This is a genomic window from Ruegeria sp. L11 (assembly GCF_056531755.1).
The window spans coordinates 910,366-966,898 of record NZ_JBQFMI010000001.1 but is presented as its reverse complement, the minus strand read 5'-3'; the positions used below and the strand labels follow the sequence as shown (position 1 = coordinate 966,898).

Here is a 56,533-nt window from a genome sequence, read left to right as displayed (position 1 = left end):
GTAAAACGTCTGTTCAGCCTGGGCTGCTTCGTATTCACTCAGTCCGATATTCTCCAGAACATAGCGACCTGCGCGCAGCGAACTGTCGAACATTTCCCGCACGATGTCATTGGCACCCGCCTGATACAACTCGTATACATGGGTCCGGTCGCGGGCGCGGGCGATGATGTGAAGGTCAGGACGCTGCCGTCGGGCATAGCTGACAAGCCGTGTGACTTGCTTGTGATCATCCATAACGGCGACAAGAACGGATGCTTTGTCCAATCCCGCCGCGCGCAACAGTTCCGGCCGAGTGGGATCGCCCAGAAAGCCTTTGACGCCAAATCGGCGCATCAGCTGAATCGTTTCAATATTGTGGTCCAGAACGACTGTCTTGAAACCGCTGGCCCGCACCAGCCGGTTGACGATCTGACCAAAGCGACCAATGCCGGCGATGATGACCGGGCCCTTTTCGTCAATCACGTCAGGTTCGGGGCTGGCCGCGGAATCGCCAATCTTCCGCGACAACGCATCGTAGACGATGAAAAGAAGCGGCGTGATCAACATCGTCAGAGCAACGATCATCAGCAGTTTCTGCGACAGGTCGGGCGGAATGACATTCTGTTTCGTCGAAAATGCCAGCAGGACAAAACCGAACTCACCAGCCTGCGCCAACCCAAGGGTGAACAACCAGTGATCACGTCCCCGCAGTTTGAAGGCCTTGCCCACCAGAAATAGGATGATCCCCTTGGCAAGTATCACAAGCAGCGCCAGTCCAATCAGGTCCAGCGGGTCGTTGAAAAAATAACCGAAGTCTATTCCGGCACCGACCGTGATGAAAAACAGCCCCAGAAACAATCCTTTGAACGGCTCAAGGTCGCTTTCCATTTCATGTCTGAATTCAGAACTGGCCAGAACAACGCCTGCCAGGAACGCGCCCAGGGCAGGTGATAGGCCGACCAGTGTCATCAGAAACGAAATGCCCACGACAATCATCAGTGCCAGTGCGGTGTACATCTCGCGCAGACGGGTTGCGTGGATGAAGCGAAACAACGGTCTTGTCAGGTAGACACCGGCCAGAATGACAAACACCACCGCGCCGATTGTGACAAGGGTAACGGCCCAGCCCGGCAGCCCTTCAACCAGCGACAAACTGTGATCGCCTGCGCCATGTGATCCTCCAGCCCCCCGGTCAATCGATCCATCTGCTTGGAAACGCGGCATGGCGGGCAGCGCCAGCAGTGGCAACAAAGCCAGAATTGGGATCACCGCGATGTCCTGCGTCAACAGAACCGAAAATGTCGCGCGGCCGCCGTTTGTCTGCATCAGGCCTTTTTCTGACAGGGTTTGAAGAACGATCGCAGTCGAGGAAAGCGAAAGGGTCAAACCCACCGCTAGGGCAACCGACCATGGATGGTTGGCGTACATAGCCACGGCAGCAATCGCGACTGTTGACAGCAACACCTGCAAACCGCCCAGACCCAATAGCTTGTCGCGCATATCCCATAAGGCGCGTGGCTCCAATTCCAGACCAATGAGAAACAGCATCATCACCACGCCAAATTCGGCCACATGCTGAAGATTTTCGGTTTCCGCTCCGACTAACCCCAGTACGGGTCCGATTATGATCCCGGCTGCAAGATAGCCCAGCACAGATCCCAACCCCAGTCTGGCAGACAGGGGAACGGCAATGACTGCCGCTGCCAGATAGATCGAAGCCTGGTATAGAAAGTCGTCCATGTGTGTCCTCGGAACCTTTTCAGGTGGGAAGGGGGGCGTCGCGTTTAAGTTGATCCATTACAATCTGGCTCTGTACTCGTGCAACGGCAGGATGCGGCAGGATCACCTGATGTAGCAAGCTGTTGAGGGCGGACAGGTCGTCACAGTAGATGTGCAGCAGATAGTCTGCCTCACCCGTCATCGTCCATGCGCTGGTAATCTCGGGGCGGGTGTCGACCATGCGGGCAAAGCTTGCGGATTGCTCGGGGCCATGGGTGCCCAGATGCACCTGAACGAACCCCTGCACCTGCAGGCCCAGTTTCAGCGGGTCCAGCCGGGCAGCGTACCCGGTGATGTACCCTTCGACTTCAAGCCGCTGTCGGCGGCGTCCCGCTTGGCTGGGCGACAGGTTCAGCATTTCACCCAGTTGATGGGCCGTCAGATGCGCGTCTTTTTGCAGCGCGGAAAGCAGTCGCTTGTCGGTTGCATCCAGCATGTGCGGAAAAATCCTGGTTTTTTTAACTTATATGCGCGTTTTGCGCGTCATCTCGCAGTTTATACGAAAACAATGCGCAGAAACAGCGTCAGAAAAGTCGTATTTTTGAATCAGCAAAGAAATTCCTGTTTTCGTAGGAGACGCGCCATGGGTCCTTTCCCGCACAATGCCCCGAAATCCGTGATCAGCGAAGAAAACCCTGCCGGTACAGATGGGTTTGAATTCGTCGAATTCGCCCACCCAGAACCGCAGGAGCTGCGCGACCTGTTCGCAAAGATGGGGTTTGATCTGGTGGCCCGCCACAAGGAAATACCCTCTGTCGAGCTATGGCAGCAAGGGGATGTGACGTATATCCTGAATGCTGACCCGGACAGTTTTGCGGCTAAGTTCGTGGCCGAACATGGGCCCTGTGCGCCGTCGATGGGCTGGCGGGTCGTGGACGCGCAAAAAGCGTACGAACATGCCGTGTCAAAAGGTGCGGAACCTTACGACCACGCTGACAAAACCATGAATGTGCCTGCGATCAAGGGTATTGGCGGGTCGCTGATCTATTTCATTGATCAGTACTACGACACATCGCCCTATAATCAGGAATTCAACTGGATCAAGGAATCCAAACCTCGGGGCGAGGGGTTCTTCTATCTCGATCACCTGACGCACAATGTCTACAAGGGCAACATGGACAAGTGGTTCAAGTTCTATGGCGACCTGTTCAACTTCTGTGAAATTCGTTTCTTTGACATTCAGGGAAAATTCACCGGCCTTTACAGCCGTGCGCTGACATCACCCTGCGGGCGCATCCGTATTCCGATCAACGAGGACCGCGGCGAGACCGGGCAGATCGTGTCTTACCTGAAGAAATACAAAGGTGAAGGCATTCAGCATATCGCGGTTGGTAGCGATGACATCTATGCCTCGACCGATGCCATTGCTGAAAACGGCCTGAAGTTCATGCCGGGTCCGAATGAAGCTTATTACGAGATGTCCAGGACCCGCGTGGTCGGTCATGAAGAGCCGCTGGACCGGATGATGAAACACGGCATCCTGATTGACGGTGAAGGTGTCGTTGACGGGGGCGAGACGCGCATCCTATTGCAGATCTTCTCGAAAACGGTGATTGGCCCGATCTTCTTCGAGTTCATTCAGCGCAAGGGTGATGATGGTTTCGGCGAAGGGAACTTCCAGGCGCTGTTTGAATCCATCGAGCGCGAACAGATCGAAAGCGGCGAGATTTCCGCGGCTTGATCCAAATGAACCAATAAGTCGGGGGCGGTTCTGCTGCCTCTGACGTGCCTGTCTACAGGTGATCGGTCACGGCTTTGAGCGCCTATGTCAGCTGCGCGGCATCGCCAGGGTCACGTTGCGACCTTTCTTTTGATAACGCAGTTCACTGTCACTGATAGCAATGACCTTGCCGCCGTCAATACTGTCCCCAACTTTCAGTTTTTTGTAGCGCCCGCTGGGAAGCCGGACCAAGGCGCGACGGTTTGCGGGTGTGCCGTAAACGCCGATCAGATTTAAGCGACGCAAGTTGATCGCGTTATCGAGCGTGGCCTGCCGGGCTACAGATGCGGTTGTGGGAATCTTGGGTGCAACCGATTTCGCCTGAAACGATCCTGCGTCGTCTGAACTCTGGTCCAGCGCGGCCGTTGATCCAAGATTGGAGTTACCAGAAGCAGGTGCCTTTGCCGTGTCCAGACCCGCCGGTCGCAACCTGGGGCGCGGGACGCGGACAACGGCCAACGCGGTTGGCGTCTCGTCGACTTCCGTGCGCGCTTGCAGACTGTCTGGGCGTGCTTTTGGTCGCTTGGCCGAAAGCTCTGCCAGCGACCGCCCCCCCAACTGCCCGCGTTCGAAGCTCTCGACCAGATCTGCGGGGCGAGGTTTGGGGCGAAGACCGGCCAGTCTTTCGTCGACCTCGTCAAGTACGGGTTCATCCTCGAAACGCACTGGCGTTGCTGGCGGAACCTTCGACGGTCGGCCCTGATAAACGACAATCCCATCCGGGTTCAGCGTCCCTTCCGGCGTGGGCGTTACCAGCCCGCGATCATCCAGATTGAACCGCGCTCCTGCTATGCCATGTTGCACGTCCCGAACAAAGGGTTCGTCAGTATCGAAACTGGAAGCCGGGGGCAGGGCAACCGCATCGCTGGACAGGTCGGATTTGTCAATCGACGTCAGATACAACTCGTCCGGTTCCGGGGCTTCTGGCACGTCCAAAGCGGCCGGAGGCGTTACATTCACACCGGAGGCAGCGCTGATATCCTCATCTGCCTCGGGGTCCTGAGCCACAGATTCAACAGGGGTCGGGGCCACCTTGAGCGCCTCAAGGATTGCCGCGTCGGTAGGCGTGAGTTCCGGTTGTTCTTCGGCTTCGGCGTCAGTAGGTTCTGGTGTTGGGGGCACGTCCCTGTCCAGAGCAGGGTCAGCGGGCAAGTTTTCCGGGGGGGCAATTGCCGCAACTTCGGGCACTATCGGTGGCAGGGCGTCGATAACCGGCTCGGAAACACCTGTCTCGGTTGGAATTGGGCTCGGTGCGGCCTGATCTGTTTCTCCACCGCTGTCCAAGGCCAGCCAAACGCCGAAAGCGCCACCAAGAAGAAGCGCCGCGGCAAATGCCGGGATAGCAAAACGCGGTGCCTGCGCTTTCGTAGTCGCAAACTTATTGTCAGGTGTTTCGGGGGTCAGAAACACGTTTGGTGCCGCTGCGCCTGCAATGGGATGCGCTGGTTTCCCAGAGGGTTTTGCCGGTTCGGGCTGGTCTGCGTTTTTTACCGACAGCGGTAGCTCTGATGGTCGGGTTTCCGATGTGCCTGAACGCTGCGCGAACAATGCTTCTCGGGGGAATGCGTCTGCGTCTTCCTCGGCGCAAAACAAAACCGGCACGAATCCATGGTCCGAGGCAAAGGCCCGCGCCTCGCTCAGCGTTTCCTGCGCGACAGCTGCAACATAGGTGGTGCCGCCTTCGGTCTGATAGTCGTAGCTGAGCTCGGACAAAGCGTAAGGCGTTGCGTCGGCAAGTGCGCTCTCAATACGTTCGACCGTGTCTTCGGGGAGCAAGTCATCGGTTGCAACCTGAAGGTATCGAACCTGTTCGGAAGGCAAAACAAGCTTGCAGCTTAGGTCGTTTTCCAACGCAAAGGCGTTTTCCCGCAAAACCTGCATCTGACCGGACAGGTCCGGCGAATCCAAGGGAATCGAGCCGATAACGAACCATTCGTCATCCGAGTGATGATACAGTGATATTCCGGTCGCAGAAAAAGACAGCGCAAAGGCAGGTTTCATAATCCGCAGGAACCATAATTATCAACGTCAATGCAAACACCATGGCGTTCGCAGACCGACATTAAAGCAGGAACTTGCCGAGGGAAAGAAAAAGGCAAACTCTCCTCTTGTATGGCAATGCATCGCCGACCCATCTTTAACCCAAGCAAATCGGAGTGATAACATTGAAGACATTCGCTTTTCTGGCCGCAATGATGGCCGCAACGACCGCTGGACTTGCCCATGCGGAAGAACGTCGCATCACCGTTGACGCAACCGGAACCATCGATGTTGCCCCCGATATGGCGACGATCACATTGGGTGTGACAAATGAAAATGCCGAGGCTTCGGCAGCGATGCAGGCCACCTCGGACGCAGTTGCGAAGGTTCTTGCGCGCCTGACCGGGATGGGGGTTGAAGACCGCGATATTCAGACCCGCGATCTGTCGCTTTCCCCTGTTTGGTCTGGGCGGCACGGGCAGAATGGGGAAACACCGGAAATTTCGGGGTTCGCAGCCTCGAACCGCGTGTTTGTGCGTGTGCGTGATCTGTCCAAGCTTGGAAGCATCATGGATGCGGTCATTCAGGATGGCGCCAACGATTTTGGTGGATTGAGCTTTGGGGTGCAGGATACCAAACCAATCGAAGCCCAAGCGCGCGCGCAAGCTGTCGGCGAAGCTATGGCCAAGGCCGAGCAGTTGGCGCAGGCCGCGGGTGTAACCCTTGGCGCGGTGCAAACGATTTCGGAACAAACGGGGGGCGTACGCCCGATGCCCGAGATGCGCATGATGAGCATGGCTGACGCAGGGGGTGTTCCTGTGGCAGGTGGCGAGGTTTCGGTGTCTGTCAGCGTCTCGATGGTGTTCGAGATTTCGGAATGAAATCAACCCTTCGCGCGGGCCATCAGCGGTTTTCGTTGTTGGCCCGAAGCGTCGAAATTTTCGGGTAACAACCAGGCCTCGAATGCATCGCGGATGCGTGGCCATTCGGTATCTATGATTGAATACCAGGCTGTGTCGCGGTTGCGTCCTTTGTAGTGGGTCGCTTGGCGAAACACGCCTTCGAAGGTAAACCCAAGCCGCTCTGCCGCACTGCGCGACGGACCATTTAACGCGTCGCATTTCCATTCGTAACGCCGGTAACCCAGTTCATCGAACACGCGCCGCATCATGAGATACATGACTTCGGTTGATTGCGGTTTGCGCTGAAGCAGTGGTGAAAAGTGGATATGCCCGACCTCAATCGCTCCGGCAGCGGGTTCGATCCGCAAATATGAGGCCATGCCCAACGGTACATCATCACCGTCCAGAACGGTATGGAACATCGGGTCCGCGTCCTTGCAGTTGGCGCGCGCCCAGTCTTCGAACTCAGGTTCGCCAGCAAACGGGCCGTAGGGCAGGTAGGTCCAGTTGTGGCCATCCGTGTCCTTTGCAAACGCCCGGAACAATCCGGGCGCATGTCTGTTCACATCAAGGGGCACGACGGAACAATACCGGCCCACCATCGGCGTATAGGGTGGCGTCGGGCGTGGAAAGTCACCCGAAACCGGTAAACCGATAGGCTGGCCAAGGTTGTTTGTGTCGTGCTGGGTCATGGTCAGGCGGTTGCTTTGGCCAGGGCTTGATCAAGGTCGGCAATCAGATCGTTCACGTCCTCGATCCCGATGGACACGCGCACCACGCCCGGACCTGCGCCTGCGGCTTCCTGCTGTTCCGGGGTCAACTGACGGTGCGTGGTCGATGCCGAATGAATGATCAGCGAGCGCGCGTCGCCCAGATTGGCTACGTGGCTGAAGATTTCCAGCGCATTGACCAGCTTGATACAGGCGTCATAGCCGCCCTTCACTGCAAAGGTGAACAATGCGCCTGCACCACGTGGATACTGAGCCTTCACCCGATCCTGATAGGGTGAAGAGGGCAGCCCGGCATAGGTGACGTAGTCCACGCGATCATCCGCTTCCAGCCAGGCCGCGATTTTTTGCGCGTTTTCAACATGACGCTCCATCCGCAGCGATAGGGTTTCGATCCCCATCAGCGTGTAGTGGGCTGCCTGCGGGTTCATGGTCATGCCCAGATCACGCAGACCGATGGCGATGCCATGGAAGGTGAAGGCCAACGGGCCAAAGGTCTCGTGGAACTTCAGTCCATGATAGGCCGGTTCGGGTTGGCTGAGCGAGGGGAACTTGTCATTTGCCGACCAGTCGAACTTGCCCGAATCCACGATGCAACCGCCGGTGACCGTACCGTTGCCGGTCAGGTACTTGGTGGTTGAATGCACGACCAGGGTCGCGCCGTGATCGATCGGGCGGCACAGGTAGGGCGTGGCCGAGGTGTTGTCGACGATCAGCGGAATGCCCGCTGCATCAGCCGCGTCCGCCAGCGCGCGGATATCCGTCACATAGCCGCCGGGATTGGCGATGGACTCGCAGAAAATCGCACGGGTATTCTCATCGATTGCGCCCTTCACCGCGTCCAGATCATCGGTGTCGACAAACTTGGCGGACCAGCCAAAACGTTTGATCGTCTGGCTGAACTGCGTGACCGTGCCGCCATACAGACGGGTCGAGGCGACCACGTTGCAACCCGGACCCATCAGCGGGAACAGCGCCATGATCTGGGCCGCGTGCCCGGACGAGCAGCAAACAGCACCAACGCCACCTTCAAGTGTCGCCACGCGTTCCTGAAGAACGGCCACAGTTGGATTGGTCAGGCGGGAATAGATAAAGCCTACCTCTTGCAGGTTGAACAGGGCCGCTGCGTGATCTGCATCGCGAAACACATAGGCTGTGGTTTGATAAATGGGTGTCTGGCGCGCTCCGGTCGCCGGGTCGGGGCGGGCGCCCGCGTGAATTTGCAACGTGTCGAAACCGTAGGTGGGGCCGTCAGACATCTTGAAATCTCCTGTTGGAATTTGTCTTGCGAAATCTGTAGGCCATTGCCCGCCTGCGCACAACGATCCTGTCAGCGCAGCCAGAGGCCCTTGCTTTTGATCGTGTTGCGGATGGCCTGTTCGCGTCGTGGCAGATGATCCCGGTCAAACAGGGCGCGGACTTTTGCGCCTTTCCCCTGCAGAACCATCTTTTTCAGTGGCTCATATTGCTTGAGAACCTTCTTGACCTTGTTTGGAGCGACGACGGTTTCCAAGACCTCAATCACATGGTTGCTTTCACGGGCGTACAGCAAGGGAAACAGGCGATAGTGGCAACTGACGGACCCGTCCAGCAAACCGGGGGGCAAAACATCACGACCACCGCCGAACGAGTGAATGACAAGGGGCAGGGCGGCCTGGTCCAGCCAGGGGTCAAGGCTTTGGCCCGTCAACTCCGGAATGTTTTCGTCGCGGATTGTTCTGGCGTAGTCCAGAAAACGCTCACCAAACTTCCGCGGGCATTTGTAGAAGTAATAGCCTGCATTGAAATACAGGTACCGCCGCCAGTGGTCATGGGGTTGATCGGTGTCCAGCGAGCTTTCGAAATCCAACCCGAACCGGGCGTAAAGCGCGCGCCAGATACCGTCAAAGCCGGGGCCATACAGCGTTGGTTTGGGCCATGTCCCTTCAACCTTCAGTGATGCGCTGGGGCGGTCGAAGTCAAAAGGTACAGATGTGATCTCGCCAGTGATCAGCGTGTCGGTGTCAAAGAACACAAAGGGCTCATCTTCCGGCAGAGCCATCAGCGCTTCGATCTTGTTGCCGTAGGGATAGCTTTCACCGAATACATGCGAGTCGAAGGGCAGAATTTCGGCATCCAGTTGTTTCAGGGCTTTCAGAACTTCTTCGTCCTGAATGCGTGGGTCCTGTTTCCAGCGTGGCCCCGGATTGGGCGTGGCGACAAACAGTTTGCCCTCGAATTGCGGTGAAGAATGGCGCAGTGAAGCCGCAAACAACAGGGCTTCGTATTGCAGGCGGTTGATTTGACCGACGACCGCGATGTTGAATTTCTGTGACGTTGCCTGCATCTATGCCCGTTTCCCGACAGGTGTTTGACCGTGCACCTTGAAGTTCGGATTACAGCAAGCGGCCCAAGGCGTCAAAAGCGGATAATTTGAAATTTCATCACGCGATCCCATTTCTTTCAGGGGTCGCTTCAGAAAGGGATACACATGCGGATCAATGCGGATTTCACCAAACGGGTCGCAGTACACTTTGACGAAAGTGAATGGGTCGCTTCTCCCGCAGCAGGGGTCGAGCGCAAAATGCTGGACCGGATTGGTGATGAGGTGGCCCGCGCAACAACCATTGTCCGCTTTGCGCCCGGCAGCACCTTTTCCGCCCATACCCATGACGGCGGCGAGGAATATCTGGTGCTGGACGGTGTATTTCAGGACGAGACCGGAGATTTTCCCGTCGGCAGCTATGTGCGCAATCCACCGACGTCCTCGCACACTCCGTCTGCAGCGGAAGGCGCGACCATTCTGGTCAAGCTGCACCAGTTTGACCCGCAAGACCGTACCGAGGTGCGCCGCTCGATAAATGGCGATTCTGACGTACAACTGTTCAAAGATGATCATGAGGACGTTTTTGTGCGGACATGGGCGGCGGGGGACGTGGTCGAACTGGACGCGCGCGACGGACTGGAAGTGTTTGTCATAAGCGGCAGTTTCTCTGAATCGGGGGAGGAATTTTCGACATGGGACTGGTTGCGCTTGCCGCCCGGAACGCACTCGCGGGCCGTTGCAGGGCCTGACGGCGCCCGGGTTTGGACCAAGTCCCACCATCTTGGCGAAATGGTCTGAAAGCTTTTCGGCCCTGAAATTAACCAAAATGCCAATGAATCCGGGTTCTACGGCCCGGATTTTCAATTTTTTGACCATTTGGCAAATTTTACCAATTGATAAAAAATTTATTTGTGGCAAGCTGAGGTCATAACAAACATATCTACAGGGAGTAGAGTGATGGCACAGGGCCAGATGGCACCCGGCATCGTCGCCGGGCGGCTTTCAAGCGATCAGCTGACCTCGAATTTCACCGATCTGCATCCGCCATTGGCCCCGCATGAGGCCGCAGTTGCAGCAGACCGTTGTTATTTCTGCTATGACGCACCTTGCGTGACAGCGTGTCCGACAGACATCGATATTCCGCTATTCATCCGTCAGATTCAGGCCGGACAGCCGCAGGCAGCCGGGCGAACGATTTTTCAGCAGAACATTTTGGGTGGAATGTGCGCCCGTGTCTGTCCGACGGAAACACTGTGCGAAGAGGCCTGTGTTCGCGAGACGGCAGAAGGCAAGCCGGTCGAGATCGGACGGCTACAGCGCTTTGCGACGGATGATCTTATGTCCGCGGGGGCGCATCCGTTTGAACGTGCGGCATCAACCGGGAAGACTGTTGCTGTCGTGGGGGCAGGGCCTGCCGGTCTGGCCTGCGCGCATCGTCTTGCCATGCTGGGTCATGACGTGGTGATCCACGAAGGCAAGCCCAAACCGGGCGGTCTGAACGAATACGGGATTGCCGCCTATAAATCGACCAACAATTTTGCGCAGGCCGAGGTCGACTGGCTGTTGAAAATCGGTGGTATCACGGTTGAAACCGGGTCGGTTCTGGGTGAAGGCATCTCGCTGGATGGTCTGGTCGAAAACTACGACGCGGTGTTCCTGTCCATCGGACTTGCCGGGGTGAATGCCCTGCGCGCGGATGGTGTTGACAAGGACGGCGTGCGGGATGCCGTCAATTTCATCTCGGACGTGCGGCAGGCTGGTGATCTTGCACAGCTTCCTGTCGGGCGGAACGTCGTCGTTATTGGCGGTGGCATGACTGCAGTGGACGCAGCGGTAAAGTCCAAATTGTTAGGTGCCGAGAATGTCACCATTGCCTATCGCCGGGGCCGCGACGCCATGGGTGCCAGCCGGTACGAGCAGGATCTGGCAGCCTCGCACGGGGTTCAGATCTTGACCAACGTGCAGCCGGTGGCGGTACACGGCAATGGGACTGCCGCCGAGATTGAGCTGGAATATACCTCAAGCCAGAACGGCCAACTCACCGGAACCGGTGAAACGGTCCGGCTGCGGGCAGACCAGATTCTCAAGGCCATCGGTCAGACGCTGGAAGGTGCGCCGGAAGGGCTGAAGCTGGACGGCAACAAGATCGCTGTCAGCGGTGCGGGACGCACTTCTGTGGTCGGTGTCTGGGCAGGCGGAGATTGCGCGGCGGGGGGCGAAGACCTGACCGTTACGGCTGTTGCCGAAGGCCGGGATGCAGCGATGGACATCCACGCGACGCTGGTTTCGTGATAGGATGGGGTATTCACCCCATTCCTTTCGCTGCTGAGGTATTCCCATGTCCCAGATCGAACAAGCCGTAGCGCAACACTACACCACCGGAGCACTGACCGACCGCGTCCGCGCGGCGCTTGAGGCCAGCGGTATCGATCCGGATGCGGCCACGGTCGCAGACCTGAAGGCAGGGGACGAGTTCCATACGGGCGGCGTTCTGGCGACCAACAACCTGTTTGCGCAGTTGTCGCCGACCCATGCGACCCGTGTTCTGGATGTCGGATGCGGTATCGGCGGGACCTCTCGCTATGTCGTGGATCGCTATGACTCGACAGTAACAGGCGTCGATCTGACACCGGAATTCGTTGAAACCGCCAAGGTGCTCAGCGATATGGTCGGGCATTCCTCGAAAACCAGCTTTCATGTGGGCAGCGCATTGGACTTGCCGGTGCCGGATGCTGGGTTCGACCTGGCCGTCATGATGCATGTGGGCATGAACATTAAGGACAAGGCCGGGCTGTTCGCCGAAGTGTCGCGGGCGCTGGCCAAGGGCGGTACTTTTGCCCTGTTCGATGTGATGGCCGGAGATGTGGATGAGCCGCTGGCTTTCCCTCTGCCGTGGTCCACTGTTGCCGAAACCTCGTTCGTGGATGCGCCGGATGTTTACAAGTCTGCGGCAAGCGCCGCGGGTTTTGAACTGGTGACAGAAACGGATCGCACCGAATTCGCGATACAGTTCTTCGAGGACGTCTTTGCAAAGATTGCCGAATCCGGCCCGGCACCGCTGGGCATTCATCTGATGATGGGCGAGACGGCACCCGAAAAGTTCCAGAACTATGTCAAAAACCTCAAGGCCGGGCGCATACGTCCGACCGAAATGATATTCAAAAAATCCGGCTGAGCCGGGAAGGGAGAAGCCATGGCCGATCTGACGACTAACTTTCTGGGCATTTCCAGCCCCAACCCTTACTGGCTGGCCTCTGCGCCGCCGACGGACAAGGAATACAATGTTCGTCGCGCGTTTGAGGCCGGTTGGGGCGGTGTTGTGTGGAAGACGCTGGGGTCCGAGGGACCGCCGGTCGTAAATGTGAACGGCCCGCGGTATGGCGCGATCTACGGTGCCGACCGCCGTTTGCTGGGACTGAACAATATCGAACTGATCACCGACCGCCCGCTTGAGGTGAACCTTGAGGAAATGGCGCGGGTCAAGGCCGACTATCCGGATCGCGCCCTGATCGCTTCGATCATGGTGCCCTGCGAGGAAGAAGCCTGGAAAGCCATTCTGCCGCGCGTGGCTGAAACCGGCGCGGACGGAATCGAACTGAACTTCGGTTGCCCGCACGGGATGAGCGAGCGCGGTATGGGGTCCGCCGTAGGGCAGGTGCCGGAATATATCGAGATGGTCACGCGTTGGTGCAAGCAATACTATGACCGTCCGGTCATCGTGAAACTGACACCGAATATCACCGATATCCGGAAACCTGCGGCGGCGGCCAGAAATGGCGGCGCGGATGCGGTGTCGCTGATCAATACGATCAATTCGATCACCAGCGTAAATCTGGACACGTTCAGCCCGGAACCCTCGATTGATGGTAAGGGCAGCCACGGAGGATATTGCGGCCCTGCCGTGAAGCCGATCGCCCTGTCGATGGTGTCCGAAATCGCTCGGGCCGAGGCGACGCATGGCATGCCAATCTCGGGCATCGGGGGTGTCACCACGTGGCGTGATGCGGCCGAGTTTATCTCGCTGGGATGTGGCACGGTGCAGGTCTGTACCGCTGCGATGACCTATGGGTTCAAGATCATTGATGAATTGACGGCAGGTCTGTCGGAATGGATGGATGAAAAGGGGTATACCAGCATTGATGAGGTGATCGGGCGCGCGGTGCCCAATGTCACCGATTGGCAATACCTGAACCTGAACTACATCGCCAAAGCCAAGATCGATCAGGACCAGTGCATCAAATGCGGCCGATGCTATGCCGCCTGTGAAGATACCAGCCATCAGGCGATTTCAATGTCGGATGACCGTGTGTTCGAGGTGATGGATGACGAATGCGTCGCCTGTAACCTCTGCGTTGATGTCTGCCCGGTGGAAGGCTGTATTTCGATGGTGCCGATGGCGGCGGGTGAAATCGATCCGCGCACCGGGAAAGAGGTTCAGCCGACCTATGCGAACTGGACCACGCACCCGAACAATCCGATGGCCAAAGCAGCGGAATGATCGAGACAGGGAATATCCCTGAGGGGCCGCTGACGCGGCCCCTGCATTCATGGCGTCAGAAGCTTTCGGTACAGCGTATCGACAAAGGGTTCTGCACCCTCAAACGGGTTTTCGTCACCCAGAATAGCCCGCACCTGAACGTCGAAATCGGCATAATGCTGCGTCAGCGCCCAGATCGAAAACATCAGATGATAAGGGTGCAACCGCGCGATTTTGCCCTGATCCATCCAATTGGTGAGAATGGTGACCTTTTCGTCAACCAGTTGTTTGAGATCATTGGACAAAGCGTCGTGAATGCGGGGGGCACCTTGCACAAGCTCATTGGCAAAAAGGCGGCTTTCCCGTGGTAGCTCCTGACTCATTTGCAGTTTCCGGCGAATATAGGCCAGCATTTCCTCCATCGGATCACCGGTCTCATCCAGATCGTGCAGGGGCGCCAGCCAGGTTTCCAGCAAGCCCGAAAGCAATTCGGTGTGGATCGCCTCTTTCGACGCGAAATAGTAGAGGAGATTGGGTTTGCTCAACCCCGCCTCGGCAGCAATCTGATCGACGGTCGCCCCACGAAACCCGTGTGCGGAAAACACATTCAGGGCAGCCTCGAGAATCGCGGCTCGGTTCTTCTTCTGGATACGAGTCGGTGCGCGGTCTTTCGGCATGATTTCAGTGTGTCTCTTTTTTCGTCGGATAGGCACGGATTACACTGAAATTTCAGGCTTTGCCGCGCAATTTCTTGACTGATACCGAACCCGTGATAGCGTGAGTTTGACCAGTTGGTCAAATCAAGACACCAATAGCGAGCAAAATCGCAAGCAAACAGGGAACAAGACAATGGCAGCTCCGGCGCAGAATCTCAGGATCAATGGCGACAGGTTGTGGGACAGCCTGATGGAGATGGCCAAGATCGGTCCCGGTGTTGCGGGGGGGAATAATCGGCAAACTCTGACTGACGAGGACGCCGAAGGCCGCGCCTTGTTCCAGAAATGGTGTGAAGAGGCCGGATGCACCATGGGGCTGGACCAGATGGGCAACATGTTTGCGCATCGTGAGGGCACCGACCCGGACGCTTTGCCGGTCTATGTGGGATCGCATCTGGATACGCAGCCGACCGGCGGAAAATATGACGGTGTGCTGGGCGTTCTGGGCGGGCTGGAGATTATCCGCACGCTCAATGATCTCGGGATCAAGACAAAACATCCCATCGTGGCAACCAACTGGACTAACGAGGAAGGGACGCGATATGCGCCTGCCATGCTGTCGTCTGGTGTCTTTGCGGGAATGCACACGCAGGACTGGGCATATGGCCGTGAAGATGCCGAGGGTAAGAAGTTCGGGGATGAGCTGAACCGGATCGGTTGGCGCGGCGAAGAAGAAGTCGGCGCGCGCAAAATGCATGCTTTCTTTGAGTTGCATATCGAACAAGGCCCGATCCTTGAAGCCGAAGGAAAGGATATCGGCGTCGTCACCCACGGTCAGGGTCTGAGCTGGACACAGGTCACGGTGACCGGCAAGGATGCCCATACCGGTTCAACCCCGATGCCGATGCGCAAGAATGCCGGGCTTGCGATGGCGCGCATTCTTGAGAAAGTGGACGAAATCGCCTGGTCTCATGCACCGCATGCGGTCGGTGCCGCGGGGCATATCGACGTATTCCCGAATTCTCGCAACGTAATCCCTGGAAAAGTCGTTTTCACGGTCGATTTCCGCTCGCCCGAGCTGGAGGTGATCTCCGACATGGAAAATCGCCTGCGGGTGGCGGCGGAAGATATTGTCGAAGAAATGGGCCTGCAGATCGAATTCGAGAAAGTCGGCGGTTTCGATCCGGTGAAGTTCGACGACGATTGCGTGTCTGCCGTGCGCGATGCGGCTGAAAGGCTGGGCTATTCGCATACCAACATCATCTCGGGCGCGGGGCATGATGCCTGCTGGATCAACCGTGTGGCCCCGACCGCCATGGTCATGTGCCCCTGTGTTGATGGGTTGAGCCATAATGAGGCTGAAGAGATCAGCAAGGATTGGGCAGCAGCCGGGGCAGATGTCCTGCTGCATGCCGTGGTCGAGACTGCCGAAATCGTGGAATAGGGGGCGCTGCCCCCGTCGCCCATTGGGCGACTCCCCCGGGATATTTTTGGCCAGATGAAGCAAGCGGCGCAGACCGCATCAGGGAGTTCAAAATGAGTACTGTTATCAAAAACGGAACCGTTGTCACCGCGGATTTGTCTTACAAGGCGGATGTATTGGTCGAAGGCGGCGTCATCACCGGGATCGGGATGGGTCTGAAAGGGGATAACGAGCTGGACGCGACCGGCTGTTATGTGATGCCCGGCGGGATTGATCCGCATACCCATCTGGAAATGCCGTTCATGGGCACCTATTCCAGCGACGATTTCGAAAGCGGTACGCGGGCGGCCCTGGCGGGGGGCACGACGATGGTTGTTGATTTCGCGCTGCCCAATCCGGGCGAAAGCCTGCTGGATGCCCTGAAGCGCTGGGACAACAAATCAACTCGGGCGAATTGCGACTACTCGTTCCACATGGCAGTGACATGGTGGGGTGAACAGGTATTTGACGACCTCAAGACCGTGATCGAGACGCGCGGCATCAACACGTTCAAGCATTTCATGGCCTATAAAGGCGCATTAATGGTGAATGACGATGAGCTTTATGCCTCGTTCAGGCGTTTGGCCGAACTGGGCGGAATCGCAATGGTGCATGCCGAGAATGGTGACGTCGTTGCCGAGCTGAGCGCCAAGCTGCTGGCCGAGGGGAACTCTGGCCCCGAAGCGCATGCCTATTCCAGACCACCGCAGGTGGAAGGTGAGGCCACCAACCGGGCCATCATGATCGCTGATATGGCGGGCGTGCCGCTTTATGTTGTTCATACATCCTGCGAAGAGTCTCATGAGGCCATTCGCCGGGCCCGAATGCAGGGCAAGAGAGTGTGGGGCGAACCGCTGATTCAGCATCTTACCCTGGATGAAAGTGAATATTTCAATCAGGATTGGGATCACGCCGCGCGGCGGGTAATGAGCCCTCCGTTCCGCAATAAGCAGCACCAGGACAGCCTGTGGAATGGCCTGCAATCAGGATCGCTGAGTGTTGTGGCAACCGACCATTGCGCCTTTACGACCGAACAGAAACGCTTTGGAGTTGGGGATTTCACCAAGATCCCGAACGGGACCGGCGGTCTGGAGGATCGGATGCCGATGCTGTGGACACATGGTGTGAATACCGGACGCCTGACGCCCAATGAATTTGTTGCGGTGACTTCAACAAACATCGCCAAGATACTGAATTGCTATCCGAAAAAAGGCGCGATCCTTGTTGGAGCGGATGCAGATATCGTCGTGTGGGATCCTGAAAAAACGAAAACGATCAGAGCCAGTACGCAGCAATCTTCGATTGACTATAACGTGTTTGAGGGCAAAGAGGTCAAAGGCCTGCCGCGCTTTACGCTGACCCGCGGACAGGTTGCGGTACATGATGGTGAAATCCGCACGCAGGAAGGCCATGGCGAGTTCGTTGCGCGCGAGGCAAATACGACCGTCAACAAGGCTTTGAGCGCGTGGAAAGAACTAACCGCCCCTCGGCCAGTTGAGCGGACAGGTATCCCGGCGACGGGGGTTTGATCCGTTGGGCCGCTGTCTGGGCGGCCCCGGCACCACTCTTTTCAAGGCAGTAGAATGACCACTGAAAGCACGACCCAGCACGTCATCGAAGCAAGGCAGCTTGACCTCACCTTTCAAACCAATGACGGGCCTGTTCACGCGTTGAAAGACGTGAACCTGACGATCGACAAGGGTGAATTTGTTAGTTTCATTGGCCCCTCGGGCTGTGGGAAAACCACTTTCCTGCGCTGTATTGCGGCCTTGGAGACACCGACCGGCGGGTCGCTGACTGTCAACGGAATGACAGCGGACGAAGCACGGCGGAACAGGGCCTATGGGTATGTCTTTCAGGCAGCGGGCCTTTATCCCTGGCGCACCATAGCAAAGAACATCAAGTTGCCGCTTGAGATCATGGGCTATTCCGCATCCGAGCAGGAGGAAAGGGTGAGAAAAGTCCTGGAACTGGTTGATCTTGAAGGATTTGGAGGAAAGTTTCCCTGGCAGTTATCCGGTGGGATGCAGCAGCGCGCCAGCATCGCCCGGGCTTTGGCCTTTGATGCTGATATCTTGTTGATGGATGAGCCGTTCGGCGCTTTGGATGAGATTGTGCGAGACCACTTGAACGAGCAGCTTCTGGCGCTTTGGGCCAGAACAGAAAAGACCATCGGCTTCGTGACGCATTCGATTCCCGAAGCCGTATATCTGAGCACCAAAATTGTCGTGATGAGCCCGCGGCCGGGGCGGATTACGGATGTGATCGACAGCCCGCTGCCAAAGGAACGGCCGTTGGACATTCGTGACACTCCGGAATTCATCGAAGTGGCCCATCGTGTTCGCGACGGGTTGCGGGCGGGGCATTCTTATGACGACTGATCCGGGGGCAGAAACCATCAGACGGGCCGTGGTAAGTGACGTGCCGGCTTGTGCCCGCGTGATTTACAACTGGGCCTCGCAGACGGACTGGATGCCTGATGAATTGCCGGTGGAGGAATTGGCGACCCTGATCCATGAAGCGTTCGACAGTCGCGAGATCTGGGTCGCGGGTGATCCGGTTGATTGCTACATGTCCTTAGATCCGGCGCAGTGTAAAATCGGTGCGTTGTATTGCAGCCGGACGGGGCAGGGAATTGGCAAGCGTTTCGTTGCCAAGGCGAAGCAGGGTCGGACCCATCTTTGGCTGACAACACACAAACCCAATCAGGCCGCGCAGAGGTTTTACCGCCGTGAAGGGTTCGAGGTAACTGCCGAAGAACCACCCGTACCGCCGGATACAGTGCCCGTCTATCGAATGGAGTGGCACGCATGAAGCAGATCATAGCCGTTTTCACCGTCGTCGCCGTGATCGTTCTGTTCTGGTATGTCGCTTGCGTTCCGATGAACATCAAAGGGGTTTTGACCGAGCTTGAACGTGGCGGTGCCGAGGTTCAGCCACCCACCGCAAGTGCGCGCCGGGATCTGGGAGAGTTCGGTCTGGTTCTGAATAATTCGTTCGCGATTCCAGCAACTTGGGAGCAAGGCAAGCCCCGTTTGCCATCACCTCATCAGGTGGCGATTGAACTGTGGGATACAACTGTTCTGAAGAAAATCAACTCGAAAAGATCGCTGATCTTTCATGGGTGGGTGACACTCAGCGCTACGATGCTGGGCTTTGTCATCGGGACCGGGCTGGGTGTCCTGTTGGCCGTTGGGATCGTGCATAGCCGCGTGATGGATTTGTCGGTCATGCCATGGGCTATCGTTAGCCAGACGATCCCGATTATCGCTCTGGCGCCGATGATTATCGTGGTTCTTTACTCGGTCGGGGTTCAGGGGATCATTCCCAAGGCGATCATATCAGCGTATCTGAGCTTTTTCCCGGTTGTCGTCGGTATGGTCAAAGGGTTGCGCAGCCCTGACGCGATGCAACTTGACCTGTTGCGGACTTATAATGCCAGCCAATCGCAGGGGTTTTGGAAACTGCGCCTGCCGGCGTCGATGCCATACCTGTTCACCTCGTTGAAGATCGGTATCGCGGCGTCGTTGGTCGGCGCAATCGTGGGTGAGCTGCCGACAGGCGCTGTCGCAGGATTGGGTGCTCGGTTGCTGGCAGGCAGTTACTATGGTCAAACCGTGCAGATATGGTCAGCGCTGTTTGCTGCGGCCATTCTGGCTGCCTGCCTGGTCGGTTTGCTGGGATTGATTGAACGGTCGGTTCTGAAGCGGATGGGGATGGCGCAATGATGTTGGTTGTCTTTGCTTTGCTGCTGTGGGCTTTCGGCTGGTGGTTGAACAGCCGATTGGCCAGTGGCCCGCAAGCCGACAGCCAGATGGTACGCTTTCTGGCACCGGTGATTTTTGGTCTGACCATTGTTGGAGCCTGGGAGCTGGTGGTCCGTGGGCTTGAAGTGCCGCTGGTCATTCTGCCGGCACCGTCTGCCATAGCGGTGCGATTTGCAGGTAGCCTTGACATTCTTTGGGCCGACTTTGTTCAGACAATCCTGAAAGGGGCGCTCAGCGGATATGTCATCGGCTGTGGATCGGCCTTCCTTATGGCGATTGCCGTCGATCGGTGGGATTTCCTGCGTTTGGGGCTGTTGCCAGTCGGGAATTTCGTCGCGGCTTTGCCCATCGTTGGGACGGCACCCATTCTGGTCATGTGGTTCGGGTTTGATTGGCATTCCAAAGCGGCGGTGGTCGTTGTGATGGTGTTCTTTCCGATGCTGGTCAACACCGTGGCCGGTCTGCGCGAGGCCACAGCGATGCAGCGTGACTTGATGGAAACCTATGCTGCAAGTTATTGGCAGAGCTTTCTGAAGTTGCGGCTGCCTGCGGCGATGCCTTTCATTTTCAATGGGTTGAAGATTTCGACAACTTTGGCTTTGATTGGCGCCATCGTGGCGGAATTCTTCGGATCGCCAACACTCGGTATGGGATTTCGGATATCCACCAGCGTCGGTCAATTGTCGTTGGACATGGTCTGGGCCGAAATCGTTGTTGCCGCTATCGCAGGTACGGCCTTTTATGGCCTGGTGGCGGGAATCGAAAAAGTGGTGACGTTCTGGCACCCCTCACAACGCGGATAAGACGAAGAAAATCAACAGACCCTGAAAATCGGGCGCAACAAGCAACTAGGAGAAATGAAGATGAACAAGCTATTCAGCGGGGCGGTTGCCGCCCTTGGTCTGGCAGCCAGTACGGCGCTGGCGGCGGATGAAGTGACACTGCAACTGAAATGGGTCACGCAAGCACAATTCGCGGGCTACTACGTTGCCAAGGACAAGGGCTTTTACGAGGAAGAAGGGCTGGACGTTACCATTCTGCCCGGCGGGCCTGACATTGCTCCGACACAGGTGATTGCGGGCGGCGGTGCTGATGTGACCGTTGAATGGATGCCTGCCGCTCTGGCCGCACGTGAAAAAGGGTTGCCGTTGGTGAACATCGCCCAGCCGTTCAAAAGCTCAGGCATGATGCTGACCTGTTGGAAAGATGCCGGTATTTCGTCGCCTGAGGACCTGAAGAATCGCACGCTGGGTGTCTGGTTCTTTGGCAATGAATTTCCGTTCATGAGCTGGATGAGCCAGTTGGGCATCAGCACTGATGGGAAAGGCGACAACGGTGTGGAAGTTCTGAAACAGGGCTTCAACGTCGATCCGCTGCTGCAACGTCAGGCGGATTGTATCAGCACCATGACCTACAATGAATACTGGCAGGTCATCGATGCCGGTGTCAGCCCGGATGAACTGGTAACCTTCAAATACGAAGACCAGGGTGTCGCGACGCTGGAAGATGGTCTTTACGTTCTGGAAGAAAATCTCAGCGATGCGGCCTTCACCGACAAGATGCAGCGGTTTGTTCGCGCCTCGATGAAAGGATGGAAATACGCCGAGGAGAACCCCGATGAAGCAGCGGATATCGTGCTGGAGAACGATGCAACGGGTGCGCAGACGGAAGAACATCAGAAACGCATGATGGGTGAGATCGCCAAGTTGACCGCAGGTTCGAACGGCGCGCTGGACCCGGCGGATTTTGATCGCACCGTTGGTACCCTGCTGGCCGGAGGTTCTGACCCGGTGATCACCAAGACACCTGAAGGGGCCTGGACGCACCAGATTACGGACGCTGCTCTGAACTGACGCTAACCGTTAGTTTGAAGGTCAAAAGCGCGGTCCCAATCGGGGCCGCGTTTCGCATTCGTGGTGTCGGAATTGTGTCTGTACTTGGCACCGATATAAAGTAGTATTTCCCTGTAAACTTACGCGTTTTTATACGAAGGGTCGACTATAGGGAATAAAATGCAGGAATTTTCATCAGAATTCAGCGCTGCGATTGCCTTGATCCTTGGGGGAGATTCTGAGCTGTGGGCAATTGTGCTGTTGTCTCTGAAAGTGTCCGTGTTTGCGGTGCTTGTTTCTGCTCTGATCGGAATGCCCGTGGGGGCTGCGTTGGCCGTCGCCCGGTTCCCCGGCCGCCGGATGCTGATCGTCCTGATGAATGCACTGATGGGGTTTCCACCGGTTGTCGTGGGCCTGCTGGTCTATCTGATGCTGTCCCGTTCGGGCCCCTTGGGGGTGCTTGAGCTTTTGTACACTCCGACCGCCATGATCATCGCGCAGGTGGTGTTGGTCACTCCCATTGTCGCGGCTCTGACGCGCCAGGTTGTTGAAACGTTGGCTGAGGAATATTCAGAACAGCTGCGGTCCTTGGGCGTGTCACGGCTGGCCTCGGTCCCGGTTTTGTTGTGGGATGCGCGACTGGCACTTGTCACGGCCTTGCTTGCCGGTTTCGGACGCGCCATCGCCGAGGTGGGCGCGGTTATCATCGTTGGCGGAAACATCAATCATGTGACCCGCGTGATGACGACAACCATTGCGCTTGAAACGTCGAAGGGAAATCTGTCGCTGGCACTGGCGCTGGGGGCGATCCTGATCGGGATTGCAATTGCGGTAAACGCGATGGTCAGCGCGGTCAGTTTGCGGGCCGAACAGGAGGGGTTGCGCCATGCGTGACGTGACCTATGACATGTCGAACTGTCTGACGGTTGAAAAAGTGCAAATTCGCAGCAACGGCAAGGTTTTGCTGGATGTTCCTTCATTGGTTCTGGATGGTCCGGGGCCGACGTTGCTTCTTGGCCCCAACGGTGCGGGCAAAAGCCTGTTGCTGCGGTGTTTGCATGGCCTGATCTCGCCGGATCGCGGGCGGGTGGTGCAGGACGGAAACCCTCTGGGCGCCGCGCAGAAATCGCGCCAAGCCATGGTATTTCAGAGACCGGTTCTGTTGCGACGGTCTGTTGCCGCAAACCTGGGCTTTGTCCTCAAGCGTCAGGGCATGGGGCGAGCGGCGAGAAAGGCACGTATCATCGAGTTGCTGGCCGAAGGCGGGCTGGAGGGGAAGGCCTGGCAATCTGCCCGGTCGCTCTCGGGGGGCGAGGCCCAGAGGCTGGCCATTTTGCGTGCCTTGGCGCTGGAGCCGGAAACACTGTTTCTGGACGAACCGACCAGCGCCCTTGATCCCGGCGCGACACAGATGATCGAACGTATGGTTCTGCGCGCCTCGGCGCGGGGTGTACGGATCGTGATGGTCACACATGATATTGGCCAGGCCCGTCGTTTGGCGTCGGATGTGGTCATGATGCAGGGCGGTCATGTGGTTGAACACGGCCCCGCAAAACAGGTTTTGGATACCCCCGAAAGCGAAGCATCGCGTCGCTACCTCGCGGGTGGATTGGTTACCTAAAATATAAAACGGAGAAAATGATGTTCCGCGCAATATTTCGGGCAGCGGTGATAGCCTTTGGTCTGTCGGCAAATGCGGCCTTGGCAGAGACACCGTTCATTGTCGTGCAGTCTACGACATCCACCCAGAATTCGGGGCTGTTGGACTATATTCTGCCGTGGTTCGAGGCCGAGTCGGGCATTGACGTGCGCGTTGTGGCCGTAGGAACCGGTCAGGCAATCCGCAATGCCGTCAATGGTGACGGAGACGTCCTGCTGGTTCACGCCAAATCCGCCGAAGAGAAATTCGTCGCTGATGGATATGGCGTGGAGCGGAAGGACCTGATGTATAACGATTTTGTATTGGTGGGCCCCAAGGCAGATCCCGCTGGAATTCGCGGTGGTGCCGACATTCTGAGCGCTCTTACAGCGATTGCAAAGGCTGAAGCCCCGTTTGCGTCGCGCGGTGATGACAGTGGAACGCACAAGGCCGAGCTGCGGCATTGGTCGGCTGCGGGGCTTGACCCAACCGGCGCGTCCGGCAGTTGGTATCGGGAAACCGGTTCAGGTATGGGGGCGACGCTGAACGTAGCCAGCGGCATGGACGCGTACACTCTGACAGATAGGGCGACGTGGCTGTCCTTTGGTAACAGAGGCAATCTTGAGATCCTGGTCGAAGGCGACCCGCGTCTATTCAACCAATATGGTGTGATCCTCGTGAATCCTGAAAAGCATCCGCATGTACGGGCGGCCGCTGGTCAGCGTTTCATCGACTGGTTGACCGGGCTCGACGGGCAGCAGGCGATCGCCTCTTTCCAGCTGGACGGTCAGCAGGTGTTTTTCCCCAATGCGCAATAAGCTGGCCTGCGGCCAGCCCCTGCGGGGCGAGTATTTTTGAAAAGATGAAGGCGCGGGTGGATTTTCACCCGCTGGCCCCATTGTGGTGGATCGTGCCAAGACCAGACAGGTCATAGCCGCCGAACTCGCGCGCCCGCTGGGCGAACTGACCCGAGCGCAACAGGGTTAGCAGTTTCTGTATCGGCGGATCGAAAAAGGCCCGACGCCAGATGGCAAGATCCAGCCGCTCGGAATGAGTGGGGACAAAACCTAAGTTGTAGAGACCGGCTAGGGCGCCAAGCCCAAAACCGGTCTCGGCCTTCCGGTCATGCAGGGCGATCGCAAGTTCTTCTTCTGTACGTGCGCAGCCGGGTCGAATGTCCAGATCATCCCGGCGCAGGCCGTGGGCGTCCAGTTGGGCGTCAAACAGGCGCTGGCTTGCCGCACTGTCCTGACGCAGTATGACGGTGCGTGACTTGAGGTCGTCAAAAGAATTGATGTCGGATATGCCCGGGGCAAGAAGCAATCCACGCTCACGTCGGGCGACTTCATATAGGATCACCGGGGCTTCGCCCAAAGTGTCTTGCAGGGATTCCTTGTTGAATCCGCCATTTTCGTGGATGTGTAACACAGCGGCCTGTGCGCTTCGTTCACTGAGCCTGATCAGGCCATCAAAAGAACCGTCGTAATAGGTGGCCAGCCCCGACCCACTTTCACGCAGCGCCCAGTCCAGCAAGGGATCGTGGCTGCCTGCTATGATCGGGGGCAGGGGCGGTTCTGCGACTTGAGGGCCGGATCGCGACGCGTTGAGCCAGGCAATGATCTCGGCCCGCGGAAACAACAGCTTGCCCATGGCGCGCACACACGGCACCTCGCCTGACGAGGCAAGGTCATAGGCCTTCCGCTCGCCAATGCGCAGCAGATCGGCCAGTTCACGGGTGGTCAGATATTGCGCCATTCAGTCGAGGCGCACGGCGATGCCGGACGTAGTGTCAGCGGTGCTGAACCCGATCTGTTCCAGCACAAGCGGGGCTGCGCCTGCAATAACGACCATCGCGGCGACGGCGGCAAGAAAGGCTTTCATGGGCTCCTCCGGTTCAGTTCCGGTCAGTTGTTGCGCGACGCAAAAAAGCAATAAGATCCTGGCGATCCTGTGCTTTGGCAATTCGCTGCATCGGCATTTTCGACCCCGGAATGTAGTGGTCTGGCCCCTCGTCGAAAAGGGCATTTATTGTCTCGTCATTCCAAATGATATCAGAGCCTTGCAATGTATCCGAGTACAAATATCCACGAACCGTGCCGGCCTGACGTCCAAATACACCGTGCAGGGTTGGGCCTGCACGTCGCGCGTTATCGGAGGACAGGCTGTGACAGATCGAACATTTGCGCGCAAACTGGCGTTCCCCGTTGTCCATCTCATCAGGATTTTTCAGGAAACTCGGTTCTGCCGAGGCCATCTGGTGTTGGTCGGACAGAGCGTCCACAGGCCAGCTGTACATCGCCTCGTCAAGTCCGCCCGCATGGATGTTTTTACCGTCTTTGGAAAATGCCAAAGCCCAGACCGGACCGCGCAACGTGGCGCGAAAATCCTGTGCAATGCGCCAATCGACGGTGTCGATGACCATAATATACCCTTCGCCATCGCCTACGGCCAAAAGTTTCCGATCCGGGCTGAGCGCAAGGGCAAGGATCGGGCGGCGGTCCAGAGTGAAATCGCGCTCTTCCCCGGTGGCAAGGTCAAGGATACGCGTGACACCGTCAACCGCACCATAGGCGATCCAGTTGTCCTGTGCATTCAGGGCCAGTTCATTGATGCCGAACCCGTGCTCGACCAGACGTCTTGTTTCCTGCCCGCTGGATACATCCCATAGCCGCAAAGCGCCGTCGACTCCCGCCGAATAAAGTTGCGTGCCGTCAGGTGAAAATGCGACCGCATTCACGCCACTGCCGGTCGGTTCAAGCCGCGTGGGTTCAGTGCCATCGACAGGCCACAGGCCGATTGTTCCATCCCAACTGGCGGTCGCAATTACGGTTTCTGAAGCCGCAAGGCTGACAATCTTGCCCTTGTGTCGGCCAATGACTTCACCGCTGGGCCACTTGCGCAGGGTGAAGTCGTCTCCGGCAGAAAAGAAAGCGGAGCCGTTGAACGCGACTGTGTTCACGGCGGCTTCGTGACCTTCGTACCATTCTGGGGTTTGCCCGGTCCAAAGACCCACAGAGTTATCGAAACTGGCTGTTGCGATGCGACCGTCAGGCGCGGTGGCGATGCCCATGATGGGGCCGCCATGCCCTTTCAGCGTGAAGAATTCTGCCACGGCGGGCAGGGGAACCAGCACCAGCGCCAGAACCAGCCCACGCATCTATTCAGCGGGTGAGGCGGCTGCTTTACCAGCCTCTTTTTCCTGCACCTCTTCAAGCCAGAGTGAGTGATGCTCGCGCGCCCATTGTTCCTCGACCTCTCCGGTTCCCATGGCGTCAAACGCGCCCTCCATCCCGACCGAGCCGAGATAGATATGCGCAACGATGATCGCGATGAACACATAGGCAATCATGACATGCCAGACTTGGGCGAATTGCATCTCTTCCTGAGGTGACATCTGCACCGGCAAGGTCAGACCCAGCGCCTGCGGAATGCCCGTCGCGTTTGCGACCGAGAAGGTCTTGGCGAACAGGGGCATCTCGAACGGGAACAGCAGTGACAAGCCGGACAGGCTGATCGACACGCCTAACAGAATACAGGCCCAAAAAATGATCTTTTGCCCCGCATTGAATTTCCGGGCGGGCGGGTGGTTGCCCTTGGTGAACAACCCTCCTCCGGCGGCGAGCCATTTCAGGTCGGTCCGGTTGGGGATGTTATGAGCAATCCAGTTCACCGTGACGATGATCAGACCCAGCATAAAGGCCCAGGCCAGATTGTTATGCAGCCACTTACAGCCCAATGCGATGGTAGCGAAACCCTCCTTGCCGAAGATCGGAATCAGGAAGTCGCGGCCATAGAGCGTGAGCAAACCAGTAATGCCGAGGATCAGGAACGATCCTGCAAACAGCCAATGGCCAAATCGTTCAATTCCGTTGAAACGGGTGACTGTGCGGCCTGTTTTCTCTCCATCGATGCGGATTTTCCCACGGATCAGGAAGAACAGCAGAATGATGCCCAGCATCCCGGCGATGATATAGGTGCCATATTCGCGCAGCGGTCCGCTGCGGAAGTTCAGCCACCACATGCCGCCATCCTGTATTAGCACGCTTGCCGCCGGGCCGTTTGACGATACGGTCACATCGGCCGAGCCATAACGCAACGCACGGTACACATCACTATCCGACGCGACACCACGGGTGCCAAGCTGACCCATCAGGCCTTCTACATTGCTCTGACCGGTATTGCCGGAGCGATAGCGGTTATTCACCTTCTCGCCACGTTGCCGGGCGAGGATGTCTTCGAGGGTCGTCGCTCCGCCGGTTCCCGCCCTTTCAGGCGTTGCGTTGCTGTCATCGGTCGTTTGGGCGGCTGCCGAAAAGGTCAGCCCAAGGGTAAACAGAAAAGCGATGAGAAAGCGGAGCATCTGAACCTCGGTCAAATTCCAAGATCGGAAAACCCGCGCTGAGCGGGTTGTCCATTGCTTTGTGCAGACAGCAGCTTAGCCGTCTTTCTGGTCGTAGGCAGTACCCCAACCCCAGGCGCCCGAGCCGAAACCGCGCGCCACGACGCGTTCACGGTAAACAGCCGACACCACGTCGCCGTCACCGGCAAGCAGGGCCTTGGTGGAGCACATCTCGGCGCAGATGGGCAGTTTGCCCTCGGCGATCCGGTTGCGACCGTATTTGGCGAACTCTGCGGTCGAGTGGTTTTCTTCGGGACCACCGGCGCAGAAGGTGCATTTGTCCATCTTGCCGCGTGAACCGAAATTGCCTGCCTGCGGGTATTGCGGCGCGCCAAACGGGCACGCGTAAAAGCAATAACCGCAACCGATGCACAGGTCCTTGGAGTGCAGGACAACACCTTCTTCGTTCTGATAGAAGCAGTCGACCGGGCACACCGCCATGCAGGGCGCATCCGAACAATGCATACAGGCCACCGAGATCGAGCGTTCGCCCGGGTTGCCGTCATTGATCGTCACCACCCTGCGGCGGTTGATACCCCAGGGTACCTCATGCTCGTTCTTGCACGCGGTTACGCAGGCGTTGCATTCGATGCAGCGTTCAGCGTCGCAGAGAAACTTTGCTCTAGCCATTAATCGTCCTCCTTACGCTGCCGAGATCTTGCAGAGAGTACACTTGGTCTCCTGCATCTGGGTCACTGAATCATAGCCATAAGTCTGGGCGGTGTTGGAACTTTCGCCCAGAACATAGGGGTCAGCACCGGCGGGGTATTTGTGCCGCAAGTCCTCGCCCTGGAAATGGCCGCCAAAGTGGAAAGGCATGAAGGCGACACCGGCACCAACCCGATTGGTCAGCATTGCCATCACCTTGACCTTACCGCCTTCCGGACCTTCTACCCAGACCTGTTGCCCGTCCCGAATGCCAAGGTTGTTGGCATCGCGCGGGTTGATCTCGACGAACATGTCCTGCTGAAGTTCAGCAAGCCATGGGTTAGATCGGCTTTCATCGCCGCCGCCTTCATATTCGACCAGACGACCTGACGTCAGGATTATCGGGTAATCCTTTGAAAAGTCGTTCTTTTGGATCGAAGCATAAAGGGTGGGCAGGCGATAGGCGTGCCGGTCCTCGTAGGTTCGATAGTCCACCACCAGATCACGCCGGTTCGTATAAAGCGGCTCGCGATGCAGTGGGATCGGATCCGGGAAGGTCCAGACGACCGCGCGGGCCTTGGCGTTCCCGAAGGGCGCACAGCCATGCTTGATCGCCACCCGCTGGATACCGCCCGAAAGGTCGGTTTTCCAGTTGGTCTCGGGGCCTGCAACGGCATCGATTGCAGCGCGTTCTTCAGCCGTCAGGTCGCCGTCCCAGCCAAGGTCCATCAGCATCTGCATCGTGAATTCAGGGTATCCGTCCTGAATTTCTGATCCAACGCTATAGACCCCTTCGGCCAGCAGGTTGTCGCCATCGCGTTCCACTCCGAACCTGGCGCGGAAGGTCAGGCCGCCTTCGGCCACCGGTTTGGACATGTCATAGAGGTTCGGGGTCCCCGTATGACCCATCTCAGCGGTTCCCCAGCACGGCCAGGGCAGACCATAATATTCGCCGTCGTTTGGTCCACCAATGGCTTGCAGCGTGGTTCGGTCGAACGTGTGCTGATTGGCCATATGGCTTTTCAAACGCTCTGGCGACTGCCCGGTATATCCGATGGTCCAGAGGCCCGAGTTGAATTCACGCGTGATGCTTTCAACATTCGGGGTCTCGGGGTCTTCCATCTCGATATTGCGGAACAGGCGATCCGCCCAGCCGAACTTGTTGGCGAACTTGGCCATGATGACCTCGTCCGGCAGGCTTTCGAACAGCGGATCAACGACCTTGTCACGCCACTGCAACGAGCGGTTTGACGCGGTGACCGAGCCACGGGTTTCGAACTGCGTACAGGCGGGCAAAAGGTAGACGCCGTCGGTGCGGTCATGCAGAACGGCCGAGACAGTGGGATACGGGTCAATCACGACCAGCATGTCCAGCTTTTCCATTGCCGTTTTCATTTCCGGACCCCGTGTTTGCGAGTTCGGCGCGTGACCCCACAGAACCATGGCACGGACATTGTTGTCCTGATCCATGTTCGCAGGATCTTCCAGAACACCGTCGATCCAGCGAGAGACCGGGATACCGCTTTCATTCATCAGCGGTTTGTCCTTGCCGTCTTTGCCCTTGATCGTGGCGAACTGGCCCTTCAGCCAATCCAGGTCTTCACCCCAGACGCGGCTCCAGTGACCCCATGCGCCCGCAGACAGGCCGTAATAGCCGGGCAGGGTGTGGGACAACACACCAAGGTCTGTCGCGCCCTGCACGTTGTCGTGGCCGCGGAAGATATTGGTGCCACCACCCGAGGTACCCATGTTGCCCAGCGCAAGCTGAAGCACGCAATAGGCGCGGGTGTTGTTGTTGCCGTTGGTGTGCTGCGTGCCGCCCATGCACCAGATGACCGTGCCGGGGCGGTTGTTGGCCATTGTTCGGGCAACACGTTTCAGTTGCGAGCCAGGCACGCCAGTGACGCGTTCTGTTTCTTCAGGCGTCCATTTGGCCACCTCATCCTGAATCTGGTCCATACCCCAGACACGGGTGCGGATGAACTCTTTATCCTCCCAACCGTTGTCGAAGATGTGCCACAGGATACCCCAGATCAGCGCAACGTCTGTACCCGGGCGGAAACGGACATATTCATCCGCATGGGCCGCGGTGCGCGTAAATCGCGGGTCGCAGACGATCAGCGGTGCGTTGTTCTGCTCTTTCGCGCGCAGAACGTGCAGCAGAGAGACAGGGTGCGCCTCGGCCGGGTTGCCGCCGATGATGAAGATGGCGCGCGAGTTGTGGATGTCGTTATACGAATTGGTCATGGCGCCGTAGCCCCATGTATTCGCAACACCCGCAACAGTGGTCGAGTGACAGATACGGGCCTGATGATCCACGTTGTTCGTGCCCCAGTAGGCAGCGAATTTGCGGAACAGATAGGCCTGTTCGTTATTGTGTTTTGCTGAGCCCAGCCAATACACGCTGTCGGGCCCGGATTCTTCGCGGATCGACATCATGCCGTCGCCGATCTCGTTGATCGCCTCTTCCCAGCTGATGCGCTTCCACTCGCCGCCTTCCTTTTTCATCGGATATTTCAGGCGGCGCTCGCCATGGGCGTGCTCGCGAACCGAAGCCCCCTTGGCACAATGTGCACCCAGGTTGAACGGGCTGTCCCAGCCGGGTTCCTGCCCGACCCAGACACCGTTCTGTACTTCGGCAACGACGGTACAGCCGACCGAACAGTGGGTGCATACGGATTTGATGTTTTCGACGGCCTGATTGGCCGCTGTCTGGGCACTGGCTGGCGTCACGGTTCCACCTGTGGCGCTGATCGCGGCAAGGCCGCCGATCGTCAGGCCCGAGCCACGCAGGAATGCGCGGCGATCGACGGTTTTCTCGCCGACCTGGGACAGGATACTTGTCCGCTGGGGGCGTCTCGCAACCCCGTTGGTCTTTTTCCTAAGCATGTCTTTCCTCCCTTGCGCGCCGTGTAAGCCACGGCTGGCTTGGTACTGCTGAAGCCGACGTCAGGGCCAATCGCAACCGTCTGTCGGGTGTGAAAGCGTCCAGTCCTAGAACCGGGTGCTCTCGATGTATGCGCGTGTATGCGCAGTATCCTGAATGCGGGTTTCGTCGGTCGGCAGCGCGGCGGCTTCGGCCTTCCCGGTCAGGCTGGCGGCAACGGCAGCTGGTGCTGCGGTTCCGGCCAGTTTGAGGAAGTCACGGCGGGTGGCGCCTTCTTCCTTGGTCTTGCTCATGGGAACCTCCTTTCCCAATTGCGGTTTGGCGCCCATGGGACACCGGCGATGTGCGGGTTACCCCGCCGTCATCCGGAACGCTTCGCGCTCGATCTCCATGAACACCCGACCGGCAGTGCCGACGGATGCATAAAGAACCGAGTTCTCGGCTGCTTCCAAATCCGAATAGAAATGCGTGGCCCAGGGGCCGATATGCTTGCTCCAGAATGCCTTTTGGTCATCCAGGGATGCCGGGCTGCCAAAACGCCCGACGATCATTCCGGCCATCATCTCCATCAATGAGGCGATGTTATCTTCGGGCTCGAACACGTTTTGGGCACGTGTGATCCCGCGAACCGCCATGTCATTGCGCAGCTGAGCCAAGGGTTTCTCGTTCAAAAAGCCCGTCAGGTAGAAACTGGCGTAAGGCAGCAACTCACCCCGGCCCAATCCGATGAATAACGCATTGAATTCCCGTTCGGCAGCGGCTGGCTTGGTGACCTTGGCAACCCGCGCCATGGATTGAATGGCCTTGCCGAGATCCGTGTCATCTCCGACCAGACCAGCCATTTGGTTCAGCAACATCTGGTCCGGAGGACCTGCCAGTAACAGACCCAGAAAGTTATAGAAATCCGCGCGCAGGCGATCCTCGGCTGAAACATCCAGAGTGTGCGCGTCACTTGCGGTCATTCGGTCATCCTTCAAATTCAAATGTCATTCGACGTGGCGACGGGGGACGTTCGAGTTCTTCGGGCTCTTCTACCTGAACCACTGAAACCGGATCTGGGGCAGGGTCGGGGTCAACTGATACGACCTCTGGTTCTGTGAGCGTCTCAGCTTCGATTTCGTCTACTTCTGATTCTTGCGCGCCGGCGGCCAGTGCTTCGACATGCGCCAGCATGCCTTTTCCAACCTGATAGGCGGTTTGGATGTTTTCGATCACGCAGGCGGCATCGGTGTAGTCCTCGCCGTAATCAACCAGCCCGTCGACATTGGCCAGAACAGGGTTCAGCCGCCACAACCGCCGCAGGGCGCGGCGCCGCAGGCGATCAGGCACTGCCTTGGACATAAAGCCCGAAACATCATCGCCGGGTCCGAGGGTATCGGGATCGGGAAGGTTGAATTCAGCCAAAATCTCAGCGTCACTCTTTTCTTCAAGTTCGGCGTGATGGGCTGCGATCACCTGTTCTTCAAGGGCCAGCGCCTCGGCTTCAGCTTCGGCTTGAACGGCAGCCTTTCGGCGCGACCAGAAATCACGCCGCTCTGTCATTGCAGCACCCGTCTCGGGGCGCGGAAAACATCCGATGCCTGCCGGATACGCGCGTCGCCCTTACCATCCTCCACCAAATCGGTTCGCTTTCTGTCGCGACGGCGCTTGACGAACACTTCGTGCTGGTGATGTTTCAGGGTGAAATCCCGTACCCAGGCGATCAACCCTTCGGTCATTGGGATTTTCTCGACAATCTCTTCGCCGGTGTCCGCGTAATCCTGTCCCTGGAACGGAGAAGCGGTGATCAGAACTGCATTCAGGGGCGTGTCGCCCTTCAGCTCATTCCGCAGTACAAGATAGATCGAGGGCTGCCCGTCCGACAGGTTGACCAGGTAGGCTTCGGTCTCGTCCGCCCAGAGGGTCAGGGGAAGGGTGGCAGCGTGGTATTCGACAGCCTCGCCTTCGCGGCGCAGTTCCTGCCAATCGGCTGGCCCTGCACCGGGCAACACGGCGACCGCGCGCCAGTTCCAGCGGGCCCAACGTGTGACCCCGGGTGTTTTGCGCACAATGACGCCAACCGGCATGTCGATCTGGCTTGCGGCCTTGGCCACTGGATCCTCCCCGAAAGGCTCTCCCCTGCCTTTCCATGTCCACTATGGTACACAAAATAGCCACGTGCCAAGCCTGCGCTTTAATACTTTGGTCGTAATCCCGGTAGCGTCTTCGTGATCAAAGCCTGAGAAGGCTTTTGTTTTATGGGATTTTGCCGCGAAACTCTGCCGGGCGCGCTGTGCACTTCGCAGGGTTGAAGTTGCCTCATCGGGAATGCAGCCTAAAGTGCAAAGGATCGGGACTGCTTCCCGAGGGAGGGGACATGGGCACGAAACTATTGCTCTGCAATTGCGCGGGAACTCAGGCGCTGGATTCGGACAGGATCGAAAGCGCCTGCGGGATTGCATGTTCAAAGGTGCATACCGCGCTTTGCTCAAAGGAACTGCAATCCGCTGCGGCCTTGATGCAAGAGGGCGATACCGTCATCGCCTGTCTGCAGGAACAAGAGGTATTCCGGTCGCTTGCCGAAGATATGAATGTCGAAATCCCCGGCTTTGTCGACCTGCGGGATCGCGCCGGTTGGTCCGATCAGGGCGCGGATGCGGCGGCCAAAATGGCTGCCTTAGCTGCCGAAGCGTTCCTGCCGCAACCGGTGACGCCCAGCGTTGATGTTATCAGCGAAGGCACGTGTTTCATCATTGGTCCTGGTACCGTTGCCTTTGGACTGGCGGAAAGGTTGGCCCGAACACTGGCTGTAACCGTTCTGGTCACGGATCAGTCTGAGCCGGACTCTCGGGCCTTCGACGTCATTCGGGGGCAATTGCGGTCTGTTTCGGGTGCTCTGGGTGGGTTTTCCTTGCGTCTGGACAATGTGCAGCAAGTGGTTCCCGCAGGCAGAGGTGCTTTCAATTGGACGGAACCAAGAGATGGGGCGCAATCGGCCTGCGATCTCATTGTTGATCTGACGGGGGGCACGCCCTTTGTGCAGGCTCCGGCCAAGCGCGAAGGGTATTTGCGGGCTGATCCCAAGGATGCGGTGTCTGTAGAACGTTTGGCTTTTGACGCCGCCCAACTGGTCGGAACATTCGAAAAACCTCTGTACGTGCGACTGGAGGAAACACTTTGCGCCCATTCGCGGGCGGAACAGGTCGGATGCTCAAACTGTCTGGATATCTGCCCAACCGGTGCAATCACACCCTCGGGCGAGCATGTGGCGATTGATCCGATGGTCTGCGCCGGGTGTGGCGAATGCGCGGCGGTCTGCCCGTCATCGGCGATAACCTATGAAGATCCACCTGTTTCGGCCTTGCTGTCACGGATGCATATTCTGGCACGCACGTACCGAAGGGCAGGCGGTATCGCACCCCGGTTGCTTGTGCACGACGCCTACGGTGCCGAAATGATAAGGCTTACAGCAAGGTTCGGCCGGGGATTGCCTGCGGATGTTATCCCGCTGGAATTGAAAGTGATATCCGGGTTCGGTCATTCGGAAATGCTGGCCTCACTGGCTCATGGATTTGCGCGTGTGGATGTGCTGCTGGCACCGACGACCGAGCGGGATGCGCTGGATCGCGAACTTGAACTGGCACGTGCCATAGCCAGTTCGGATGGGATCGGGCTGATTGAGGAGGTGGACCCTGATGCGATGGCAGACTTGCTGTATGCGCAAAATGTCCCCGAACCGTTGGCAGATCCGGTCTTGCCACTTGGCAACCGCCGACAAATCGCGCGACTGGCAGCACAGGCCCTGAATCCGCAGGCCAAAGCCCCGCTGCCATTGCCTGAAGGTGCGCCTTACGGTGCCGTTGCAGCGAATACTGACAGTTGCACACTCTGTCTTAGTTGTGTGTCTCTGTGCCCGTCCGGGGCTTTGATGGATAACCCTGACAAGCCCCAGCTGAACTTTCAGCAGGATGCGTGCCTGCAATGCGGAATGTGCAAGACGATCTGCCCCGAAGATGCGATCACCTTGGTACCACAACTGGACCTGAGCGATGCTGCCTTGTCTCAGCAGGTCCTGAACGAGGAGGAACCATTTGCCTGCGTCGAATGCGGGGCTTTGTTTGGGGTGAAATCAACCGTTGAACGGATCATGGAAAAGCTTTCGGGCACGCACCCGATGTTTGCCACATCGGATCAGGCACGGATGATCCAGATGTGCGACAATTGCCGGGTGAATGCTCATTTCCAGCAGCAGGACAATCCGTTCCAGTCAAAACCCAAGCCTCGGGTCGTTACCACCGAGGATTACTATTCGGATAGAAAGGATCACTGAAGCTTTAGCGGCGCACCCAGATCAGCGGCGTCTATGCGCGAAACAAACGCCAGGATGGCTTCAAGATCGTCCAACGTCATCTTGACCGGGTGAATTGGAGATGGGCGCTCGGGATCAAAGGGCGGTGTCAACCCGTCGATCTGCGTGAATGCGGGGTGGGGATTGAGGGCAAAGAACGCCTCGAACCGTTCCGACCAATCCGGCATCGCACGCAGAACCGCGAAAGAGGGGGTTGAGCCAAGCCCGCTCATCCGGTTTCGGGGGCCAATCACATGACATCGACCACAATGGGTCATAGATAGTTCTTCGCCCAGCACGGTGTTGCCATCCAGGGTATCGTCCGACTGGGTGACCTTGGGATCAAAGCTGGCGCTGAACGGTTCACCCACCACAGGAGGAAAGCTTTCGACAGTACGCTTGCCGATCTCTGATTGCAGCCAGTCGCGAAACCGGATTTGACGATCATCGCCTTCGATCCGCAGGTGATAAACCACGCCACCACGGGCAAAGACAGGATCGCCGGGTGGTTCGGTTACCAGCACCATGGCACCGGCATCATCTGCGACAACGCGTATCCCGGTCTTGAGAGAGAAGCGAGGAAGGATATGTTGCAACAGACCGGAGTCGTTAACCTCTACCGGAGCCGCAAGGCCAATCGCCTCCTGCGACAAGGAGGGGGTGGCGGTGAGCGTCAGGCTCAGGCACAACAAGACAAGGCGCATGGTTTAGCCTAACTATGAAGGCTGTTACGCGTCAAATGAACAGAAAGAGACGGAGACACATGCAATGAGCGGCGACCAATACATGTCGACACGCACGCCCCTGTCGGCGGGGCATACCAAGGAGAGAACAGCATGAGTGTTCGTGACGCGGTTCTGGCGAACCTGAAAAAGATCACCGATCCGGTTTCAGGTCAGGACATTGTCAGCGCGGGCATCGTGCGCGCGCTGAATGTCGAGGGCGATTCGGTTCGCTTTGTCCTTGAGATCGACCCGAAACATGCCGAAAAGATGGAACCTGTGCGCGCAACAGCTGAAAAGGCCGCACAGATGGTTGAGGGCGTCGTAAATGTATCGGCCCTGATGACTGCTCATTCCGACAAGGCGCCGCCGGATCTGAAGCCGAAACCCAAGCCCTCGCAAACTGGACCGCAGGCCGTTCCCGGTGTCGACCGGATCATCGCGGTTGCGTCTGGCAAGGGGGGTGTGGGCAAATCCACCGTGTCGGCCAATCTGGCCTGTGCGCTGGCCGCAGAAGGGCGGCGCGTGGGTCTGCTGGACGCGGATGTTTACGGGCCGTCGCAGCCTCGGATGTTGGGTGTCTCGGGCCGTCCGGCCAGCCCCGATGGCAAGACTATCCTGCCGCTGCGCAACCACGGCGTCACCATGATGTCGATGGGGTTGATGACCAATGAAGGGCAGGCCGTTGTCTGGCGCGGGCCGATGCTGATGGGGGCGCTGCAACAGATGATGAGCCAGGTGCAATGGGGTGCCCTGGACGTGCTGATCGTCGACCTGCCGCCCGGTACCGGCGACGTGCAACTGACGCTGAGCCAGAAATTCAAGGTGGACGGCGCTATTGTCGTCTCGACGCCGCAGGACGTGGCGCTGATTGATGCCCGCAAGGGAATCGACATGTTCAATCAGCTCAAGACGCCTATCGTTGGGATGATCGAAAACATGTCCACGCATATCTGTTCGAACTGTGGGCATGAAGAACACGTCTTTGGTCATGGTGGTGTCAAGTCCGAGGCCGAGGCGATGGGCGTGCCGCTGCTGGGTGAAATCCCGTTGCATCTGGACATTCGTATCGCCGCAGACGGGGGTGCGCCTATTGTGGTCAGCAAACCAGACAGCCCTCAGGCTGAGGCTTTCCGCAAGATCGCCCGCGATATGATCGCCAAAGGCACCGCATGAGCCAACCGGTCTTTCCCCCTTTGTTGACGGGCCACCCGGTTCAGGGTGGGGAAGACCCGTTTGAACGCGCCCAGGCTATGGCGTCGCTGGGCTGCGATGCGGGGGCGGTTGTTCATAACATTCAGGCCGATTACCTGCGTGTCGCGATCGTTTTCGCGCCCGAGGTGCCGCTTCGGGACGCGATGGCGATGCTGCCGCTTTGTGCTGTTGGGTTTCAGAATGCGCTGGGCGCTCTGGCCCCACCCGAAGTGGCAGTGCATCTGGGGTGGGATGGTCTGATTTGTGTGAATGGTGCGAAATGCGGTGTGTTCCGCGTTTCGGCCTCCGGGGAAAACGCGGAAGAAGAACCGGATTGGCTGATTGTCGGCTGGGAGCTCGCATTGATGCAAACCAGCAGCGCGCCCGGCGAAACGCCGGATGTCACAGCCCTTTATGATGAAGGTTGTGCCGAGGTTTCGGCCACGCAACTGGTCGAAAGCTGGTCACGCCATATGCTGACCTGGCTCAACCGCTGGCAGGAGGATGGCAACGCGCCCCTGCATGCCGAATGGATGGGCCTGCTGCGTGGCGTAGGTGAGCCACTGGTTGATGGCGGTGTATTCCTTGGTACGGATGAGAGGTTTGGAATGCTGATCCGCGACGGGGTCAACACCCGCCTGCGCCCGCTGACGGAACTATTGGAGAACGGACGATGAAACTGGCCCGCGCGATCCATTTCGATGAAAGCGACATGAACGTGTTCCATTCTCCGGCACGTACGGGCGAATGGTGCGTTTCGGGCGGGTTCGAGTTTTCGAATTGGAGCGGCGCGGATCTGGAAGGTAAGGCGCGTCAGGCTTTTGCGAATGGCTGGCTGGGGCTGGAAACCTTTGGTCGGGTGACATTTGTGGCGGTAACCCGGATCGAAGCGGCTGAAAGGGGTCAGATCACCCGCAATCTGGCAGAACACTTCGTTCAGTATTACGGAGCGCCCTCGGTCGAAGCAGCATTGAGCGTGGCACAGAACGAAATCGATCACATGTCAGAGCTGTGTGAAGACCATGCCGCCAACACGCTGCTGACCGTCGCCAGAGAATTGTCTGAGACAGGAGTGCACGAAGCCTTTCGTGTGATCACTCCGCAAGACGCACAGCTAGAGGTTCTGGCGGTGCATGGGTCGTTGGACGACTAGAAAGGGTCGACAAACCCGCCGAACTGACCGCGCTTGAAGATCAGACCCTTGCCGGTGCGGTACATGACCTGATCCACATGACCCACAATTATCAGATGATCTCCGGCCTCGTGCCGGGCATGCAACCGGCAGTCAAACCGTGCCAGACAATTGGCCAGCTGTGGGCGATCAGCCTCGTCCGCTGTCCATTCGGCATGGGTGAAGTCCACACCGTCGCGGGCAAATCTTAGCGCCTGATCCTGTTGATCCTGAGCCATCACGTGGATCGAGTAATGCGTGCAGGTGCTGAAAGTGTCGAAGCGGTTTGACTCTTTGGCCAGGCACCACAGCACCAGCGGCGGGTCCAGGGACACCGACGCGAACGAGTTTACGGTGATTGCACGCGGTCCGTCTTCGGTTTGCGCAGTTATCACGGTGACGCCCGTTCCGAAACATCCCAGCGCCTCACGAAAGGCGTGGCTTTGATCCGGGGTCGGTGTGAAAATCTTTTCCGTCATATCCGCGCGTGTTCCTTGGCCGCGCATCAGGTGCCATGCGTGGCCCGGATTGTCCACGAAAAGCTGAACGGCGTTTGCAAATTTCAGCGTTAATTCAGGTCTTCCAGAAGACGTCCGTGTTTGCGGGTCTGGACGATGACTTCGCCAAAGGTGTTCAGCCCGCGCGCTTGCAGAATGGGCAGCATCTTGACCAGCGCCTCGGCCGTTGCCACCGCGTCGCCCAATGCCGTATGGCGCAGTGCCTCGGGGATTGAGATGTCCAGCCGTTCGCACAGCGCGTCCAGTGTATGTGTATCGCTTGCGCCGAACAAAACAGCCGACAGCAGCACAGTGTCGAGTATCGGATGATCCCATTCGACTTCCATACGCTTGGCATGGCGGCGCAGGAACGCCATGTCGAACGGGGCGTTATGGGCTACGATCACCGCATCGCGTGAGAATTGGTGAAACACACGCCCGGCTTTGACGATATCCGGCGCGCCCTGAACCATGCGATCACTGATCTTGTGCACGCGGGTCGAGGCAGCAGGGATCGGAATGCCCGGATCAACAAGCATGTCCAGATGCTCGCCCGCGACGATCTTGCCTTTCACAACGCGGACCGCGCCGATTTGAACGATCTCATCCTTGTGCGGCAGCAAACCGGTTGTTTCCGTGTCAAAGACCACAAAACACAGATCCACCAAAGAGCGGTTTTCGAACGCACCGTCACCCGGCGTGTCCAGCAACTCGAAATCATAGACCAGTGGGCGTGCCTCATCTGGCGACATACGGGCAACGCTGTCTTCGAACACCAGCATGTAACCGGGTGCGTCCCCCAGTGGCTTCATTCGGGCCGAATAGGTTTGTCGGCCGTCCACGCTGGTCAGGGTGCAGAAAACATCCTTACCTGATTTACACAACTTCCCGTACGCGTCCGTCAGCCCCGTCGATTCGATGTATTCGAAGAGCGAGGCGTTCAGGCGGGGATGCGCGATCTGGGCCAGCACCTCGGCTGCCTGACCATCATACAAAACGATCTGGTGTTTCGGACTGGCCAGCAACATGGCGACCGGAATTTCGGTCAGAAGGGCAGTAAGGCGCTGTTTTTCTGCCGCCAGATGAGCGGTTTCGGCGGCCACCGCCTCGGCTGTGTGCATGGCATTCGCGGCAAGTTGCTCGGCCAGGCCAGCCGCTGCTGGGGCCAGATCGCCCAGGTATCGCGCGGCTTGCATGTCCAGATCGGTGCTGACACCGGCATGAGCGCGGGCCCGCAGTTGTGCTGAAAGCCGTTCGATCGGTTTGGCGACATTGTCGTCAAACAACAGCCAGATACCGGCGATCAAAGCCAGCAATCCAAACCCGATCAGAACCTCGGCAAAGATGAAGTCATCAAACAGGTCAGGTTGCGCTGCCCGGGCATAGGTGATCCACAGGGCGGCGGTACTGATTGATATCCCGCCGAGCGCGAGCAGACAGAAAAACAGAAATATCCTGAGCCTCAGGCTTAACCCTGTGAGCATGGTCAAACCCCGCAGGTGGCGTCGATGATGGGGTCGGCAGGCCCGGCAGATATCCAGTCTGCATTCAGAAGACGTCCGTCATCGGAAAACTCAGCACCGTCCGCAAGGTTGGCGCGACGATTCTCGGCACAGTTTACGGCCACGGGCAGTTTTGAAACCGGGGCCCAGCGTCCGAAGAAGTAAAGATCGACAAGCCGTTGATCTGGCACGTTTTCGTTTGTTCGCACCGACACGGTATCGATGGCGGCAAAGCGGTCGACGAAGGGCATGGCGTAGGTCCACGGGCGGTAGAGGGCGCGGCTTTCAACCTCTTGCACGATTGCCATCTCCTTGGGAAGCTGTTCGCGCGTACGCTCATACCAGGAATACTCGCTGGAGATGGTCACAGCGATCATCCCCAAACCCGCCGCGACCGGAGTAACCCATTTCGGCAACCGCCCTCCGGTCAGCTTGTTCAGCACAAGAACGATACCCGCAAAAGCGAAGCCCGCAAAAACAGTGCCGATCAATTCCAGAAACATCGTGTCACTCCGTTCTTCAGATGCATGTCAGCCCAGTAGTCCCTTGCCGTGGCCGACCGCCGATTGCATCGTTTTTACCACAACAAAGGCATCACGAAGATGACTTCGCTCAAAGTCCGAAAGATCGGAAGGTGGCAGATAATTGTCTGGTTTCTTGCCTGATTTGACCAGTTGGACCTGATGTTCCAGCCGGGTTTCGGCGATCAGATCATAGGCGTCCAGTAAATCGCGTGCACCCGACGCGCTGAGAACGCTATTGGCCTCAGCCGCTTTAAGGCGGGCGCGGGTATTGGCCTCGGGCAGTTCGCCTTGCAAGGCGTAGATCCGCGCCAGATCCACGACCGGAACAACACCATTGTGTTTCAGATCCAGCGTATTGCGGTGTTCGCCCGACCGGATGGTTGCAAACCCACGCAGCAACCCCAGCGGCGGGGTGTGTTTCAACGAGTTCGAGATCATATGTGCGACGAAGATCGAATTGGACCTGGCCGCCGCCAATGTGTCGGCCTGCAGGTCGGCGAACAGGTCGAACGCGCCGCCAATCGGACGCAAGTCAAACATGACCGAGGCCAGCATCTGCGCTTCGGGGTTCGGTTTGGCGATCCATCCCTTGAAATAGTCGCGCCAGACACGCACCGGCTGACACCAGCGCGGATTGGTCGCCATCATGTCGCCGGGGCAATAGAAATAGCCACAGGTATCCAGCCCATCCGACACAAACTTGGCCAGCTTTGCAAAGTACTCCATATCCGCATCGGTCACGCCGTCATCCAACATCAGGCAGTTGTCCTGATCCGACACGCCTGTCTGCTCCTGCCGCCCTTGCGAGCCGCAGGCCAGCCACAGATACGGCACAGGGGGCGGGCCCAGTTTCTGTTCGGCAAGGGCCAGAAGGCGCCGGGTAACCGTGTCAGCAATATCGGTGATTAGGCGCGTGACGATTTCGTGCCGGTTCCCGCCTGCAACCAGTTGCACCAGCAGCTGTGGGATTTCCGCCGTTACCCGCGCCATATCTTCGGCGGTATTTGCCTGCGCGATGCGTCGCACCAGTTCGGCCGAGTTCACAGCCTGGTAATGTGTCAGGTCGGTTTGTGTGACAATACCGACCAGCCGACCGCCCTCGGAAATCGGGACGTGGCCGATGCCGCGTTCCATCATGATGTGCAACACGTCTGAACCAATGTCGCCGGGTGACAGGGTGACGGGGTTTGCGGTCATGATTTCGGAAACCGGCGTGGACGGAGGCAGGCCGTCCGCAACGTACTTGCCCGAGATGTCCCGCAGCGTCGCGATGCCCTGCAACGTGTCGCCGTCCGTGATGCACAGCGACGAGATGTGTTTATCGCGCATGATCTGCGCCGCTTTCTGAACTGGCGTATCCGCGGGGCAGGTGGCCGGGTTATGTGCCATCAGAATATCAATGGAACTGGTCGCAAGGCTTTGCGGGCCACTTCTGTCGCCGCGTGTCCGGTCGAAGAACTTGGCGACCACATCGTGACCGTCGATCAACTCGCGCACCAGATCCGGTGGCAAAACAATCAGGACCGACGGAGTGTGCGCACGCGCCTTGGTGGCTGCCTTACCGTCTTTCAGCAGTCCGCGCTCTCCAAAAGAATTGCGCAAACCCAGTTGAGAGACAACGGCACCATTCTCATCGGTGATTTCAACCTGTCCTTCATAGATCACGAACACACCGGGAAGCGCATGACCCAGTTCATAGACCGAGGTGTCTTCCTCGACTTCCCAGACCTCGATCTGTTTTACGATCTGATCCAGTGCATCAGCCGGTAACGCGTCATAGGGATGAACGGATTTCAGAAACCGGGCGATTTCATCGTGGGACAGGGGCATCTGATGTCTCCGATGTTCTGGTGAAAAAATCCCGCCCAGTGGTATGCCGGGCGGGAGTAGTGGATCGAAAGACGCGGTCGAAGGCAAGTGCCAACGACCGCATCATGCTCACTTGTTCTGAGCTGCACCCGCACCACGGGGAATGCGAACGCTTTCGACCAGTTCCTTGATCTCCTGCGGAGTTTCCTTGGTCATGCCAGCCACAACATAGGCGACAGCGAAGTTGACCATGGCACCGACAGCGCCGAACGAGGTCGACTGGATCGGACCCAGCAACGGATCGGCATCGGTGAACGAGTTGGTGTCCGGAATGAACAGCCATCCCTTGTGCAGGAAGATGTAGACCAGTGTAACGACCAGACCTGCCAGCATACCTGCAACAGCACCGGTGTTGTTGATGCGGGTCGAGAAGATCCCCATCATCAGTGCCGGGAAGATCGAGGCTGCCGCCAGACCAAAGGCCAGAGCAACAGTCTGTGCCGCAAAGCCCGGAGGATTCAGACCCAGCCAGGTCGCTACAGCAATCGCCACAGCCATCGCAATCCGTGCCGACAGAAGCTCGCCTTTTTCCGAGATCTGCGGATTGATTGCGCCCTTGATCAGGTCGTGAGACACGGCCGACGAAATCGCCAGCAGCAGGCCCGCAGCAGTCGACAGAGCAGCCGCAAGACCACCGGCAGCGACCAGACCAATCACCCAACCGGGCAGGTTGGCAATCTCGGGGTTGGCCAGGACCAGGATGTCGCGGTTGAACTTGGTCAGTTCGTTACCGACCCAGCCTTTTTGTTCCGCAATCGCCTGCATCGATTCAGACTTGTCATTGTAGTACTGAATCTTGCCGTCGCCGTTCTTGTCTTCCCAATCCAGCAGACCGGTTTTCTGCCATGTGGCCATCCAGTCGTACCGAGCATCATTGTCGATCTGTTCGACTGTAACGGCACCACCTTCGATGCCACCATTGGGCCACATCATGTCGGTGATGTTCAGGCGGGCCATTGCGCCAACAGCCGGAGCGGTCAGATACAGCAGCGCGATGAAGACCAACGCCCAGCCAGCCGACCAGCGTGCATCAGCAACTTTGGGAACGGTGAAGAAGCGCATGATAACGTGCGGCAGACCGGCGGTACCGATCATCAGCGACAGGGTGAACAGCACCATGTTCAGCGTGTTCGAGTGATGGGCCGTGTATTCGTTGAAGCCCAGCTCTGTCACGATGCCGTCCAGCTTGGTCAGCAGCGGTACACCGCTTGCAGTGTCGCCAAACAGACCCAGCGCCGGAATCGGAGTGCCGGTCAGCTGTAGCGAGATAAAGATGGCAGGGATGGTGTAGGCGGTGATCAGCACGCAGTACTGAGCGACCTGTGTATAGGTCACGCCCTTCATCCCTCCGAACACCGCGTAGGCAAACACAACGCCTGCACCGATCAACAGCCCGGTGGTGTTCGACACTTCCAAGAAGCGGCCAAAGGCAACCCCAACACCGGTCATCTGACCGATAACGTAGGTCACCGATGCAACAATCAGACAGATCACCGCAACGATGCGTGCTGTCTGGCTGTAGAAGCGGTCGCCGATGAACTCCGACACGGTGAACTTGCCGAACTTCCGCAGGTACGGCGCAAGCAGCAGGGCCAACAGCACGTAGCCACCCGTCCACCCCATCAGGAAGGTCGAGTTGTCATAGCCGGTAAAGGCAATCAGGCCCGCCATCGAGATGAACGAGGCCGCAGACATCCAGTCCGCCGCTGTTGCCATACCGTTGGTGACCGGGTGTACGCCGCGACCGGCGGCGTAGAACTCTGATGTGGAACCCGCGCGGGCCCAAATCGCAATGCCGATGTACAGCGCAAAGGATGCGCCGACAAACAGCAGGTTGATGGTAAACTGATCCATTATCCCCGCTCTCCCTTACTCTTCATCCACGCCGTGTTCGGCGTCCAGCTTGTTCATGCGCCAGGCGTAGTTGAAGATCAGCACCAGAAAGACCAGGATCGATCCTTGCTGAGCGAACCAAAAGCCCAGATCAGTACCACCGACGGCGATGCCCGACAGCAGCGGACGCAGCAGGATGCCGAATCCAAATGACACCAGCGCCCAGATCACGAGGCTGATGTAGATGAGGCGCAGGTTGGCCTGCCAATAGCCCTTATCGGCTTCGGCTGCCTGCGCGGAGTTTGTAGATTGATCCGCCATTGCGGGTTCCTCCTTCGCTTCCTCGTTTGGCGGCCCGGTGCCCAACTCCTCCAGTGCGTCGGTCCGCTTCTCGACAATGCCCAACACCGTGTGGTGTCAGGCAAAACTCCACCAGTCCGCCAAAGCGGTCTTTTGAAGTATTCTTTTTAGGATCAAAGCCTTGCGGCTTATCTCCTCCCCTTAACTCATCACGTCGCTGACGATCCCTTCGAGATCGCCCGCGATATCCTCGATCCTGCCCATGGCATTGATGCGTTTCAGAACACCGTGACCGTCGTAATAGGTGATCAGCGGCGCGGTCTGCGCATGATAAGCTGCCAGACGCGAAGCCACGGTTTCAGCGTTGTCATCCGCGCGGCGCTTGAATTCGGTGCTGCCGCACTTGTCGCACTTACCGTCTTCGGCAGGCTTCTTAAACTGGTCGTGGTACCCTTCACCGCAGCCCGCGCAGGTGTAGCGGCCCGAGATGCGGATCACCATTTCGGCATCTTCCACTTCCAGGCTGATTGCTGCGTTGATCTTTTGGTCATTGGACGCAAGCAAACCATCAAGCGCCTCGGCCTGAACCGTTGTGCGTGGGAACCCATCCAGAATGACACCCTTGGCGCAATCTGGTTGCGCCATACGGTCGCGCAGGATCGCAATGACGATCTCGTCACTGACCAGATCACCGGCTTCCATCACGGCTTTGGCGGCTTTGCCTGCGTCGGTGCCTGCGGCAACGGCTTCGCGCAGCAGGTCACCCGTGCTGAGTTGAACAAGTCCGAATTTCTCTTCCAGCATCCGGGCCTGCGTGCCCTTCCCGGCGCCCGGAGGGCCGAGAAGGATAAGTACTGCGGGTGTGGTGATCGTAGCAGCGTCCATCACATCCTCACTTGCCCGCGCGGTTTTCGATCAGGTCTTCGACCACCGACGGGTCGGCCAGTGTCGAAGTGTCACCCAGCGAACCGAAATCGTTTTCGGCAATCTTGCGCAGGATGCGACGCATGATCTTGCCCGAGCGTGTTTTGGGCAGGCCCGGGGCCCACTGGATCACATCGGGGCTGGCGATAGGTCCGATCTCGGTCCGGACCCAGGTGCGCAACTCCTTGCGGAGCTCTTCGCTTGGTTCACGGTCATTCATCAAAGTGACATAGCAATAGATGCCTTGCCCCTTGAGTTCATGAGGATATCCGACAACAGCGGCTTCTGCGACGGCGGCGTGTGCTACCAGTGCGCTTTCCACCTCGGCCGTTCCCATGCGGTGGCCGGACACGTTGATCACATCGTCCACGCGCCCGGTAATCCAGTAGTCGCCATCCTCATCGCGACGGCAACCATCACCAGTGAAGTAGTAGCCTTTGTAATCCGAGAAATAGGTCTTTTCGAACCGCTCATGATCGCCCCAGACGGTGCGCATCTGGCCGGGCCAGCTGTCTTTGATGCAGAGCACACCCTCGACACCATTGCCTTCGATCTCGACGCCGGACTGCGGATCCAGCACCACTGGTTCGATGCCAAAGAACGGCTTCATTGCCGATCCGGGCTTCATTGCATGGGCGCCGGGCAGGGGGGTCATCAGGTGACCGCCGGTTTCCGTCTGCCACCATGTATCCACGATGGGGCATTTGCCCTTGCCGACCACTTCGTTGTACCAGTTCCAGGCTTCGGGGTTGATCGGCTCACCCACGGTTCCCAGAGTGCGCAGATCGCTGAGGTCGCATTTCTCGACAAACTCTTTGCCCTGACCCATCAGGGCGCGGATCGCTGTGGGCGCGGTGTAGAACTGGTTCACCTTGTGTTTTTCGCAAACCTGCCAGAAGCGCGACGCGTCGGGGAAAGTTGGAACGCCTTCAAACATCAGTGTGGTCGCACCGTTGGCCAGGGGGCCATAGACGATATAGCTGTGGCCGGTCACCCAGCCCACATCCGCAGTACACCAATACACGTCGCCTTCGTGATAATCGAAGGTGATCTCGTGCGTCATTGCGGCGTAAACCAGATAACCGCCGGTTGTGTGAACAACGCCTTTTGGCTGACCTGTCGAGCCGGAGGTGTATAGGATGAACAACGGATCTTCGGCGCTCATTTCGGCAGGCGCGCAGTAGTCGTCCGCCTCAAGGGCCATTTCGTTGTAGTCAAAGTCACGACCGTCGATCCAGGTGGTCTGACCACCGGTGCGTTTTACGACAAGGCACTTAACGGTATCCTTGCAGTGCAGCAGCGCCGCGTCGGCATTGGATTTCAGGGGCGTTTTACGACCACCGCGCGGAGCCTCGTCCGCGGTAATCACAACCTTGGCGTCACAGCCATTGATCCGGGCAGCCAGTGCGTCCGGCGAGAAGCCCGCAAAAACAATAGAGTGAATTGCGCCGATCCGCGCACAGGCCAACATGGCATAAGCGGCCTCGGGGATCATCGGCAGATAAATGACGACGCGGTCGCCTTTGCGCACACCCAAAGATTCTAGGATGTTTGCCATGCGGCAGGTGCGGCGGTGCAGTTCCGCGTAAGAGATATGCTGAGCCGGGTCATTTGGATCGTCCGGTTCCCAGATGATTGCCGTTTGATCACCGCGGGTTTTCAGGTGGCGATCCAGACAGTTGGCCGAGACATTCAAGGTGCCATCAGCATACCAGTTTATTTTAACCGAACCGAAATCGTAGTTTACGTCTTTGACCTGGGTGAAGGGTTTGATCCAGTCAACGCGCTTGCCTTGCTCACCCCAGAATGCGTCGGGGTCACTGATCGAAGCGGCATACATGTCGGCATATTGTTCGGCATCAACATGCGCACGGGCGACGGTTTCTGCGGATGGCGGATAGGTCTTGGCATCTGCCTGGGCAGCGGTGGTCATTTTTGAGGCTCCTCCCTCTGGACTGGATTGCGTTGGGACATTTTTTGCCACTTGGTCCGGCAATGTCGATCCCGTTCCTCCCCGAGTTCGAATATTACCGAGTTCTGAAAATAAATAAATAAATTGCCGGAATCCCTGAATTTATTTGTAAAGAAATTTCTAACTACGACCATATCTAGTAAAGAAAACGCACCAATTCCGTAAAAATCTATTTAAAATATATGGATAGGTGTAACACATGTCCTACTTGCAGTTCCTAACACAAGCAGGTGTCAGTCCACGAATGTCGGGTTTTTCTACATGCGCAATCCAAGCGGGAACTGCTTCTGATACCAGCGGAAAACCAAGGCAGGGTTGGCACAGTAGAATGTTGGCGCTAGCTTGATCCTCAAGCGCCTCGGGAGGAGGCGCATCAATGGGAGATCAAATGATGAAAAAGATGTTGAGCGGCGCCGCTGTCGCCGCCCTGAGCTTTGCCTTTGTCGGTGAAGCTTTTGCTACTGAGTGGAACGCATCGGTCTGGGGCAAGCGTCGTGCCTTCACTGAACATGTTGAAAAACTGGCCGAACTTGTTAGCGAAAAAACCGGTGGTGAATTCACCATCAATGTCAGCTATGGCGGGTTGTCCAAGCCGCGCGAAAATCTGGACGGCATTGAAATCGGCGCCTTCGAGATGGCTCAGTTCTGTGCAGGTTACCACCGCGACAAAAACCGCGCGATTACCGTTCTGGAGCTGCCTTTTCTCGGCGTGAACAACCTGCAGGAGGAGGTGGCGGTCAGTCATGCGGTTTATGACCACCCCGCAGTCAAAGATGAGATGGCGCAATGGAACGCCCGCATCATCATGACCTCACCTATGCCGCAGTATAATCTGGTCGGCACTGGCGAGCCGCGCGATGAACTGGCCGATTTTGACGGAATGCGGGTCCGCGCCACTGGTGGTCTGGGGCAAGCCTTCGAGGCGGTCGGAGGTGTTCCGACATCAGTTCCCGCAACCGAGGCGTTCAATGCCATGGAATCCGGTGTCGTCGACACAGTGGCCTTTGCCCAGCACGCACACCTGTCTTTCGGGACAATCAACGAAGCCGACTGGTGGACGGCAAACCTGAACCCGGGAACGGTAAACTGCCCGGTCGTGGTCAACATTGACGCCTATGAGGCCCTGCCAGCCGCGCATCGCGAGGCGCTGGATAGCTCGATTGATGAGGCGATTGACCACTACCTGACAAATTACGACGGATTGCTCGAGCAATGGGACAGCGTTCTGCAAGAAAAGGGTGTCCAGAAAGTCATGATTGATGATGCCGTGATTGCAGAATTCCGCACCAAAGCAGCCGACCCGATCCGTGAAAAGTGGATCGCGGAAATGACGGAACAGGGGCTGCCAGCGCAGGATCTTTATGATCTCGTGCAGATGACGCTGACGCAACAGCGCGGCGGCAACTGATCCTGAGCCCGGGTGCCTGCCAGGCACCCGGTACACGAATATTGGGGAACACTGGAATGGCAGGACAGGCCACAGTGCTGGTGGACGGAAGTCGTCTGAGCCAGCTGGATCAGCAGTTGTTGAAACTGGAGCGTTTTCTAGCGCTCATCAGCGGTTTGGCAGTATTTGGCCTGATGGTCCTGGCCGTTATCTCGGTCAGTGGGCGCAATGCCCTGAATGCCCCATTGCCAGGATATGTTGACTGGATCGAACAGGCGATGCCATTGATCGCATTTCTTGGCATTTCTTATGTTCAGCGCGATGGCGGCCACATCCGCATGGACATCGTTCTGTCGCGCCTTCACGGCAGAGGGTTGTGGCTGTTCGAACTTGTCTCGGTGGTTTTGATCCTGCTTCTGATGCTTGCACTGGTTTGGGGCAGTTGGTCTCACTTCGACCGCTCCTTTGATTTCGGTGCACCATTGTGGAGCCGCGACAGTTCCATTGATATCGGAATTCCATTGTGGCCGGCGAAACTACTGGCCCCCATCGCGTTTTCCGTACTGTGCCTGCGGCTTGCTTTGCAGGCTTGGGGCTATGGCCGCGCATTATGGCTGGGACTGGAAGCTCCGGTGGCCGTTCCGTTGATACAGGACGCGGCAGCACAAGCAGCGGCTGAGGCCGAACAGTTCGAAGGGCAGGACTGATTTATGGACACGATAGAAATTGGCCTCTGGGTCACGGGCGGGCTTCTGGTCTTTGTCGTGGTCGGCATGCGCGTGGCCTTCGCTGCGGGCTTGGCCGGGCTAATTGGACTTGTTTGGATTTTTTGGGCCAAGTTTGGGTATGATCCGGCGCGGTTCGGTAAAGCGCTGACTGTTGCGGTCAAAACCGCCGGGCAAGTGCCGCATTCCAAAGTTGCCTCTCATACTCTTAGCCTGATCCCGACCTTTATCCTGATCGGGTATCTGGCTTATTATGCAGGTCTCACGCGGGCGTTGTTTGAAGCTGCCAAACGCTGGGTCGCCTGGGTTCCCGGAGGGTTGGCGGTTTCAACCGTATTCGCCACCGCCGGTTTCGCCGCGGTTTCGGGTGCCTCGGTTGCCACCTCTGCCGTCTTCGCCCGCATCGCGATCCCGGAAATGCTGAAGGTCGGCTACAACAAACGCTTTGCTGCCGGTGTGGTGGCCGCCGGAGGAACGCTGGCCTCGTTGATCCCACCATCGGCCATTCTGGTGATCTACGCGATCATCGTCGAGCAGGACGTCGGGAAGCTGCTGTTGGCGGGGTTTATTCCGGGTGCGTTTTCCGCGATCATCTATGCCGTGCTGATTGTCGGGATCGCCGTGATTTTCAAATCCGTCGGTCCCCCGGTCACAGGCTTTACATGGAAACAGCGTTTTTCGGCCCTTCCCGGAGCCATTCCTATTGTCGCCGTCATCCTGATCATCATCTGCTTTGTCTATAACCCGTTTGGTGAAAAAGCGTGGGGCACGCCGACGGAAGGCGGCGCAATCGGCGCTTTCATTGTCTTCTGCTTCGCCCTGTTTCACGGGATGCGTTGGAGCGAGTTCAAATCCGCGCTGCTGGAGACGGCCAAGCTTACCGCAATGATCTTTTCGATCATCTGGGGTGTTCTGATCTATGTGCGGTTTCTAGGGTTCGCAGATCTTCCCGGCGCCTTTTCAGACTGGATAACCAGCCTTGAAATGTCACCCATGATGATCCTGATCTGCATTCTGCTGGCTTACGCGGTGCTTGGCATGTTCATGGATGCGATAGGAATGCTTCTTTTGACCTTGCCTGTTGTTTATCCGGCGGTCATGGCGCTGAACGGTGGTGAAACGGTCAGTGCTGCAGACAGTGCGTTTGGCATGTCCGGGCCGATGTGCGCGATTTGGTTTGGAATTCTGGTCGTCAAGATGGCCGAGTTTTGCCTGATTACGCCGCCAATTGGGTTGAATTGCTTTGTCGTCGCCGGGGTGCGCCCGGATTTGAGTGTTCAGGATGTCTTCAGGGGTGTGACACCCTTTTTCGTGGCCGACGCCCTGACCATAGCAATGCTTGTGGCATTTCCTGGTATTGTACTCTACCTGCCATCGCTAGCGGGGTAGGTAGGATGCGAGGCTCTGCCTCGCACTCCGGGATATTTAGAGCCAGATGAAGAACGGATCCCCTGCTTCATCTGGCCAATAAATATCACGGGGGAGGCGTCCGGCACGGGTGGCGGGGCAGAGCCCCCTTAGGCGCGCCTAACCGGCCCGCATCAGCATTCCGAACAGGTCGCGCGGATCGTCCGGGTCGGCCAACATGTCCAGAGGCTCAAAGAATGCAGTGCCTTTGATCGCCTGCTTGACATAGCGTAGGGCTGAGAAATCTTCGATCGCGAAGCCAACACTGTCGAACAGGGTGATTTGGCGGTCGTCTGTGCGCCCTTTGGCAGCTCCGGTCATAACCTGCCACATCTCGGCCACGGGATGATCAGCATCCAGCGCTTGAATCTCGCCCTCGATCCGGGTTTGCTCGGGGTATTCGACAAAGATGTCCGAGCGCAGCAGGATATCCCGATGCAATTCAGTCTTGCCGGGACAATCGCCACCGATGGCGTTGATGTGGACGCCGGGGCCGACCATGTTGTCGGTGAGGATGGTGGCGTATTTCTTGTCGGCCGTGCAAGTGGTGATGATCTGAGCACCTTCAATAGCGTCTTCCGGCGTCTTGCATGGGATGACCGTCAGGCCTTTGCCTTGCAGGTTTGCGGTGCATTTCGCTGTTGCACCGGGATCGGTATCGTAAAGCCGGACAGTGTCGATCCCGCACATTGCCTTGAAAGCGAGGCATTGGAATTCGGACTGCGCCCCATTGCCGATCATGGCCATGGTGGTGGCATTCTTTGGGGCAAGATAGCGCCCGACCAGAGCGGACGTCGCCGCCGTGCGCAATGCAGTCAGCATCGTCATTTCGGTCAGCAGAGTGGGATACCCGGTGTAAACATCCGCCAGCAATCCGAATGCGGTCACAGTTTGCAGACCCTCGGAGGTGTTTTTGGGATGTCCGTTCACGTATTTGAACCCATATGCCTCCCCATCCGAGGTGGGCATCAGTTCAATCACTCCGTGGGGTGAATGCGCCGGAATGCGCGGGGTCTTGTCAAAGCTTTCCCACCGTTTGAAATCGGATTCGATCTGATCGGCGATCTGTACGATCATCTGTTCGACACCTATGTGGTGAATCAGCCGCATCATGTTGTCGACGGACACAAAAGGCACGAGTGCCTTTTCAGAAGGTTGGGTCATCAGAAACTCCGGGTGGGGCGGTCAAAGATGCGGCGGCCCATAAGTGAAGCGGCCAGATCGACCATCAGCTTTGCCGTGCGGCCACGTTCATCCAGAAACGGGTTCAGTTCGACTAGATCCAGAGAACTGACCAGTCCGCTTTCATGCAGCAGTTCCATGACCAGATGGGCTTCGCGCTCGGTCGCGCCGCCAGGAACAGTGGTGCCGACGGCAGGGGCAATGGCCGGGTCCAGGAAATCAACATCCAACGAGACGTGAAGAAGGGCGTTTTCAGCTTTGACGCGATCCAGAAACGCCAGCAACGGGGCCTTGATCCCATGTTCGTCAATGCTGCGCATGTCGGCCAGCATCGCGCGGTTCTGTTCCAGCGCAGAACGTTCCGCCGGATCGACAGAGCGCAGGCCGATCATACCGACGCGGTCCGTTGGCACGATAGCGGGTAAGGGTGGAAGCGCCTCGAAGCCTGGCCTTCCTGTAAAATAAGCGACGGGTGTCCCATGCAGGTTGCCGCTGTCTGTGCTGTTGGGGGTGTGAAAGTCGCTATGCGCATCCAGCCAAAGAACGAACAGCGGGCGGTCGACCTTAGCAGCATAGGCGGCCATCCCGGTCACGGTTCCCATGGATAATGCATGATCGCCGCCCATGAAGATTGGAATGCCCTGTTCAGCCGCTGTTAATGCGGCCTTGCTCAGCGCTTGTGTCCAACCGATGCATTCGGGCAGCGCGAACAGGTGCGGATGCTCAGGCAAGCCGGTTTCTTCAGGTTGTACGTTGCCCCAATCGCAAACGGAGTGACCAAGATCGGTCAAGGCCTGATCCAGCCCGGCCACGCGATATGCGTCGGGACCCATTCGGCAACCCTGACGCCGTTTTCCGGCGTCCATCGGCGCGCCGACTAAAATGATGTTTTTGCGTTCCATGTGGTTCATATAGGCCGTCGTTGTGTCTTGCGTGAAGAGCACAAAATGCTCAAAATGGTTCAGGAAGTTCCTTAATGGGAAAGTGATATGGACGAATTGGATAGTCGTCTGCTGGGCGCATTGCAGCGCGACGCGCGCGCCAGCCTGTCAGAGCTGTCGGAAACGCTTGGTGTGACCCGCACGACGGTGCGCAGCCGTTTGCAACGGCTCAAGCAATCCGGTGAGATCGTCGGTTTTACCGTGTTGACGCGTCGGGATCTGGCACAAAGCCCGGTACGTGGGCTGATGATGCTGGAAATCGAGGGGCGCGGCACCGAGCGCGTGATGTCCCGGATCGGAGCCATGCGGCAGGTCACGGCGGTCCATTCGACCAACGGCAGTTGGGATTTGATTGCGGAAATCAGTACGGAAACTCTGGCCGAACTGGACGAGGTTTTGTTTCAAATTCGCAAGATCGACGGCGTTACACGTTCGGAAACGAACCTGCTGCTGTCAACGCGCAAGGGGCGGCTCTAGTACTTTGAGATGAATGCGACTTGTGCCAGAGTTTGTGAGCAGACAGGGTGCGGCTTACCCTAAGGTAGGCCGCTTGCTGTCTAAGGGTTCAGTATATCCGGAAGGCTTACGGCATGACGACATCTGAAAAAGGCGACGGGCCTTTAGCCGGACAATGGGCCGAACGACTTGCTGATCTGCTGGAAAAACCCTGGCTGCGCATCGCGATACCGGTCGTTATTACCGGGATTGCCCTTTCGGTTTTGCACGATCTGTCGGCCCATGTGAAATGGTCGGATGTCCAGACCGATATTTCGGCGACATCATGGAAATTGATGTTTTTTGCGATGTGCTGGACAGCGTTCAGTTTTTTGTCGCTGTCGCTCTATGATGTGTTCGCGGTACAGAGCGTGGCAGATGGCAAGGTGCCGTTACCTGTGGCGGGGATGGCCGGAGCCAGCGGATACGCGGTGTCGAACTGCCTTGGGTTTTCCTACATCACGGGAACCGCGATCCGGTATCGAATATATGCGTCGCTTGGCTTGGACCTTGGCCGGGTGGCTGGCGTAATCGCGACCTCGTGGGTGGCGTTCTGGATGGGTCTGATCCTGATTTTGGGTTTGTTGCTAACCCTGCACCCGGATGGAATATCCAAGGTGATGCCCGTCAGCGAAACGGCCGAAACCATCATAGGATTGTGCTTGCTGGCTGCATTTGTCGCGATGTTCATATGGTTGTCCAGCGGTGGCCGGCGGTTGGCTGTTGCGGGCGTCGGTTTCGATCTGCCCGGAGGGAAACTGGCGGGCCTGCTGACGTTGGCTGCCATTGGCGACCTATTTGGCGCATCCATGGTGCTTTACGTTTTGATGCCGGATGATCTGGGTGTCGGGTACCCGTACTTCTTCACGATCTATATCGCTGCCATTGCCGTTGGGATCCTAAGCCATGCGCCGGGTGGGATCGGCGTGTTTGAGGCGACATTGATTGCCGGTCTGGGGGCGTCGGGTCGTTCGGATGTGATTGCTGGGTTGCTGCTGTACCGGGTGGTTTACACTTTTCTACCATTTGTAGTCGCCAGCCTTTCCATTGCCGTTGCATCTGCCTTGACCCAAAGACACATGATCGGCGGTGCCGCCATCTGGGTCTATCGCGTGATCCGTCCCATGGTTCCGATGGTCGCGGCCGGGGTTGCCGCGGTGGCCGGGGTAATCTTGCTGGTGTCGGGCGCGCTGCCAGCGGGGGCGCAAAAGCTCAGCACGCTGAAAGATATGTTGCCGCTTTCGTTTGTCGAGGCTTCGCATCTTGCAGGCAGTGTCGTTGGGGTGTTGCTATTGCTGGTGTCGCGCGGGTTGTTCCGCAAGCTCTACCGGGCATGGGTCGTTGCGATGGTGTTGATGGGTGTGGGGTTCTTTGCGTCGCTTGCAAAGGGGCTCGACATCCACGAGGCGTTTTCGATGCTGGGAACGATTGGGCTGCTGGCTATGTTTCGTGGCGCGTTCTACCGGGTCAGTGGTGCGTCGATATTTCGGCTGAACATCCCATGGTTGATCAGTGTCGTGGTTCTGCTGGCAGTGATTTTCTGGATCGGGCTGTTTGCATATTCACATGTCGAATACCAAAACGATCTGTGGTGGCAGTTTGCCTGGAACGGTGACGCCTCGCGCTTTCTGCGGTCCAGCCTTGTTGTGGCCGTGATCGTGGGCATTGTTGCCGTGAACTCTCTGTTCGGGCGTGAGGTTCCGACACCACAGCGGGTTGAAATCCCAGAGGTTGTCGAGCGGCTGGTGATGGAGAGTGAGGATACGGAGTCGCAAATCTCGCTCACCGGTGACAAGCAATTCCTGATCTCACCGGATGAGACCGCATTCTTAGCGTATGCAGACACGGGCAATGCGCTGATTTCAAAAGGAGAACCGGTTGGTGACGAGAGGGCCGGGCAGCAACTGATTTGGCAGCTCCGGGAAATGGCGGATCGCGAAGGTAAACTTTGCGCGTTCTACAGTGTCTCGACCAAATATCTGCCGACTTTTCTGGATCTTGGACTGTCGATCCTGAAGATTGGCGAGGTTGCGCGGGTGTCATTGCACGATTTCTCGCTGGACGGAAAGTCGCGCAAGCGGTTCCGGCAGGCCAAGAACCGTGCTGAACGCGAAGGATATGTGTTCGAGATCATTCCGAAGGAAGAACTGGCGCCTCTGTTGTCAGATTTGCGTGGGATTTCAGACCGCTGGCTTGCGCAAAAGGCCGGTGCAGAAAAGGGCTTTGCACTGGGGGGATTTGATGATCAATACCTGTCCTATTTCGATCATGCGATCCTGCGTGATGGCAATACCGGCAAGATCATGGCCTTTGCCAATCTGTTCCAAGGAGGGAACAAGTCCGAGCTGTCACTGGACCTCATGCGTTATGAACCCGATAGCCCAAGTTTCGTCATGGACGC

General features: G+C 57.7%; 53 protein-coding genes (2 of these 53 running past the window's edge). 25 read left to right on the top strand and 28 right to left on the bottom strand.

The genetic code is table 11. The annotated features are described in order from the left end of the window. Both ACR0CE_RS04755 and ACR0CE_RS04750 read right to left on the bottom strand, forming a co-directional pair. Window positions 1-1,719 carry the 5' portion of a monovalent cation:proton antiporter-2 (CPA2) family protein gene (locus ACR0CE_RS04755; protein ID WP_480565201.1) on the bottom strand. 162 nt of this gene lie to the left of the window's left edge, so the window shows 1,719 of its 1,881 coding nt (coding positions 1-1,719); it begins with the start codon at window positions 1,717-1,719; its stop codon lies off the left edge, out of view. 19 nt (window positions 1,720-1,738) lie between these two features. Then, complete coding sequence (locus ACR0CE_RS04750) at window positions 1,739-2,194, bottom strand: Lrp/AsnC family transcriptional regulator (RefSeq protein ID WP_267364492.1); 456 nt, start codon at window positions 2,192-2,194, stop codon at window positions 1,739-1,741. A 147-nt stretch (window positions 2,195-2,341) separates the two neighbouring features. Here ACR0CE_RS04750 and hppD point away from each other — a divergent pair, with 147 nt between their 5' ends. Continuing rightward, a complete protein-coding gene (hppD, locus tag ACR0CE_RS04745; protein WP_480831162.1) occupies window positions 2,342-3,439 on the top strand; it encodes a 4-hydroxyphenylpyruvate dioxygenase in 1,098 nt (365 codons plus the stop codon). A gap of 87 nt (window positions 3,440-3,526) precedes the next feature. Here the strand turns inward: hppD and ACR0CE_RS04740 are convergent, their stop codons facing one another. Further along, entirely contained in the window at window positions 3,527-5,479 is a 1,953-nt protein-coding gene (locus ACR0CE_RS04740) for a hypothetical protein (RefSeq protein WP_480831160.1), read from the bottom strand. A gap of 164 nt (window positions 5,480-5,643) precedes the next feature. Here ACR0CE_RS04740 and ACR0CE_RS04735 point away from each other — a divergent pair, with 164 nt between their 5' ends. Beyond that, window positions 5,644-6,339 carry an SIMPL domain-containing protein gene (locus ACR0CE_RS04735; protein ID WP_480831158.1) on the top strand — a complete coding sequence of 232 codons (696 nt, stop codon included), beginning with the start codon at window positions 5,644-5,646 and terminating at the stop codon, window positions 6,337-6,339. Between the two features lie 2 nt (window positions 6,340-6,341). Here the strand turns inward: ACR0CE_RS04735 and ACR0CE_RS04730 are convergent, their stop codons facing one another. The 3 genes from ACR0CE_RS04730 to ACR0CE_RS04720 form a co-directional block, all read right to left on the bottom strand. Continuing rightward, on the bottom strand, window positions 6,342-7,052 hold the full coding sequence (locus ACR0CE_RS04730; protein ID WP_480831156.1) for a GNAT family N-acetyltransferase: 711 nt from the start codon (window positions 7,050-7,052) through the stop codon (window positions 6,342-6,344). Between the two features lie 2 nt (window positions 7,053-7,054). Next, complete coding sequence (locus tag ACR0CE_RS04725) at window positions 7,055-8,347, bottom strand: O-acetylhomoserine aminocarboxypropyltransferase/cysteine synthase family protein (RefSeq protein ID WP_480583751.1); 1,293 nt, start codon at window positions 8,345-8,347, stop codon at window positions 7,055-7,057. 71 nt (window positions 8,348-8,418) lie between these two features. Continuing rightward, the gene (locus ACR0CE_RS04720; protein WP_480831154.1) at window positions 8,419-9,414 is read right to left on the bottom strand and encodes a hypothetical protein; all 996 of its coding nucleotides are present in this window, start codon (window positions 9,412-9,414) and stop codon (window positions 8,419-8,421) included. Between the two features lie 144 nt (window positions 9,415-9,558). Between ACR0CE_RS04720 and ACR0CE_RS04715 the strand changes: the two genes are divergently transcribed. From ACR0CE_RS04715 to preA, 4 genes are all read left to right on the top strand, one after another. Then, entirely contained in the window at window positions 9,559-10,191 is a 633-nt protein-coding gene (locus tag ACR0CE_RS04715) for a cupin domain-containing protein (RefSeq protein ID WP_480772589.1), read from the top strand. Window positions 10,192-10,350: 159 nt separating this feature from the next. After that, entirely contained in the window at window positions 10,351-11,685 is a 1,335-nt protein-coding gene (locus ACR0CE_RS04710; RefSeq protein WP_480831152.1) for an NAD(P)-dependent oxidoreductase, read from the top strand. Between the two features lie 46 nt (window positions 11,686-11,731). Then, window positions 11,732-12,568, top strand: coding sequence for a class I SAM-dependent methyltransferase (locus ACR0CE_RS04705; protein WP_480831150.1), 837 nt, complete (start codon window positions 11,732-11,734; stop codon window positions 12,566-12,568). An 18-nt stretch (window positions 12,569-12,586) separates the two neighbouring features. Beyond that, entirely contained in the window at window positions 12,587-13,891 is a 1,305-nt protein-coding gene (gene preA, locus ACR0CE_RS04700; protein ID WP_480481342.1) for an NAD-dependent dihydropyrimidine dehydrogenase subunit PreA, read from the top strand. Window positions 13,892-13,938: 47 nt separating this feature from the next. Here preA and ACR0CE_RS04695 read toward each other — a convergent pair whose 3' ends face one another. Next, window positions 13,939-14,547, bottom strand: a complete 609-nt coding sequence (locus ACR0CE_RS04695; protein WP_209504191.1) for a TetR family transcriptional regulator C-terminal domain-containing protein — start codon at window positions 14,545-14,547, stop codon at window positions 13,939-13,941. A 172-nt stretch (window positions 14,548-14,719) separates the two neighbouring features. Between ACR0CE_RS04695 and ACR0CE_RS04690 the strand changes: the two genes are divergently transcribed. The 10 genes from ACR0CE_RS04690 to ACR0CE_RS04645 all read left to right on the top strand — a co-directional run bounded on the left by ACR0CE_RS04690 (window position 14,720) and on the right by ACR0CE_RS04645 (window position 24,044). Next, window positions 14,720-15,970, top strand: a complete 1,251-nt coding sequence (locus tag ACR0CE_RS04690) for a Zn-dependent hydrolase (RefSeq protein WP_480831148.1) — start codon at window positions 14,720-14,722, stop codon at window positions 15,968-15,970. 92 nt (window positions 15,971-16,062) lie between these two features. Then, complete coding sequence (gene hydA / locus ACR0CE_RS04685) at window positions 16,063-17,517, top strand: dihydropyrimidinase (RefSeq protein WP_480481340.1); 1,455 nt, start codon at window positions 16,063-16,065, stop codon at window positions 17,515-17,517. Window positions 17,518-17,571: 54 nt separating this feature from the next. Next, complete coding sequence (locus ACR0CE_RS04680; protein WP_209595940.1) at window positions 17,572-18,369, top strand: ABC transporter ATP-binding protein; 798 nt, start codon at window positions 17,572-17,574, stop codon at window positions 18,367-18,369. After that, window positions 18,359-18,802 carry an N-acetyltransferase family protein gene (locus tag ACR0CE_RS04675; protein WP_480831146.1) on the top strand — a complete coding sequence of 148 codons (444 nt, stop codon included), beginning with the start codon at window positions 18,359-18,361 and terminating at the stop codon, window positions 18,800-18,802. Before ACR0CE_RS04680 ends, ACR0CE_RS04675 begins: the two co-directional genes overlap by 11 nt. Then, window positions 18,799-19,716 (top strand): ABC transporter permease, encoded by a 918-nt coding sequence (locus ACR0CE_RS04670; protein WP_480565157.1) that lies wholly within the window; start codon window positions 18,799-18,801, stop codon window positions 19,714-19,716. The genes ACR0CE_RS04675 and ACR0CE_RS04670 overlap by 4 nt, the downstream gene beginning before the upstream one ends. Further along, a complete protein-coding gene (locus ACR0CE_RS04665; RefSeq protein WP_267364134.1) occupies window positions 19,713-20,558 on the top strand; it encodes an ABC transporter permease in 846 nt (281 codons plus the stop codon). The genes ACR0CE_RS04670 and ACR0CE_RS04665 overlap by 4 nt, the downstream gene beginning before the upstream one ends. 60 nt (window positions 20,559-20,618) lie before the next feature. After that, complete coding sequence (locus tag ACR0CE_RS04660) at window positions 20,619-21,608, top strand: ABC transporter substrate-binding protein (protein WP_480553276.1); 990 nt, start codon at window positions 20,619-20,621, stop codon at window positions 21,606-21,608. A gap of 159 nt (window positions 21,609-21,767) precedes the next feature. Then, window positions 21,768-22,481 (top strand): ABC transporter permease, encoded by a 714-nt coding sequence (locus ACR0CE_RS04655; protein ID WP_480481334.1) that lies wholly within the window; start codon window positions 21,768-21,770, stop codon window positions 22,479-22,481. After that, the gene (locus tag ACR0CE_RS04650; protein ID WP_480831143.1) at window positions 22,474-23,208 is read left to right on the top strand and encodes an ATP-binding cassette domain-containing protein; all 735 of its coding nucleotides are present in this window, start codon (window positions 22,474-22,476) and stop codon (window positions 23,206-23,208) included. The genes ACR0CE_RS04655 and ACR0CE_RS04650 overlap by 8 nt, the downstream gene beginning before the upstream one ends. A 20-nt stretch (window positions 23,209-23,228) precedes the next feature. Further along, entirely contained in the window at window positions 23,229-24,044 is an 816-nt protein-coding gene (locus ACR0CE_RS04645; protein ID WP_480831141.1) for an ABC transporter substrate-binding protein, read from the top strand. A 64-nt stretch (window positions 24,045-24,108) separates the two neighbouring features. Here the strand turns inward: ACR0CE_RS04645 and ACR0CE_RS04640 are convergent, their stop codons facing one another. From ACR0CE_RS04640 to ACR0CE_RS04595, 10 genes are all read right to left on the bottom strand, one after another. After that, window positions 24,109-24,981, bottom strand: coding sequence for a substrate-binding domain-containing protein (locus ACR0CE_RS04640; RefSeq protein WP_480485906.1), 873 nt, complete (start codon window positions 24,979-24,981; stop codon window positions 24,109-24,111). Beyond that, a complete protein-coding gene (locus ACR0CE_RS04635; protein WP_480485904.1) occupies window positions 24,982-25,107 on the bottom strand; it encodes a hypothetical protein in 126 nt (41 codons plus the stop codon). It abuts the gene before it with no gap. A 13-nt stretch (window positions 25,108-25,120) separates the two neighbouring features. Beyond that, a complete protein-coding gene (locus tag ACR0CE_RS04630; RefSeq protein WP_480831139.1) occupies window positions 25,121-26,383 on the bottom strand; it encodes a c-type cytochrome in 1,263 nt (420 codons plus the stop codon). Further along, window positions 26,384-27,586, bottom strand: coding sequence for a formate dehydrogenase subunit gamma (locus tag ACR0CE_RS04625; RefSeq protein ID WP_480505505.1), 1,203 nt, complete (start codon window positions 27,584-27,586; stop codon window positions 26,384-26,386). Window positions 27,587-27,661: 75 nt separating this feature from the next. Next, a complete protein-coding gene (fdh3B, locus tag ACR0CE_RS04620) occupies window positions 27,662-28,255 on the bottom strand; it encodes a formate dehydrogenase FDH3 subunit beta (protein WP_209504177.1) in 594 nt (197 codons plus the stop codon). A 12-nt stretch (window positions 28,256-28,267) separates the two neighbouring features. Further along, window positions 28,268-31,162 carry a formate dehydrogenase subunit alpha gene (locus tag ACR0CE_RS04615; protein WP_480831137.1) on the bottom strand — a complete coding sequence of 965 codons (2,895 nt, stop codon included), beginning with the start codon at window positions 31,160-31,162 and terminating at the stop codon, window positions 28,268-28,270. Window positions 31,163-31,267: 105 nt separating this feature from the next. Continuing rightward, window positions 31,268-31,453 carry a ubiquinol-cytochrome c reductase iron-sulfur subunit N-terminal domain-containing protein gene (locus ACR0CE_RS04610; RefSeq protein ID WP_480476672.1) on the bottom strand — a complete coding sequence of 62 codons (186 nt, stop codon included), beginning with the start codon at window positions 31,451-31,453 and terminating at the stop codon, window positions 31,268-31,270. Window positions 31,454-31,510: 57 nt separating this feature from the next. Continuing rightward, a complete protein-coding gene (locus tag ACR0CE_RS04605; protein WP_480476674.1) occupies window positions 31,511-32,122 on the bottom strand; it encodes a TorD/DmsD family molecular chaperone in 612 nt (203 codons plus the stop codon). Window positions 32,123-32,126: 4 nt separating this feature from the next. Beyond that, a complete protein-coding gene (locus ACR0CE_RS04600) occupies window positions 32,127-32,702 on the bottom strand; it encodes a DUF3306 domain-containing protein (RefSeq protein ID WP_480831135.1) in 576 nt (191 codons plus the stop codon). Continuing rightward, window positions 32,699-33,253: a DUF3305 domain-containing protein gene (locus ACR0CE_RS04595; RefSeq protein WP_267365561.1), complete on the bottom strand. Its 555-nt coding sequence runs from the start codon at window positions 33,251-33,253 to the stop codon at window positions 32,699-32,701. The genes ACR0CE_RS04600 and ACR0CE_RS04595 overlap by 4 nt, the downstream gene beginning before the upstream one ends. A 263-nt stretch (window positions 33,254-33,516) precedes the next feature. Here ACR0CE_RS04595 and ACR0CE_RS04590 point away from each other — a divergent pair, with 263 nt between their 5' ends. Continuing rightward, window positions 33,517-35,469: a 4Fe-4S binding protein gene (locus ACR0CE_RS04590; protein ID WP_480831133.1), complete on the top strand. Its 1,953-nt coding sequence runs from the start codon at window positions 33,517-33,519 to the stop codon at window positions 35,467-35,469. On the opposite strand, the gene ACR0CE_RS04585 is transcribed toward ACR0CE_RS04590, so the two are convergent. Beyond that, window positions 35,463-36,191 (bottom strand): hypothetical protein, encoded by a 729-nt coding sequence (locus ACR0CE_RS04585; RefSeq protein ID WP_480831131.1) that lies wholly within the window; start codon window positions 36,189-36,191, stop codon window positions 35,463-35,465. The genes ACR0CE_RS04590 and ACR0CE_RS04585 overlap by 7 nt on opposite strands. A 132-nt stretch (window positions 36,192-36,323) precedes the next feature. Between ACR0CE_RS04585 and ACR0CE_RS04580 the strand changes: the two genes are divergently transcribed. Genes ACR0CE_RS04580 through ACR0CE_RS04570 form a run of 3 tightly spaced genes read left to right on the top strand, consistent with a single transcriptional unit; the run spans window position 36,324 to window position 38,556 of the window. Continuing rightward, window positions 36,324-37,385 carry an Mrp/NBP35 family ATP-binding protein gene (locus ACR0CE_RS04580; protein WP_480831129.1) on the top strand — a complete coding sequence of 354 codons (1,062 nt, stop codon included), beginning with the start codon at window positions 36,324-36,326 and terminating at the stop codon, window positions 37,383-37,385. After that, window positions 37,382-38,080 (top strand): biotin/lipoate--protein ligase family protein, encoded by a 699-nt coding sequence (locus ACR0CE_RS04575; RefSeq protein WP_480831127.1) that lies wholly within the window; start codon window positions 37,382-37,384, stop codon window positions 38,078-38,080. Before ACR0CE_RS04580 ends, ACR0CE_RS04575 begins: the two co-directional genes overlap by 4 nt. Continuing rightward, window positions 38,077-38,556 carry a DUF6505 family protein gene (locus ACR0CE_RS04570; protein ID WP_480831125.1) on the top strand — a complete coding sequence of 160 codons (480 nt, stop codon included), beginning with the start codon at window positions 38,077-38,079 and terminating at the stop codon, window positions 38,554-38,556. Before ACR0CE_RS04575 ends, ACR0CE_RS04570 begins: the two co-directional genes overlap by 4 nt. On the opposite strand, the gene ACR0CE_RS04565 is transcribed toward ACR0CE_RS04570, so the two are convergent. The 8 genes from ACR0CE_RS04565 to acs form a co-directional block, all read right to left on the bottom strand. Next, window positions 38,553-39,053 (bottom strand): flavin reductase family protein, encoded by a 501-nt coding sequence (locus ACR0CE_RS04565; protein ID WP_480831123.1) that lies wholly within the window; start codon window positions 39,051-39,053, stop codon window positions 38,553-38,555. The two genes, ACR0CE_RS04570 and ACR0CE_RS04565, sit on opposite strands and share 4 nt — an antisense overlap. 89 nt (window positions 39,054-39,142) lie before the next feature. After that, a complete protein-coding gene (locus tag ACR0CE_RS04560) occupies window positions 39,143-40,555 on the bottom strand; it encodes a 3'-5' exonuclease (RefSeq protein WP_480831121.1) in 1,413 nt (470 codons plus the stop codon). A 2-nt stretch (window positions 40,556-40,557) separates the two neighbouring features. Further along, a complete protein-coding gene (locus tag ACR0CE_RS04555; RefSeq protein WP_480485883.1) occupies window positions 40,558-41,076 on the bottom strand; it encodes a hypothetical protein in 519 nt (172 codons plus the stop codon). 27 nt (window positions 41,077-41,103) lie between these two features. After that, a complete protein-coding gene (locus ACR0CE_RS04550) occupies window positions 41,104-42,927 on the bottom strand; it encodes a DUF294 nucleotidyltransferase-like domain-containing protein (protein WP_480831119.1) in 1,824 nt (607 codons plus the stop codon). A 108-nt stretch (window positions 42,928-43,035) separates the two neighbouring features. Further along, a complete protein-coding gene (locus ACR0CE_RS04545) occupies window positions 43,036-44,820 on the bottom strand; it encodes a sodium:solute symporter family protein (protein ID WP_480481301.1) in 1,785 nt (594 codons plus the stop codon). 15 nt (window positions 44,821-44,835) lie between these two features. Continuing rightward, a complete protein-coding gene (locus ACR0CE_RS04540) occupies window positions 44,836-45,120 on the bottom strand; it encodes a DUF4212 domain-containing protein (RefSeq protein ID WP_209504901.1) in 285 nt (94 codons plus the stop codon). 180 nt (window positions 45,121-45,300) lie between these two features. Continuing rightward, window positions 45,301-45,984, bottom strand: coding sequence for an adenylate kinase (locus ACR0CE_RS04535; RefSeq protein ID WP_267364040.1), 684 nt, complete (start codon window positions 45,982-45,984; stop codon window positions 45,301-45,303). Window positions 45,985-45,991: 7 nt separating this feature from the next. Further along, window positions 45,992-47,956, bottom strand: coding sequence for an acetate--CoA ligase (gene acs, locus ACR0CE_RS04530; protein WP_480831117.1), 1,965 nt, complete (start codon window positions 47,954-47,956; stop codon window positions 45,992-45,994). 430 nt (window positions 47,957-48,386) lie between these two features. On the opposite strand from acs, the gene ACR0CE_RS04525 reads away from it, so the two are divergent. Genes ACR0CE_RS04525 through ACR0CE_RS04515 form a run of 3 tightly spaced genes read left to right on the top strand, consistent with a single transcriptional unit; the run spans window position 48,387 to window position 51,496 of the window. Continuing rightward, window positions 48,387-49,403: a C4-dicarboxylate TRAP transporter substrate-binding protein gene (locus ACR0CE_RS04525; RefSeq protein ID WP_267364050.1), complete on the top strand. Its 1,017-nt coding sequence runs from the start codon at window positions 48,387-48,389 to the stop codon at window positions 49,401-49,403. A gap of 56 nt (window positions 49,404-49,459) precedes the next feature. Then, on the top strand, window positions 49,460-50,089 hold the full coding sequence (locus tag ACR0CE_RS04520) for a TRAP transporter small permease (protein WP_480831115.1): 630 nt from the start codon (window positions 49,460-49,462) through the stop codon (window positions 50,087-50,089). A gap of 3 nt (window positions 50,090-50,092) precedes the next feature. Then, a complete protein-coding gene (locus ACR0CE_RS04515; RefSeq protein ID WP_267364043.1) occupies window positions 50,093-51,496 on the top strand; it encodes a TRAP transporter large permease in 1,404 nt (467 codons plus the stop codon). Between the two features lie 138 nt (window positions 51,497-51,634). Here the strand turns inward: ACR0CE_RS04515 and ACR0CE_RS04510 are convergent, their stop codons facing one another. Both ACR0CE_RS04510 and rocF read right to left on the bottom strand, forming a co-directional pair. After that, window positions 51,635-52,678 carry an ornithine cyclodeaminase gene (locus tag ACR0CE_RS04510; protein WP_480831113.1) on the bottom strand — a complete coding sequence of 348 codons (1,044 nt, stop codon included), beginning with the start codon at window positions 52,676-52,678 and terminating at the stop codon, window positions 51,635-51,637. Further along, window positions 52,678-53,598, bottom strand: a complete 921-nt coding sequence (rocF, locus tag ACR0CE_RS04505; RefSeq protein ID WP_480505479.1) for an arginase — start codon at window positions 53,596-53,598, stop codon at window positions 52,678-52,680. The genes ACR0CE_RS04510 and rocF overlap by 1 nt, the downstream gene beginning before the upstream one ends. Before the next feature lie 87 nt (window positions 53,599-53,685). On the opposite strand from rocF, the gene ACR0CE_RS04500 reads away from it, so the two are divergent. Together ACR0CE_RS04500 and mprF are read left to right on the top strand one after the other, a co-directional pair. Further along, the gene (locus tag ACR0CE_RS04500; protein ID WP_209504154.1) at window positions 53,686-54,114 is read left to right on the top strand and encodes an Lrp/AsnC family transcriptional regulator; all 429 of its coding nucleotides are present in this window, start codon (window positions 53,686-53,688) and stop codon (window positions 54,112-54,114) included. A gap of 113 nt (window positions 54,115-54,227) precedes the next feature. Further along, window positions 54,228-56,533, top strand: the 5' portion of a protein-coding gene (gene mprF / locus ACR0CE_RS04495; RefSeq protein WP_480831111.1) for a bifunctional lysylphosphatidylglycerol flippase/synthetase MprF. It continues 304 nt past the right edge of the window; 2,306 of the gene's 2,610 nt are visible here — the first part of the coding sequence; its start codon is at window positions 54,228-54,230; its stop codon lies beyond the right edge, outside the window.

Excerpts from the sequence above, each read along its gene's own strand:
- ACR0CE_RS04750 (WP_267364492.1), bottom strand. The coding sequence starts at position 2,194 with ATGCTGGATGCAACCGACAAGCGACTGCTTTCCGCGCTGCAAAAAGAC.
- hppD (WP_480831162.1), top strand. The coding sequence starts at position 2,342 with ATGGGTCCTTTCCCGCACAATGCCCCGAAATCCGTGATCAGCGAAGAA.
- ACR0CE_RS04740 (WP_480831160.1), bottom strand. The coding sequence starts at position 5,479 with ATGAAACCTGCCTTTGCGCTGTCTTTTTCTGCGACCGGAATATCACTG.
- ACR0CE_RS04730 (WP_480831156.1), bottom strand. The coding sequence starts at position 7,052 with ATGACCCAGCACGACACAAACAACCTTGGCCAGCCTATCGGTTTACCG.
- ACR0CE_RS04725 (WP_480583751.1), bottom strand. The coding sequence starts at position 8,347 with ATGTCTGACGGCCCCACCTACGGTTTCGACACGTTGCAAATTCACGCG.
- ACR0CE_RS04720 (WP_480831154.1), bottom strand. The coding sequence starts at position 9,414 with ATGCAGGCAACGTCACAGAAATTCAACATCGCGGTCGTCGGTCAAATC.
- ACR0CE_RS04715 (WP_480772589.1), top strand. The coding sequence starts at position 9,559 with ATGCGGATCAATGCGGATTTCACCAAACGGGTCGCAGTACACTTTGAC.
- ACR0CE_RS04710 (WP_480831152.1), top strand. The coding sequence starts at position 10,351 with ATGGCACAGGGCCAGATGGCACCCGGCATCGTCGCCGGGCGGCTTTCA.
- ACR0CE_RS04705 (WP_480831150.1), top strand. The coding sequence starts at position 11,732 with ATGTCCCAGATCGAACAAGCCGTAGCGCAACACTACACCACCGGAGCA.
- preA (WP_480481342.1), top strand. The coding sequence starts at position 12,587 with ATGGCCGATCTGACGACTAACTTTCTGGGCATTTCCAGCCCCAACCCT.
- ACR0CE_RS04695 (WP_209504191.1), bottom strand. The coding sequence starts at position 14,547 with ATGCCGAAAGACCGCGCACCGACTCGTATCCAGAAGAAGAACCGAGCC.
- ACR0CE_RS04690 (WP_480831148.1), top strand. The coding sequence starts at position 14,720 with ATGGCAGCTCCGGCGCAGAATCTCAGGATCAATGGCGACAGGTTGTGG.
- hydA (WP_480481340.1), top strand. The coding sequence starts at position 16,063 with ATGAGTACTGTTATCAAAAACGGAACCGTTGTCACCGCGGATTTGTCT.
- ACR0CE_RS04680 (WP_209595940.1), top strand. The coding sequence starts at position 17,572 with ATGACCACTGAAAGCACGACCCAGCACGTCATCGAAGCAAGGCAGCTT.
- ACR0CE_RS04675 (WP_480831146.1), top strand. The coding sequence starts at position 18,359 with ATGACGACTGATCCGGGGGCAGAAACCATCAGACGGGCCGTGGTAAGT.
- ACR0CE_RS04670 (WP_480565157.1), top strand. The coding sequence starts at position 18,799 with ATGAAGCAGATCATAGCCGTTTTCACCGTCGTCGCCGTGATCGTTCTG.
- ACR0CE_RS04665 (WP_267364134.1), top strand. The coding sequence starts at position 19,713 with ATGATGTTGGTTGTCTTTGCTTTGCTGCTGTGGGCTTTCGGCTGGTGG.
- ACR0CE_RS04660 (WP_480553276.1), top strand. The coding sequence starts at position 20,619 with ATGAACAAGCTATTCAGCGGGGCGGTTGCCGCCCTTGGTCTGGCAGCC.
- ACR0CE_RS04655 (WP_480481334.1), top strand. The coding sequence starts at position 21,768 with ATGCAGGAATTTTCATCAGAATTCAGCGCTGCGATTGCCTTGATCCTT.
- ACR0CE_RS04650 (WP_480831143.1), top strand. The coding sequence starts at position 22,474 with ATGCGTGACGTGACCTATGACATGTCGAACTGTCTGACGGTTGAAAAA.
- ACR0CE_RS04645 (WP_480831141.1), top strand. The coding sequence starts at position 23,229 with ATGTTCCGCGCAATATTTCGGGCAGCGGTGATAGCCTTTGGTCTGTCG.
- ACR0CE_RS04640 (WP_480485906.1), bottom strand. The coding sequence starts at position 24,981 with ATGGCGCAATATCTGACCACCCGTGAACTGGCCGATCTGCTGCGCATT.
- ACR0CE_RS04635 (WP_480485904.1), bottom strand. The coding sequence starts at position 25,107 with ATGAAAGCCTTTCTTGCCGCCGTCGCCGCGATGGTCGTTATTGCAGGC.
- ACR0CE_RS04630 (WP_480831139.1), bottom strand. The coding sequence starts at position 26,383 with ATGCGTGGGCTGGTTCTGGCGCTGGTGCTGGTTCCCCTGCCCGCCGTG.
- ACR0CE_RS04625 (WP_480505505.1), bottom strand. The coding sequence starts at position 27,586 with ATGCTCCGCTTTCTCATCGCTTTTCTGTTTACCCTTGGGCTGACCTTT.
- fdh3B (WP_209504177.1), bottom strand. The coding sequence starts at position 28,255 with ATGGCTAGAGCAAAGTTTCTCTGCGACGCTGAACGCTGCATCGAATGC.
- ACR0CE_RS04615 (WP_480831137.1), bottom strand. The coding sequence starts at position 31,162 with ATGCTTAGGAAAAAGACCAACGGGGTTGCGAGACGCCCCCAGCGGACA.
- ACR0CE_RS04610 (WP_480476672.1), bottom strand. The coding sequence starts at position 31,453 with ATGAGCAAGACCAAGGAAGAAGGCGCCACCCGCCGTGACTTCCTCAAA.
- ACR0CE_RS04605 (WP_480476674.1), bottom strand. The coding sequence starts at position 32,122 with ATGACCGCAAGTGACGCGCACACTCTGGATGTTTCAGCCGAGGATCGC.
- ACR0CE_RS04600 (WP_480831135.1), bottom strand. The coding sequence starts at position 32,702 with ATGACAGAGCGGCGTGATTTCTGGTCGCGCCGAAAGGCTGCCGTTCAA.
- ACR0CE_RS04590 (WP_480831133.1), top strand. The coding sequence starts at position 33,517 with ATGGGCACGAAACTATTGCTCTGCAATTGCGCGGGAACTCAGGCGCTG.
- ACR0CE_RS04585 (WP_480831131.1), bottom strand. The coding sequence starts at position 36,191 with ATGCGCCTTGTCTTGTTGTGCCTGAGCCTGACGCTCACCGCCACCCCC.
- ACR0CE_RS04580 (WP_480831129.1), top strand. The coding sequence starts at position 36,324 with ATGAGTGTTCGTGACGCGGTTCTGGCGAACCTGAAAAAGATCACCGAT.
- ACR0CE_RS04575 (WP_480831127.1), top strand. The coding sequence starts at position 37,382 with ATGAGCCAACCGGTCTTTCCCCCTTTGTTGACGGGCCACCCGGTTCAG.
- ACR0CE_RS04570 (WP_480831125.1), top strand. The coding sequence starts at position 38,077 with ATGAAACTGGCCCGCGCGATCCATTTCGATGAAAGCGACATGAACGTG.
- ACR0CE_RS04565 (WP_480831123.1), bottom strand. The coding sequence starts at position 39,053 with ATGACGGAAAAGATTTTCACACCGACCCCGGATCAAAGCCACGCCTTT.
- ACR0CE_RS04560 (WP_480831121.1), bottom strand. The coding sequence starts at position 40,555 with ATGCTCACAGGGTTAAGCCTGAGGCTCAGGATATTTCTGTTTTTCTGT.
- ACR0CE_RS04555 (WP_480485883.1), bottom strand. The coding sequence starts at position 41,076 with ATGTTTCTGGAATTGATCGGCACTGTTTTTGCGGGCTTCGCTTTTGCG.
- ACR0CE_RS04550 (WP_480831119.1), bottom strand. The coding sequence starts at position 42,927 with ATGCCCCTGTCCCACGATGAAATCGCCCGGTTTCTGAAATCCGTTCAT.
- ACR0CE_RS04545 (WP_480481301.1), bottom strand. The coding sequence starts at position 44,820 with ATGGATCAGTTTACCATCAACCTGCTGTTTGTCGGCGCATCCTTTGCG.
- ACR0CE_RS04540 (WP_209504901.1), bottom strand. The coding sequence starts at position 45,120 with ATGGCGGATCAATCTACAAACTCCGCGCAGGCAGCCGAAGCCGATAAG.
- ACR0CE_RS04535 (WP_267364040.1), bottom strand. The coding sequence starts at position 45,984 with ATGGACGCTGCTACGATCACCACACCCGCAGTACTTATCCTTCTCGGC.
- acs (WP_480831117.1), bottom strand. The coding sequence starts at position 47,956 with ATGACCACCGCTGCCCAGGCAGATGCCAAGACCTATCCGCCATCCGCA.
- ACR0CE_RS04525 (WP_267364050.1), top strand. The coding sequence starts at position 48,387 with ATGAAAAAGATGTTGAGCGGCGCCGCTGTCGCCGCCCTGAGCTTTGCC.
- ACR0CE_RS04520 (WP_480831115.1), top strand. The coding sequence starts at position 49,460 with ATGGCAGGACAGGCCACAGTGCTGGTGGACGGAAGTCGTCTGAGCCAG.
- ACR0CE_RS04515 (WP_267364043.1), top strand. The coding sequence starts at position 50,093 with ATGGACACGATAGAAATTGGCCTCTGGGTCACGGGCGGGCTTCTGGTC.
- ACR0CE_RS04510 (WP_480831113.1), bottom strand. The coding sequence starts at position 52,678 with ATGACCCAACCTTCTGAAAAGGCACTCGTGCCTTTTGTGTCCGTCGAC.
- rocF (WP_480505479.1), bottom strand. The coding sequence starts at position 53,598 with ATGGAACGCAAAAACATCATTTTAGTCGGCGCGCCGATGGACGCCGGA.
- ACR0CE_RS04500 (WP_209504154.1), top strand. The coding sequence starts at position 53,686 with ATGGACGAATTGGATAGTCGTCTGCTGGGCGCATTGCAGCGCGACGCG.